Source organism: Intrasporangium zincisolvens (genome assembly GCF_034724055.1).
Taxonomy (GTDB): domain Bacteria; phylum Actinomycetota; class Actinomycetes; order Actinomycetales; family Dermatophilaceae; genus Monashia; species Monashia zincisolvens.
The window spans coordinates 741,941-797,586 of record NZ_JAWIIL010000003.1; the positions used below are offsets into that span (position 1 = coordinate 741,941).

General features: G+C 70.7%; 59 protein-coding genes, 1 tRNA gene and 1 pseudogene (1 of these 61 cut by a window edge). 34 read left to right on the plus strand and 27 right to left on the minus strand.

What is annotated here, in order from left to right; genetic code table 11:
• Positions 1 to 172: 172 nt before the first annotated feature.
• The 4 genes from RY076_RS11920 to RY076_RS11935 all read left to right on the plus strand — a co-directional run bounded on the left by RY076_RS11920 (position 173) and on the right by RY076_RS11935 (position 3,722).
• Positions 173 to 1,096, plus strand: a complete 924-nt coding sequence (locus RY076_RS11920; protein WP_323098100.1) for a nucleotide kinase domain-containing protein — start codon at positions 173 to 175, stop codon at positions 1,094 to 1,096.
• A gap of 41 nt (positions 1,097 to 1,137) precedes the next feature.
• Positions 1,138 to 2,472 carry a hypothetical protein gene (locus RY076_RS11925; RefSeq protein ID WP_323098102.1) on the plus strand — a complete coding sequence of 445 codons (1,335 nt, stop codon included), beginning with the start codon at positions 1,138 to 1,140 and terminating at the stop codon, positions 2,470 to 2,472.
• A gap of 203 nt (positions 2,473 to 2,675) precedes the next feature.
• The gene (locus tag RY076_RS11930) at positions 2,676 to 3,254 is read left to right on the plus strand and encodes a zinc-ribbon domain-containing protein (protein WP_323098104.1); all 579 of its coding nucleotides are present in this window, start codon (positions 2,676 to 2,678) and stop codon (positions 3,252 to 3,254) included.
• 6 nt (positions 3,255 to 3,260) lie between these two features.
• On the plus strand, positions 3,261 to 3,722 hold the full coding sequence (locus RY076_RS11935; RefSeq protein ID WP_323098105.1) for a TIR domain-containing protein: 462 nt from the start codon (positions 3,261 to 3,263) through the stop codon (positions 3,720 to 3,722).
• 3 nt (positions 3,723 to 3,725) lie between these two features.
• On the opposite strand, the gene RY076_RS11940 is transcribed toward RY076_RS11935, so the two are convergent.
• Entirely contained in the window at positions 3,726 to 4,676 is a 951-nt protein-coding gene (locus tag RY076_RS11940) for a DUF4231 domain-containing protein (RefSeq protein ID WP_323098106.1), read from the minus strand.
• Positions 4,654 to 5,097 carry an NUDIX hydrolase gene (locus RY076_RS11945; RefSeq protein WP_323098108.1) on the minus strand — a complete coding sequence of 148 codons (444 nt, stop codon included), beginning with the start codon at positions 5,095 to 5,097 and terminating at the stop codon, positions 4,654 to 4,656. Before RY076_RS11945 ends, RY076_RS11940 begins: the two co-directional genes overlap by 23 nt.
• 42 nt (positions 5,098 to 5,139) lie before the next feature.
• Between RY076_RS11945 and RY076_RS11950 the strand changes: the two genes are divergently transcribed.
• The 7 genes from RY076_RS11950 (at position 5,140) to RY076_RS11980 (ending at position 11,371) form a co-directional block, all read left to right on the plus strand.
• A complete protein-coding gene (locus tag RY076_RS11950) occupies positions 5,140 to 5,916 on the plus strand; it encodes a GntR family transcriptional regulator (protein ID WP_323098110.1) in 777 nt (258 codons plus the stop codon).
• 83 nt (positions 5,917 to 5,999) lie between these two features.
• Positions 6,000 to 6,440, plus strand: coding sequence for a plasmid replication, integration and excision activator (locus RY076_RS11955; RefSeq protein ID WP_323098112.1), 441 nt, complete (start codon positions 6,000 to 6,002; stop codon positions 6,438 to 6,440).
• A 467-nt stretch (positions 6,441 to 6,907) separates the two neighbouring features.
• Positions 6,908 to 8,107, plus strand: a complete 1,200-nt coding sequence (locus RY076_RS11960; RefSeq protein WP_323098115.1) for a hypothetical protein — start codon at positions 6,908 to 6,910, stop codon at positions 8,105 to 8,107.
• Entirely contained in the window at positions 8,107 to 8,472 is a 366-nt protein-coding gene (locus RY076_RS11965; protein ID WP_323098116.1) for a WhiB family transcriptional regulator, read from the plus strand. Before RY076_RS11960 ends, RY076_RS11965 begins: the two co-directional genes overlap by 1 nt.
• A gap of 4 nt (positions 8,473 to 8,476) precedes the next feature.
• A complete protein-coding gene (locus RY076_RS11970) occupies positions 8,477 to 10,021 on the plus strand; it encodes a replication initiator (RefSeq protein WP_323098118.1) in 1,545 nt (514 codons plus the stop codon).
• A gap of 17 nt (positions 10,022 to 10,038) precedes the next feature.
• Positions 10,039 to 10,257 carry a helix-turn-helix transcriptional regulator gene (locus tag RY076_RS11975; RefSeq protein ID WP_150989169.1) on the plus strand — a complete coding sequence of 73 codons (219 nt, stop codon included), beginning with the start codon at positions 10,039 to 10,041 and terminating at the stop codon, positions 10,255 to 10,257.
• 1 nt (position 10,258) lies between these two features.
• Entirely contained in the window at positions 10,259 to 11,371 is a 1,113-nt protein-coding gene (locus RY076_RS11980) for a tyrosine-type recombinase/integrase (RefSeq protein WP_323098121.1), read from the plus strand.
• A 26-nt stretch (positions 11,372 to 11,397) separates the two neighbouring features.
• Here the strand turns inward: RY076_RS11980 and RY076_RS11985 are convergent.
• Positions 11,398 to 11,473 (minus strand) — tRNA-Arg (locus RY076_RS11985).
• 693 nt (positions 11,474 to 12,166) lie between these two features.
• On the opposite strand from RY076_RS11985, the gene RY076_RS11990 reads away from it, so the two are divergent.
• Both RY076_RS11990 and RY076_RS11995 read left to right on the plus strand, forming a co-directional pair.
• Complete coding sequence (locus RY076_RS11990) at positions 12,167 to 12,592, plus strand: hypothetical protein (RefSeq protein WP_323098123.1); 426 nt, start codon at positions 12,167 to 12,169, stop codon at positions 12,590 to 12,592.
• A gap of 60 nt (positions 12,593 to 12,652) precedes the next feature.
• A complete protein-coding gene (locus tag RY076_RS11995; protein WP_323098125.1) occupies positions 12,653 to 13,147 on the plus strand; it encodes a hypothetical protein in 495 nt (164 codons plus the stop codon).
• 706 nt (positions 13,148 to 13,853) lie between these two features.
• Here the strand turns inward: RY076_RS11995 and RY076_RS12000 are convergent.
• The gene (locus tag RY076_RS12000; protein ID WP_323098128.1) at positions 13,854 to 14,510 is read right to left on the minus strand and encodes a response regulator transcription factor; all 657 of its coding nucleotides are present in this window, start codon (positions 14,508 to 14,510) and stop codon (positions 13,854 to 13,856) included.
• Positions 14,507 to 15,649 carry a sensor histidine kinase gene (locus RY076_RS12005; RefSeq protein ID WP_323098130.1) on the minus strand — a complete coding sequence of 381 codons (1,143 nt, stop codon included), beginning with the start codon at positions 15,647 to 15,649 and terminating at the stop codon, positions 14,507 to 14,509. Before RY076_RS12005 ends, RY076_RS12000 begins: the two co-directional genes overlap by 4 nt.
• Before the next feature lie 131 nt (positions 15,650 to 15,780).
• On the opposite strand from RY076_RS12005, the gene RY076_RS12010 reads away from it, so the two are divergent.
• On the plus strand, positions 15,781 to 16,680 hold the full coding sequence (locus tag RY076_RS12010; protein ID WP_323098298.1) for an ABC transporter ATP-binding protein: 900 nt from the start codon (positions 15,781 to 15,783) through the stop codon (positions 16,678 to 16,680).
• Positions 16,677 to 17,492 (plus strand): ABC transporter permease subunit, encoded by an 816-nt coding sequence (locus RY076_RS12015; RefSeq protein ID WP_323098132.1) that lies wholly within the window; start codon positions 16,677 to 16,679, stop codon positions 17,490 to 17,492. The genes RY076_RS12010 and RY076_RS12015 overlap by 4 nt, the downstream gene beginning before the upstream one ends.
• A 181-nt stretch (positions 17,493 to 17,673) precedes the next feature.
• Here the strand turns inward: RY076_RS12015 and RY076_RS12020 are convergent, their stop codons facing one another.
• From RY076_RS12020 to RY076_RS12030, 3 genes are all read right to left on the minus strand, one after another.
• Entirely contained in the window at positions 17,674 to 18,243 is a 570-nt protein-coding gene (locus RY076_RS12020; protein WP_323098134.1) for a dihydrofolate reductase family protein, read from the minus strand.
• Positions 18,244 to 18,436: 193 nt separating this feature from the next.
• On the minus strand, positions 18,437 to 19,606 hold the full coding sequence (locus RY076_RS12025; RefSeq protein WP_323098136.1) for an FAD-dependent monooxygenase: 1,170 nt from the start codon (positions 19,604 to 19,606) through the stop codon (positions 18,437 to 18,439).
• Between the two features lie 193 nt (positions 19,607 to 19,799).
• Positions 19,800 to 20,438: a DUF4203 domain-containing protein gene (locus RY076_RS12030; protein ID WP_323098138.1), complete on the minus strand. Its 639-nt coding sequence runs from the start codon at positions 20,436 to 20,438 to the stop codon at positions 19,800 to 19,802.
• A gap of 292 nt (positions 20,439 to 20,730) precedes the next feature.
• On the opposite strand from RY076_RS12030, the gene RY076_RS12035 reads away from it, so the two are divergent.
• Complete coding sequence (locus RY076_RS12035) at positions 20,731 to 21,030, plus strand: hypothetical protein (RefSeq protein ID WP_323098141.1); 300 nt, start codon at positions 20,731 to 20,733, stop codon at positions 21,028 to 21,030.
• 35 nt (positions 21,031 to 21,065) lie between these two features.
• On the opposite strand, the gene RY076_RS12040 is transcribed toward RY076_RS12035, so the two are convergent.
• The 10 genes from RY076_RS12040 to RY076_RS12085 all read right to left on the minus strand — a co-directional run bounded on the left by RY076_RS12040 (position 21,066) and on the right by RY076_RS12085 (position 26,308).
• The gene (locus tag RY076_RS12040) at positions 21,066 to 21,590 is read right to left on the minus strand and encodes a GNAT family N-acetyltransferase (RefSeq protein ID WP_323098143.1); all 525 of its coding nucleotides are present in this window, start codon (positions 21,588 to 21,590) and stop codon (positions 21,066 to 21,068) included.
• Between the two features lies 1 nt (position 21,591).
• A complete protein-coding gene (locus RY076_RS12045) occupies positions 21,592 to 22,173 on the minus strand; it encodes a DinB family protein (RefSeq protein WP_323098145.1) in 582 nt (193 codons plus the stop codon).
• 87 nt (positions 22,174 to 22,260) lie between these two features.
• Positions 22,261 to 22,905, minus strand: a complete 645-nt coding sequence (locus RY076_RS12050; RefSeq protein WP_323098149.1) for a GNAT family N-acetyltransferase — start codon at positions 22,903 to 22,905, stop codon at positions 22,261 to 22,263.
• Positions 22,906 to 22,972: 67 nt separating this feature from the next.
• On the minus strand, positions 22,973 to 23,365 hold the full coding sequence (locus tag RY076_RS12055) for a nuclear transport factor 2 family protein (protein WP_323098152.1): 393 nt from the start codon (positions 23,363 to 23,365) through the stop codon (positions 22,973 to 22,975).
• Positions 23,366 to 23,448: 83 nt separating this feature from the next.
• A complete protein-coding gene (locus tag RY076_RS12060) occupies positions 23,449 to 23,790 on the minus strand; it encodes a hypothetical protein (protein ID WP_323098154.1) in 342 nt (113 codons plus the stop codon).
• A 175-nt stretch (positions 23,791 to 23,965) separates the two neighbouring features.
• Entirely contained in the window at positions 23,966 to 24,337 is a 372-nt protein-coding gene (locus tag RY076_RS12065) for a hypothetical protein (protein ID WP_323098157.1), read from the minus strand.
• Entirely contained in the window at positions 24,334 to 24,654 is a 321-nt protein-coding gene (locus RY076_RS12070; RefSeq protein ID WP_323098159.1) for a PadR family transcriptional regulator, read from the minus strand. The genes RY076_RS12065 and RY076_RS12070 overlap by 4 nt, the downstream gene beginning before the upstream one ends.
• A 134-nt stretch (positions 24,655 to 24,788) precedes the next feature.
• Positions 24,789 to 25,247 (minus strand): GNAT family N-acetyltransferase, encoded by a 459-nt coding sequence (locus RY076_RS12075; RefSeq protein WP_323098300.1) that lies wholly within the window; start codon positions 25,245 to 25,247, stop codon positions 24,789 to 24,791.
• A gap of 33 nt (positions 25,248 to 25,280) precedes the next feature.
• Entirely contained in the window at positions 25,281 to 25,718 is a 438-nt protein-coding gene (locus tag RY076_RS12080; RefSeq protein WP_323098161.1) for a VOC family protein, read from the minus strand.
• Positions 25,715 to 26,308, minus strand: coding sequence for a hypothetical protein (locus tag RY076_RS12085; RefSeq protein ID WP_323098163.1), 594 nt, complete (start codon positions 26,306 to 26,308; stop codon positions 25,715 to 25,717). Before RY076_RS12085 ends, RY076_RS12080 begins: the two co-directional genes overlap by 4 nt.
• A 180-nt stretch (positions 26,309 to 26,488) precedes the next feature.
• On the opposite strand from RY076_RS12085, the gene RY076_RS12090 reads away from it, so the two are divergent.
• The 7 genes from RY076_RS12090 (at position 26,489) to RY076_RS12115 (ending at position 36,072) form a co-directional block, all read left to right on the plus strand.
• On the plus strand, positions 26,489 to 28,015 hold the full coding sequence (locus RY076_RS12090) for a C2 family cysteine protease (protein ID WP_323098165.1): 1,527 nt from the start codon (positions 26,489 to 26,491) through the stop codon (positions 28,013 to 28,015).
• A 1-nt stretch (position 28,016) separates the two neighbouring features.
• The gene (locus RY076_RS12095; RefSeq protein WP_323098167.1) at positions 28,017 to 28,442 is read left to right on the plus strand and encodes a hypothetical protein; all 426 of its coding nucleotides are present in this window, start codon (positions 28,017 to 28,019) and stop codon (positions 28,440 to 28,442) included.
• A gap of 79 nt (positions 28,443 to 28,521) precedes the next feature.
• Positions 28,522 to 28,713, plus strand: a complete 192-nt coding sequence (locus tag RY076_RS23660; RefSeq protein ID WP_413785771.1) for a putative immunity protein — start codon at positions 28,522 to 28,524, stop codon at positions 28,711 to 28,713.
• Positions 28,714 to 28,978: 265 nt separating this feature from the next.
• Entirely contained in the window at positions 28,979 to 29,356 is a 378-nt protein-coding gene (locus tag RY076_RS12100) for a hypothetical protein (RefSeq protein WP_323098169.1), read from the plus strand.
• Positions 29,357 to 29,475: 119 nt separating this feature from the next.
• Complete coding sequence (locus RY076_RS12105; protein ID WP_323098171.1) at positions 29,476 to 31,287, plus strand: CocE/NonD family hydrolase; 1,812 nt, start codon at positions 29,476 to 29,478, stop codon at positions 31,285 to 31,287.
• 121 nt (positions 31,288 to 31,408) lie between these two features.
• The gene (locus tag RY076_RS12110; protein WP_323098173.1) at positions 31,409 to 35,557 is read left to right on the plus strand and encodes an AAA domain-containing protein; all 4,149 of its coding nucleotides are present in this window, start codon (positions 31,409 to 31,411) and stop codon (positions 35,555 to 35,557) included.
• Between the two features lie 89 nt (positions 35,558 to 35,646).
• Entirely contained in the window at positions 35,647 to 36,072 is a 426-nt protein-coding gene (locus tag RY076_RS12115; protein ID WP_323098176.1) for a tetratricopeptide repeat protein, read from the plus strand.
• A gap of 117 nt (positions 36,073 to 36,189) precedes the next feature.
• Here RY076_RS12115 and mscL read toward each other — a convergent pair whose 3' ends face one another.
• The 3 genes from mscL to RY076_RS12130 are packed head-to-tail and all read right to left on the minus strand — an operon-like array spanning position 36,190 to position 38,365.
• Positions 36,190 to 36,555: a large conductance mechanosensitive channel protein MscL gene (mscL, locus tag RY076_RS12120; protein ID WP_323098178.1), complete on the minus strand. Its 366-nt coding sequence runs from the start codon at positions 36,553 to 36,555 to the stop codon at positions 36,190 to 36,192.
• Positions 36,556 to 36,608: 53 nt separating this feature from the next.
• Complete coding sequence (locus RY076_RS12125; RefSeq protein WP_323098180.1) at positions 36,609 to 37,394, minus strand: SAF domain-containing protein; 786 nt, start codon at positions 37,392 to 37,394, stop codon at positions 36,609 to 36,611.
• Positions 37,394 to 38,365 (minus strand): S-methyl-5'-thioadenosine phosphorylase, encoded by a 972-nt coding sequence (locus RY076_RS12130; protein ID WP_323098182.1) that lies wholly within the window; start codon positions 38,363 to 38,365, stop codon positions 37,394 to 37,396. The genes RY076_RS12125 and RY076_RS12130 overlap by 1 nt, the downstream gene beginning before the upstream one ends.
• Before the next feature lie 82 nt (positions 38,366 to 38,447).
• On the opposite strand from RY076_RS12130, the gene RY076_RS12135 reads away from it, so the two are divergent.
• Positions 38,448 to 38,663: a hypothetical protein gene (locus tag RY076_RS12135; protein WP_323098308.1), complete on the plus strand. Its 216-nt coding sequence runs from the start codon at positions 38,448 to 38,450 to the stop codon at positions 38,661 to 38,663.
• A gap of 14 nt (positions 38,664 to 38,677) precedes the next feature.
• On the opposite strand, the pseudogene RY076_RS12140 reads toward RY076_RS12135, so the two are convergent.
• Positions 38,678 to 38,821: pseudogene (locus RY076_RS12140) on the minus strand (FmdB family zinc ribbon protein); the annotation flags it as partial.
• A 45-nt stretch (positions 38,822 to 38,866) separates the two neighbouring features.
• Positions 38,867 to 40,354 (minus strand): potassium/proton antiporter, encoded by a 1,488-nt coding sequence (locus RY076_RS12145; protein WP_323098185.1) that lies wholly within the window; start codon positions 40,352 to 40,354, stop codon positions 38,867 to 38,869.
• A gap of 148 nt (positions 40,355 to 40,502) precedes the next feature.
• Here RY076_RS12145 and RY076_RS12150 point away from each other — a divergent pair, with 148 nt between their 5' ends.
• Positions 40,503 to 43,082: a penicillin acylase family protein gene (locus tag RY076_RS12150; RefSeq protein ID WP_323098188.1), complete on the plus strand. Its 2,580-nt coding sequence runs from the start codon at positions 40,503 to 40,505 to the stop codon at positions 43,080 to 43,082.
• A gap of 51 nt (positions 43,083 to 43,133) precedes the next feature.
• Here the strand turns inward: RY076_RS12150 and RY076_RS12155 are convergent, their stop codons facing one another.
• Entirely contained in the window at positions 43,134 to 43,751 is a 618-nt protein-coding gene (locus tag RY076_RS12155) for a 5-formyltetrahydrofolate cyclo-ligase (protein WP_323098196.1), read from the minus strand.
• A gap of 59 nt (positions 43,752 to 43,810) precedes the next feature.
• On the opposite strand from RY076_RS12155, the gene RY076_RS12160 reads away from it, so the two are divergent.
• The 8 genes from RY076_RS12160 (at position 43,811) to RY076_RS12195 (ending at position 51,010) form a co-directional block, all read left to right on the plus strand.
• A complete protein-coding gene (locus tag RY076_RS12160) occupies positions 43,811 to 46,456 on the plus strand; it encodes a UTP--glucose-1-phosphate uridylyltransferase (protein WP_323098199.1) in 2,646 nt (881 codons plus the stop codon).
• Positions 46,457 to 46,574: 118 nt separating this feature from the next.
• Positions 46,575 to 47,000 carry a cyclic pyranopterin monophosphate synthase MoaC gene (gene moaC, locus RY076_RS12165; protein ID WP_323098306.1) on the plus strand — a complete coding sequence of 142 codons (426 nt, stop codon included), beginning with the start codon at positions 46,575 to 46,577 and terminating at the stop codon, positions 46,998 to 47,000.
• Positions 46,993 to 47,493, plus strand: coding sequence for a MogA/MoaB family molybdenum cofactor biosynthesis protein (locus RY076_RS12170; protein ID WP_323098202.1), 501 nt, complete (start codon positions 46,993 to 46,995; stop codon positions 47,491 to 47,493). The genes moaC and RY076_RS12170 overlap by 8 nt, the downstream gene beginning before the upstream one ends.
• Before the next feature lie 36 nt (positions 47,494 to 47,529).
• Entirely contained in the window at positions 47,530 to 48,168 is a 639-nt protein-coding gene (locus tag RY076_RS12175) for a GNAT family N-acetyltransferase (protein ID WP_323098203.1), read from the plus strand.
• A gap of 70 nt (positions 48,169 to 48,238) precedes the next feature.
• Entirely contained in the window at positions 48,239 to 49,360 is a 1,122-nt protein-coding gene (locus RY076_RS12180; RefSeq protein WP_323098205.1) for a hypothetical protein, read from the plus strand.
• Positions 49,361 to 49,641: 281 nt separating this feature from the next.
• Positions 49,642 to 50,139, plus strand: coding sequence for a MarR family winged helix-turn-helix transcriptional regulator (locus tag RY076_RS12185; protein ID WP_323098207.1), 498 nt, complete (start codon positions 49,642 to 49,644; stop codon positions 50,137 to 50,139).
• Between the two features lie 58 nt (positions 50,140 to 50,197).
• Entirely contained in the window at positions 50,198 to 50,848 is a 651-nt protein-coding gene (locus RY076_RS12190; protein WP_323098210.1) for an alpha/beta hydrolase, read from the plus strand.
• Between the two features lie 15 nt (positions 50,849 to 50,863).
• Entirely contained in the window at positions 50,864 to 51,010 is a 147-nt protein-coding gene (locus RY076_RS12195; RefSeq protein ID WP_323098212.1) for an alpha/beta fold hydrolase, read from the plus strand.
• A gap of 24 nt (positions 51,011 to 51,034) precedes the next feature.
• Here the strand turns inward: RY076_RS12195 and RY076_RS12200 are convergent, their stop codons facing one another.
• Positions 51,035 to 52,159: an AI-2E family transporter gene (locus RY076_RS12200; RefSeq protein WP_323098213.1), complete on the minus strand. Its 1,125-nt coding sequence runs from the start codon at positions 52,157 to 52,159 to the stop codon at positions 51,035 to 51,037.
• A gap of 79 nt (positions 52,160 to 52,238) precedes the next feature.
• Between RY076_RS12200 and RY076_RS12205 the strand changes: the two genes are divergently transcribed.
• A complete protein-coding gene (locus RY076_RS12205; RefSeq protein ID WP_323098216.1) occupies positions 52,239 to 53,105 on the plus strand; it encodes an SDR family oxidoreductase in 867 nt (288 codons plus the stop codon).
• Between the two features lie 36 nt (positions 53,106 to 53,141).
• Here the strand turns inward: RY076_RS12205 and RY076_RS12210 are convergent, their stop codons facing one another.
• Together RY076_RS12210 and pta are read right to left on the minus strand one after the other, a co-directional pair.
• The gene (locus tag RY076_RS12210) at positions 53,142 to 54,302 is read right to left on the minus strand and encodes an acetate/propionate family kinase (protein WP_323098218.1); all 1,161 of its coding nucleotides are present in this window, start codon (positions 54,300 to 54,302) and stop codon (positions 53,142 to 53,144) included.
• Positions 54,299 to 55,646, minus strand: partial view of a phosphate acetyltransferase gene (gene pta, locus RY076_RS12215; RefSeq protein ID WP_323098221.1) — the 3' portion only. Its footprint extends 740 nt past the window's final position; only the last 1,348 of its 2,088 coding nucleotides appear in the window; the start codon falls outside the window, past its right edge — the gene reads right to left on this strand; it ends in the stop codon at positions 54,299 to 54,301. Before pta ends, RY076_RS12210 begins: the two co-directional genes overlap by 4 nt.

The following is a 55,646-nucleotide window of genomic DNA, read 5'->3' on the forward strand; positions in this document are numbered from 1 at the left end:
CGCGCTGACGATGTTGAATGTCCATGTGGAGAGTGCCGCGTACATGGATGTGCTGGTTGGGGTCGACTTCGCAGACGAGACGAGACCGCCGATCCCCCCAGCGTCGACGCGGGGATCGTACCGAGGCGCGCGAACCATTCGACTCGGCAACCTGCGGTTGGAGCCGTCTCCCGTGTTCGACACGTATTGGCGCTTCGCCGCCAAACGCCAGGCTGTGTACGAGGACCGCTCCCGAGGGCTTCCCGGCCCGTGGACCGACGACGCGATTTTGGCTCGGCACCGGTTCACCAACTGCTTCCGGGCATCAGATCGGGTTAGTCAATTCCTGATCAAGCATGTGATTTACAGCGGATCCATGGAACCGGGTGAGGTTCTTTTCCGAGTGATGTTATTCAAGTTCTTCAACCGAATAGAGACCTGGACAGCCCTTACCGCCGAGTTTGGTGAACTGACGACCAGGGATTTCAACATTCCTCTTTGGTCCTCGTTCCTGATCGACAGGTCTCTTCGCCGCCCGATCTATTCGGCAGCATATGTCATTCCACAGCCGCCCTTTGGCGCCCCGCGCAAGGCCACCAATCACTTGCTGTTGCTCGAACGCATGGTGGATGACGACCTAGCTGGATCTCTGCGCGACAGTTCGACAATGGAGGAAGCGTATCGGCGCCTTCGCGCATATCCTGGCCTAGGCGACTTCTTGGCGTATCAGTTCCTGATCGATCTCAACTATTCACCCGTCCTAGACTTCGACGAAATGGATTTTGTAGTCGCGGGCCCGGGAGCGAAAGACGGAATTCGCAAATGTTTCGGCAGTGCGTCATCCGGCCATGAGACGACGATAATTCGGTATGTTGCAGAGACTCAGGAGGAGCATTTCTCGCGTCTCGGTCTCTCCTTCGAAGGACTGCAGGGGCTTCGACCGTTGATGCTCGTCGACTGTCAGAACCTCTTCTGTGAGACGGACAAGTACGCGCGGGTTGCCCACCCTGACGTACGCGGGCGGACCAAGCGCGCCCGGATCAAGCAGCTCTACAGGCCTTCGGGGCCTCTGGAAGCCCCCTGGTTTCCGCCCAAATGGGGCATCAACGGTGCTTGAGTGGTGTTTCATGGTGGGACGTGCAACATGACAGGGGCCTTTTGAACTTCGATGAGTACCAGGCAGCCGTGCAGGGTCTGGCGGAACCGGATGACTTCAGCCACGCACTGATTCCGCTGCTGGGCGTGGGGGCGCATGCCGGTGCCTTGCTGGGTGGCCAGCAGAGATACCTCCGAGACTCACTACTGGCTGGGACAAGTCGCACGCTGGTTGGTCGGCATCTTGGCGAGGTGATGCGCTGGGCTGCGTTGCTGGCGTCGCACTACGGCCTTTCGCTTAGCGCTGTCGTCCTCGACAACCTCCACAAGGTGGATGAGCGCGCGCGAACTCTGGGCCTGTCAAGGCTCCCGCCGTTCGAACCGGCGGATGGCGCGGATATCACTGGCTACCAGAAGTTGGCCAAGCACACAGATCAGGACTCCGCGGTGGGTCTGGACCCGCTGGCACTCAGCGTTCCGATGCTCGGCCTTGCGGGGGAGGCTGGCAGTCTTCTTGTAGCACATAAGAAGCAATATCGCGGCGACGCTCCGATGGATGACTTTAAGGGTTTCATCGGTGTCGAGCTTGGTGATCTGCTCTGGTATGCGTCGGCAGTTGCTACCCACGCGGATCTGCTGCTGCAGGACATTGCCGACACGGATCTGCGTCGTGCGCGGGAGTCCAAAGTGGGACGGCGTCACGCCATCGAGAGCGAAGGGCTTCCGGTCCTAGATCAGGACTTCCCAGAGACCGAGCGGTTCCCGCGCCGCATGCTGCTTCGTTTCCAGGAGACCGTACGTGACGGTAGGCCACTTGTGACGATGACGCTGGTGGCTGCGGAGCCCAATGCCTTTCCGGACGGGCCAATCGATCGTGAAGACGGAAAAGTTCAGGGATTTTCAGTTGGGGCGCCCTTGGGCGACCAGGTGACAGACAATTCGAAAGAGAATGACGATTATCGCTACCACGACGCGGTTCACTTTGGCTTCCTCGCGGTTATGGGCTGGTCGCCCAATCTCCGATCTCTTTTGCACATAAAGCGCAAAAGTATTCCTGAAGTTGACGAGAATGAGGATGGCGCCCGTGCGATCTTCGCGGAGGAGGGCTTGGCGGCCCTCCTGGCTAAACGGGCAGCTGAGAGCCAAGGATATGCAAATCCGCGGCTTGTCTCCGAGGACCTCGTGGAGATCATGACCACCGTGCTGGAAGATCTTGAGGTCTCGGCCATGCCGCGCTGGCTTTGGCGGGAAGCCATCTCGCGAGGTTTCTCAGTTATGCGCGAGCTTGCGGAGGGAAAGGGAGGCTACGTGATCGCCGATCTGGACAAGCGCAGCCTGGTGTATACCAAAATACCCCCGCGAATGTTGGGGACGACGGAGATCAGGGGAATCATATGAATGAGCAGCAAACTGGAATCCAGAGCCCCCCACAGCCACCTTGGGTGAAACTGGAGGACAAGGGCTCGGGATATCTCTCGGTCTACCTAAATGAGCCGTTGGCGCGATGGCCCATCAGGGAAGTTACCCGGCCGAGCGATAATAAGAGCGACCCGAACATCGAGACGGGAACGTATGGGCTTTTTTCCACATGCGAACCTAGCATGAGGAAGATCATTGTCTCCACGGGATCAGCGACCATTGTCTTTATGACAAGCCGCCCTGGTCAGGGCCGATTGGTAGCGGGGTACTACCACGTGGGCTGGTTTGCAGAGGGCAGTCGTGGTCAAGAGAAGGGGGACTTCGCTCTAGCGGCAGACCGGCTGAAGTTTATCGACCCGGTTCCTCCGTCTGAGTTTGGTGCCGACGTTTCCGAGATCATGAGCGCGTGGTTTCGCACTCAGAAACCGATCGGAGCGGACATCGTCGAAAGTGTGATGGCCACATTTGACGCGCTTGCCGATAAAACCGCTGACTATCTAGCCGAGTTGGAGCGCATCGAGCAGTTTTCGAAGAGTCGGTCGGGATATGCGTACCCGTCCTGGGGGCGTGAGGACGGGTTCAGTTGGCGTGACGCTGCGGACTATTTGCGGAAGCCGGGTGATCCGGTTGACGCGCCGAACAGTAGCCCATCGGGAGAGTGGCGATGTACTGAGTGTGATCACGTCATCAGTAATCGCGCGCTCCTGAAGCGCTGTCCTGTTTGTGGCGAACTCGCGACGCTGCGGCCAGAAGGAGCGTGAACTGGAATGGCGCGTCGAGTATTTCTCAGCTATCAGCACCGTGATCAGATGAAGGCTAAAGGCCTCAATCTCGCTACATACAATAAAAATGTCAATCTCGACGTCTCAATGCGCCACCTCCTCGACCCTGTGAAAAGCAACGATTCGGCGTACATCACGCGCAAGATCAAGGAGCAACTCAAGGGTACGTCGGCCACCGTCATTCTGATCGGCAAAGACACGGCAAAGAGTGACTGGGTGGCGAAGGAGATCGAGTGGAGTCGCGAGAAAGGCAATGCGCTGGTCGGGATCCGCATCGAACCGGGAGCTGCGGTCCCGGAGGGACTCACAGAATCAGGCGCTGAGATCCTGGATTGGGCCAACCCCAGTGACGTTCAGGAGTTCGCGCCTGCGATCGAGCGAGCGATTCGCGGGACGTCGCGCGGCGCCAACATGCCCACCAACTCGATCGCGACTTGCCGGAGGTGAGGCTTAGGCCGTTGACGACCTCGACGCCCGCCACATGGTGTGCTCACGGCTGATCGCTTCCTCGGCGTCTGCGGCAACCTGGGCCCACGTCGCTTCGTCGTCAATCGCCTTGAGGCGCTCTCCGGCGATAGCGAGTTCGTGGCTTGCGAACGTATACGCCCTTCTAATGGAATCGTGCTGCCGGATACCTAGCCACGCCGCACCGGCGCCAACGAGACCAGCCGCGATCCCGGCAAGGTCTATGTCGGTAGCACCAAACGCACGTGCGAAGGCGAAGGCGATCCCCATGGCCTCAGCCACAAGAAGCCCAAAGCGCCATTGTCTGGCTCGTGCGCGGCTAATGGAGGCTTTATTTGAGTACCACGACCGCTGTTGGTTGATGCGGTCGCGAAGGAAGACTGTCCGGCGCTGTTCCAGAGGGGCAGCACGCAGCTCTCGCATCGCGAGTGATATTGGATCCTTTGAGGATGGGTGAATCTCCGTGTCTGGCGCGTCGGACAAGAGTGCGCTTAGGTCGGTGACTAATCTGCTGGTCGAGGTGTCGTCTTGGATTGGGTAGGGCTCGGCGCCCACGGAGTAGCGCCAAGCCATGGTCTTCGCCGATTCGGCTAATGCGCGACCGTCGTACCACGCCCTGACTGGGTTTGTGGCCCAGACCCATGCCTCAGCAACGAAGACGACGAGAAATGCGATGCCTACGGCGAATGCCAGCATCTTCTCGAGTGGGCCCGGTTTGATAATCGCAGAAAGCGTCGCAGCGAGGATCGCCGCGCCCAACTTGACCCGTGTCGCGCTGATGAACTGGTTCTGTCCGTCAAGCGATGCCCGATCGGCACCATCATGAAGGTCTGGCAGGTCTCCATCCAGAAGCTGCGGTGCCGGCCTACTGTTGGGCGCGCTCTCTGCGCCAAGATGGTGGGACATCCGCTGTCTACTCCACTTCTGTCTGGCCATCGTGGGACCTTATTGACACACCCGTGGCCGCGGCATCTGTTATTCGCAGACCGAAGGCGGGGACCATAATGTCAGGCACCGTGTTTATTTGAACCCAAGCCACTTCAGTGGCTTCTTCGGTTGAGGGCTTAGGTTCAGACAGTAGCCGAGCCCTGAACACAAGTGCCACGATTCCGCGTCGCATGTTCTTGTAGACGCCCGAGAGAGTCTCGACGTCAACCTCGGCACCAGTCTCCTCGCGAACTTCGCGCCGTAGTCCTTCCTCGATCGTCTCGTCGAGCTCGAGGACTCCGCCCGGGGGTTCCCAGTGGCCGTTGTCGCGGCGCTTGATGAGGAGGACGTTCTCGCCGGTCTCGTCGAAGATCGCGGCGGCAACGCTGACCGAGTGACGTGGTGTCTCGGTGACGTCGTGGGTGCCCATCTGCCAAAGTGTAGGTACTACAGACGTCTGGAGGAGTGAAGCATGCTGGAGCTGGGCCAGGTCGACAAGACCTCGGACACTCCTGCCTTCAAGCAGATCGCAACAGCGCTGCGCGAGGCCATCGGGTCGGGGCGCATTGCTCCAGGAGACAAGGTGCCCTCCGAGTCGCAGCTGAGGGAGCACTTCGGGGTCGCTCGCATGACGGTTCGCCAGGCGTTGGGGGAGTTGAGCGCCGAGGGGCTGCTGGTCGCCGAGCATGGTCGTGGTGTGTTTGTCCGAGAGCGTCCGGTGGTGCGGCGCGTCGCCTCCGACCGATTCGCTCGGCGGCATCGAGAGGCTGGGCAGGCTGCCTTCATCGCTGAAGCCGAGGGCGTTGGCGTCCCTTCCGTCGATGAGATCGAGGTCGGGAGCGAGGCGGCGACTGCCGATGTACGCGAGGCCTTGGCCATCCCGGCCCGGTCGAGGGTGGTTGCGCGTCGACGTCGTTACCTGATGGATGGGCAGCCGGTCGAGCTGGCGTCCTCCTATGTGCCGCTTTCGATCGCGAAGGGAACCTCGATCGAAGACGCCGACACCGGCCCGGGCGGCATCTACGCGCGAATCGAGGAGACCGGCCACTCGCTGGCTGAGTTTTCCGAAGAGGTTGCCGCGCGAATGCCTTCGCCAGAGGAGCGGCGTCGGCTGCGCCTGCCGGCCGGCACCCCAGTGCTCACAGTGCGGCGAATCGCCTTTGACACCAACGGTTTGCCTGTCGAACTGACTGACACCGTGAAGGCAGCCCCGAGTTACGTCCTCGAGTACCGGTTCCCGGCCAACTGACGCCATCCCTTGCTGCTTGTCTAGATGAGTGCTCTACTGTTGTCATAGAGCAACTGCTCTAGACGACTGGATGAGGAGTAGTCATGGCGATGCAGAAGCGGTTCAAGGTCGGGTTCGGCGACGTGTTCCCGAACGGGGCGTTCCTCAAGGGCTCGGTGGAGCCGGTCCTGGACTTCAACGCCGAGAAGCGGGCGGATGGGTCGCGGCCGCAGCAGGTCGACCCGGAGACGGGCCTGCTCGTGTGGTCGGTGACGGTGCTCGACGCGGACGAGGAGGCCAGCAAGCGGGAGACCGCAGTGACGGTGAAGTTCTTCGCGAAGGTGCAGCCGGTGCCGCCGGAGAACAAGACGCCGTTCCCGTGGACGCCGGTCGAGTTCACCGGTCTGACGGCGTTGCCGTGGATCGAGGAGACGTCGATGGGTCGCGGCCGGATCTCGTGGTCCTTCCGTGCTGAGTCAATGACCGCTCCCGGCCAGTCAAGCCAGTCCGGCGCCTCGTCCGGCCAGGCCAAGGGGGCCGCGTAATGGGTGCCCCAATCCCTGTCGGGCTCCAACGCTCCCGGGGCGTCCCGAGTCTGGCTGCTGCTGCGGGCCAGGCTGCCTGCGCCCTGCGCGTCGCTGCGGTCCTCGTCTGGTCGGTCGCGGGGTGGACGTACCGGCAACTCCGGTGGGTGGTCTCCGTCGCGGGCCTAGCGTTCGCTGTGCGGCTGCTCCCGGGCGGCCAACCGATCGCCATCCGCCTGCTGATCTTGGGCTGGGTTGTCCCTGCCTTCGTGGCGGTGGTGTGGGCTCGTTGGTGGCCGGCTTCGTACGAGCGGTGGGCAGCCGGCCCTCTGAAGCGGGCTTCCTGGCGTCGCTGGGCTCGTCGCCGTTGGCCCGTGCTGGCTCGGGAGTGTGGCCTATCGGTTCAGCGTGACGAGCGCGCGAGCTGGTCCGCCTCCGTCATGCGAGCGGTCGCGCACAGACGTCCTGCCGCTGGCTCGACGGTGTGGGTGCACCCACGGCTGTGCTCGGTCACGGCACGCGGCGTCGCCCTGACCATCACCGCGCGTGCCCGGACCGGGCAGACGGTCGAAGACCTCGAGAAGGCCGCACCCGCGCTGGCCGCTGCTGCCTCGGCGCGCTCGTTCCGCTGCCGCGCCCTCTCGCCGTCAACCGTCGAGTACGTCCTGATCATGGCCGACCGCCTCGCGCCGGTCCGGCCCGCTGCAGCCCCGCTCGACATCACGGTCGATGCTGTCTCGGTCGGTCGACGTCAGGACGGGTCACGCTGGCTGCTGCCGCTGACCGGACGGCACACCCTCGTCGTCGGCTGCTCCGGCTCTGGGAAGGGGTCGATCTTCTGGGGCGTGTGCGGTGGCGTCGCACCGGCTGTCCGCGCTGGGCTGGTCCGGCTGTGGGGTGTCGACCTCAAACGCGGAGTCGAGGTCGGGATGGGCCGGCACCTGTTCTCCGAGGTGGCCACGACCCCGGCGCAGGCGCTCGACGTGCTGAACCGGCTGTTGCGGGTGGTCGACGAGCGCGGGCACCGGATGGCCGGCTTCACCCGGCTGCACCAGCCCACGCCCGCGGACCCGCTGCACGTGCTCGCCATCGACGAGCTCGCCGTCCTGACCGCGTACGCGGACCCGGAGATCCGCAAGGAGGCCTCCCGGCTGCTCGCCGAGGTCCTGACCCAAGGCCGCGCGCTGGGCGTCATCGTTCTCGCGTGCGTGCAGGACCCCCGCAAGGAGGTCATCGGGCTCCGCGGCCTGTTCACCCAGACCGTTGCGCTGCGGCTGCGGTCGGCCGACGAGACGCGGATGGTCCTGGGCGACGGCGCTGCGGCCCTCGCGCCCGCACACCGCATCTCGCCCTCCACCCCCGGCACGGCATGGGTCATCGAGGAGGACGGATCTGCCGATCGGGTTCGGGCGGACTACTGGCCCGACGATCTCGTCCGCAACGTGGCCACCCACAACCCAGCGCCCTACGTCCCGGACACCGCGGCACCCGTCGAGCCTGGTGGGCCTGTCCATGAGGCCGAGGCCGACCGCGGATCGGTCGTGGACGTCGAGCCAAGTGGCGTTACGTCGGTGAGGTCACGGAAGCCGCGGTCCCCGCGCCAGCCGCGGAGTCGTCACCGACCCCGGCCAGCAGGCCAGTCGTCCTCGTCCGCGGTGGGTTCGGGCAGCGGGCCGGAGGCGGCCTGATGACCACCCAGACTGCCCGCGGTGTCCTTCACGGCCGTTCAGACTCGATGCTTCGGACCCTTGCCCGAGGCGGCTGGAAGGAACGCGGCACCTGCAACCAGACCGACCCCGAGCTGTGGTTCGCCGACACCAGCCGGCGTGTCAAGGCCCGGGCTGCGTTGATCTGCGGTTCCTGCCCGGTTCGCCGCCAGTGCCTCGCCTGGGCGCTCGTCTTCGACGAGGAGTACGGCGTCTGGGGTGGCCTCGACGCAACCGGACGCCTCCCGCTCCAGCGACGACTGTCCACGGGGGAGCCCCTGCCTGCGGTTCTCGCGGTCGCTATGGCCGCTTCCAGCACCGCCCCGTCGAGCCCGCGGGCGGCGTGACCCCATGACGGTGCAGCAGTCCAGCCCGACGTTCCGCCACGCCGACACGGGACCATTTCCCGGCTACAGCGCGGACGTCGGGCTGGACCTGCCAGATCTCTCACCCCGCCTCGAGCAAGAGATCACCGCCCGGCTCGTCTCCCGCGATTTCGACGCCTGGGCCACCACCGCCGCCCGAGTCGGTCATTGCACCAAGCCGATCCGGCTGCGAGGCCACTCCCAGACCGTCGACACGGTTACGGGTGAGGTCCTCGGGTCTTACTCGTCGGATGAGGAGCCCCTCGGCGTCCTGCATGTCCGGTGCGGTAACCGCCGAGCCTCCGACTGCCCGTCCTGTTCCCGCGTCTACGCCGCGGACACGTTCCACCTCATCCGAGCCGGGGTCGTCGGCGGCAAGGGCGTCCCCGACATCGTGCGGGAGAACCCGCTCGTCTTCGCGACCCTCACCGCCCCCTCCTTCGGGCCGGTTCACGGCACCCGCAACGGCCGCCGCTGCCGCCCCTACCGAGCTAAGGACGAAGCAGGGCGGTGCCCGCACAACCGGCCGACGGTGTGCCATGCCACCCACCTCGACGGTGACCGGATGCTCGGGCAGCCGCTGTGCGGGGACTGCTACGACTACGAGAGCCACGTCGTGTGGCAGTGGTGGGCCCCCGAGCTGTGGCGCCGCTTCACCATCGCCCTGCGCCGCGCCCTGGCCCGCGCCCTCGGGATCAGCCCGCACCGGCTCGCTCAGGTCGCGACCGTCCAGTTCGCCAAGGTCGCCGAGTACCAGCTGCGCGGCCTCGTCCACTTCCACGCCCTCGTCCGCGTTGACGGCAAGGCGTATGACGACGCCTCGCCCGCGCCAGCCCCGGCCGGGATCACCGCCGCCCTGCTCTCGTCGGCGATCGAGTCCGCGTCCGCGTCCGTGTGGTTCGACGCCCCGCCCCTCTTCGGGGGCGACCTCGTCCGACGGCTGCGGTTCGGCAGCCAGGTCGACTCCCGACCCGTCCGGGGCGCCCACCGGACCGACGACCCCGACAAGCAGCTCGAGGCCGAGCAGGTCGCCGGCTACCTCGCGAAGTACGCGACGAAGTCCGCGACCGACTCGACGAACACGGCTAGCCCGCACCTGCACCGGCTCCGCTCGACCATCGCCCAGACCGTCGACCGCCAGCGCTTCGAAGCGGCCACCACCGACGCACTCATGGCCGAGCACCCGTACGCGCTGCTCGGCAAGTGGGCCCACATGCTCGGCTTCCGCGGCCACTTCTCCTCCAAGTCACGCCGCTACAGCGTCACCCTCGGCCGGCTGCGCCGCGCCCGCGCCCGGTTCCAACGCCGCCTCGCCACCGCCACTCGCGACGGACGCACCCTCGACACCCGCGACCTCGACGACCTCCTCGCCGACGACGACACCGAGACCACCCTCGTCGTCGGCCACTGGACCTACGCCGGATCCGGTTGGGACACCGACGGCGACGCCGAACTCGCCAGGGCCGCCGCAGCCCGCGCCCGCGAACACGCGCAATGGCGAGCCGCCCAACCTCGCAAGCAAACCAACTGAGAGAGAAGGAGATCGCAATGAGAACACCCCCGGTGCCTAGCGCACCCAAGAACACTGCCCCGACGTGCGACAAGCTCTGGACTGTCGACGACGTCTCGGCCTTCCTCGGGGTGCCGAGGAACACGCTGTACCAGTGGCGCACCCGTGGAGAGGGCCCGCCTGCGGTTCGCCTGGGCAAGCACCTGCGCTTCGACCCCGACCGGGTCCGGGCGTGGTTCGGCGATCAGGTGGCCTGAGATGGCCCATGTCGTCAAGGACAGTCGCGACGGGCGGTGGCTCGCTCGTTGGCGTGATCCGTCCGGGCGGCAGCGCAAGAAGTCCTTCGGCCGCAGGGTCGATGCCGATCGGTTCCTGGCGGCGCTCATGGCCGATCTCTACCGCGGCACGTACATCGACCCTGCGGCCGGCAAGCTGCTTTTCGCGGCGTACGCCGAGACGTGGAGCAGGGGACTGGCGCACCTCAAGCCCTCGACGGCCGACCGGTACCGCGACACGCTCCGGACGCACGTGCTGCCGCAGTGGGGTGGCTGGCCGATCGGGCGCATCGCACACTCCGACGTCGCCGGGTGGGTCGGTGACCTGGCGACGTCGGGACTGTCGGCGGGATCCGTCCGCAAGATCTACCTCGTCGCATCGCTCGTGCTCGACGGAGCGGTGCAGGACGGGCGGATCGCGCGGAACCCGGCCAAGGGCGTCCGGCTACCGAGGCAGGTTCGTCGCGAGCCGCGGTTCCTGACTCCGGAGGAGCTCGCGCGGCTCGTCGACGCGGCAGGATCGCACGGCCTCGCCATCGCGGTGCTCGGACTGACGGGCTTGCGGTTCGGGGAGTTCGCCGCGCTCAAGGTGTCCCGGCTCGACGTCGAACGGCGACGGCTGACCATCTCCGAGAGCGTGACCCGCGTTGGCTCGACCATGGTCTTCTCGACGCCGAAGACCCATCGCACTCGTTCGGTCCCGGTACCTCCGGCTCTCATGCCCGCGCTGCTCGGGATGTGCCAGGGCAAGGAGCGCGACGACCTGCTGTTCCCGGCCGCGATGGGTGGCCCGATCATCCTGAACAACTGGCGCCGTCGCGTGTTCGACCCGGCCTGCGCGGCAGCTGGCCTCGTCGGTGTGACGCCGCACGACCTGCGCCACACGGCTGCCTCGCTCGCGGTCCGCGGCGGCGCGAACGTCAAGGCGATCCAGCAGATGCTCGGCCACGCGTCGGCCGCGATGACGCTCGACATCTACGCCGGTCTGTTCCCCGACGACCTCGACGCGGTGGCCCTCTCGCTGGACATCCATGTGCCACAGATGTGCCACAACGGGCCGGTCGCGCTCATCGAAGGGGGAGTGGCGGATGAGTGACACCGCCTCTGACCTGCGCAAACGTGTGGTGCCCCCGGCAGGATTCGAACCTGCGACACCCGCTTTAGGAGAGCGGTGCTCTATCCCCTGAGCTACGAGGGCGGGGCATGGCTGAACCCTCGCTGGAAACCTCGCTGTAAGGGTCGCNAGCGGTGCTCTATCCCCTGAGCTACGAGGGCGGGGCATGGCTGAACCCTCGCTGGAAACCTCGCTGTAAGGGTCGCTGTAACCCTCGCTGTAACGAGGCCCTGCCTGGGCCGGCCAACGGGAGACAGGCTACTGGACCGCGACAGGCCTCCCGCGCGTGAGGGCCGACGGTGCGGCGGAGCGCACCTTCCGCGGCATGTCCGGTAAACGCTTCGGCTCAGGGCTGGCGCCTACCCGGCGGCGTCCCGCGCCCTCAAGATCTTTACGGCCCGCATGGACGGCTCGAGGTCGCCGGCGTCGGTGATGAGATCCCAGTCGTCGTACGACAGAGCCTGGCCGACAGTACATTCTGTTCGCGAAGGACCCCTTCCCGTGAGGTGGGCAGTGCACACCCGCACGGTCGCGTTGGGCGAGAACGGGGTCCACATTCAGGGGGTGAGGTCTGATGGACCCACGAGGTGCAGCAGTGCTGGTGACGGTCCTGGCAGCGGGATCCTCGCTGCTTGCGGGACGACGCCGGCAGGCGTCGGCGCCGACAGCAGCGACCCTCCCCGCACACGTACTGACCCCAGCAGCAGCAGCACACCCAGCGCGTCCTCGAGCGCGTCCTCGAGCGGACCAGGAGCGTCCACCGGGCTGGGGATGGCCTTGGCAGCCCTCGACCCTGCGACGCTGCCCGCCACACGCTCGGCCGTCGCCACTGTCATGGACAAGCTTCCCGCGACCCTGAATGGGTACCCGGTGAGCAGGGAGCGCACCTGGCGGACGGTGCGATACGCCGACGGGACCTCGATGGAAGCGATATCCCTCGATGAGGCGGCCGGCCAAGGCTTCACCATGGACCAGTTCTGGCCGCACCTGGAAGCTGGCCGCCCCGGGGACTACGCGGTCACCAGCCACAGCAAGCCGGGCGACCGGCTGCGGTGGCTCACCGCCGACGGACAACCGCCCAATCGCCAAGCAGTCGTGGCAGGGTTGACCCCCCGCAACGGCCCCTGGCTCTTCGCCATCGAGGCGCCATCTGAGAAGGCCGCGAACGACGTCCTTGCCGCCTTTCGAGCTGCTCTGGGCTAGGGGCCAACACTCTGCAGCCCGCGAATGCCCGAACATGGCTGCGCCGCCAAAGGGAGGCCCGTGCAAACGCTTCAGATCCTCGCCGCATGGCACCAGATCTACTTGACGCCGTTCGACGCCAGCCCGCAGTTTGTCGGCGACGGTTTGGGCACGCTGGTTGCTGCCGCGTCCGAGCCGGCGCACCTGATCGTGAGGACGGGCTGCGCGACCGGTCCAGTGCGGGTCAACCTTATGGCACTGCTCGGCCCACCGGAGGGCGCGCTCGAACCCGCTCGCGACGAGCCGGAACCATGGGAGGCCCTCGAAGAGATCAGCGTGCCGATCACCGTGCCGCTGTTCTGGTCGAGTCCCGACCCGGGTCTCGACCTGCCTCGTGATCCGGCGTTCATCCCGAAGTTGCCGGGGCCGCATCGCGTCCGTGTGAGTGCTCGAGGGCGCAACCGAGCCTTTGACCTGGCGATCGACGAACCGGTGGAGGACTACCTGGTGCAGCTGTGGCCGGAGCGGACAATGCGCGAGCCGGAGGTTCTTCGGTCGGACAGAGCGCCTTACTAGGACGCGCTGACGGCGGCATGTCAGGAAAGTAAATCGACGCGCAAGCTCAGCCCATCGGGTCCCCGCTGGAGCAGCCACCGGTGTTCACTCGCACGCCACGCATCACCCCGATTCGGAATGCGCGCCATCCAAGTCGCGGCCTCTCGCAGCCACCGGTCCCGGAGTTGCCCGCCAATGGCCGGCCTCTCCGTCGATGGGACGGCTCGCAGCACCATGAGCAGAAAACCTTGTGCGGGGATGACATCACCCAGCCGCCTGGGCACGTCCCCGCTCCAGTGGATGTCGAGAACGGTTCCAGCGCTGGGCCTATCGGGTCGGCTGAACGACAGCGAGGACACCGAGGCGCCTGCCGTCTCCAACTCCCGCTGGACGATGTCCCGACCCACGGGGTAGGCGAGGCCCTGCGGAAGTGGGTCCTTGCTGTACCGGTCCCAGAGCTGCTTATCCACGGTTGAAGCGTAGAGAGCGCGCGCCGGCTGGGCGGCACGCCTCAGCGAAACGCGGCAGATCCGGACGTTCACGGAACCCGGGGAGCTGCAGCGACACCTCGCCGCGCTCATCGTCGATGTCGAGATGGCGAGTGCTGCGACGTATTGGATACAGAATGCACAGCCGTTGATCCTCGCCGGGCTCGATGATGTCGAACCGCGCCCATGGTTCCTGCTTGCTGGCGGAACGTGCTTCTCCGAGTCCTTGGACGGCGGCTTCAGTCCCCCGCCCGGCCGGTGTCGTAGGCCCACATCGCGATCTCGACCCTGTTGCGGGCGCCGATCTTTGTCAGCAGGCTCGCGACGTGGGTCTTGGCGGTCGTCAGGCCGATGAAGAGGTCGGCGGCGATCTCGGCGTTCGTGCGGCCACGAGCGACCAACGCCAGCACCTCCTCCTCGCGGTCGGTGAGCGGCTCGATCGGTTGGGATCGTCGTTTCGACGGTTCCCTCGCGGCCAAGGTGGACAGGAGCCGCCGGGTGATGTTCGGCGCGATCAGGGCATCGCCGACTGCGGCGGCATGGACGGCCTGGACGAGCAGCTCCGGCCCGGCGTCCTTGAGCAGAAAGCCTCGGGCGCCGGCCCGGAGCGCGCCGTGGACGTACTCGTCCAGGTCGAAAGTCGTGATCACCACCACTGCCATCGGGTCCGGGACGCCCCGGCCGGCGAGGAGCTCGGTCACCTGGATGCCGTCGAGCCCGGGCATCCGGATGTCGACCAGGCACACGTCCGGGCGGAGCCTACGCGCGAGCTCGACAGCGGCGTGGCCGTCGGCGGCCTGGCCGACGACGTCGATGCCAGGCTGGGCGTCAAGGATCATGGACAGGCCGGTACGCACCAAGTCCTGGTCGTCGGCCACCAGCACTCGCACCGTCATCGGCGTACCTCCGTCGGCAGCTCGGCCTCGACCGTCCACCCGCCCTCGGGCGCCGGCCCGGCACGGAGCGTGCCCCCGAGCAGCTGTGTGCGCTCGGTCATCCCCAGCAGCCCGAAGCCGTGGCTCGACGGCCGCACTGGGTCGATCTGCCCGTCGTCGGTCACGCGTAGCCGCAGTCTTCCTCCACCTTCGACGACCCGGATTTCCACGCGCGAGGCGTTGCGCGCGTGCCGAAGCGCGTTGGTCAGCGCCTCTTGCGCCAGCCGGTAGACCGCCGCGTCGACCTGGAGCGGAAGTTCGTCCAGGTCATCTGGCACCTCCACGTCGACGACCGGGACCGGGTCGCGGCGGGCGAGGGACGCCAGGTCGGCGACCCCGGGCTGGGGGGTGTACTCCGCCGGCGCTCCCTCGCGGAGCACCCGGACCATCGCCCGCATCTCCGCCAGCGTTCGCGACGCTTCTCCTTCGATGACCGCCAGCGCCTCGAGTGCCGCTTCGGGTCGCTGCCCGGCCAGCGTCCGACCCGCTTGCGCTTGCACCGCAATCGCCGAGATGTGGTGGGCGACCATGTCGTGCAGCTCGCGAGCGAGGCCGACCCGCTCCTGGCTGCGGATCTGGTCCAACGCCCGCCGCCAGCTCTCGGCGCGGTAGCGGAACGCCGCTCCGCCTGCTGCTGCCGCTGTCAGGATGCCGAACCCGCCGATGAAGTCGGACGGGCCGGTGTAGTTGGCGACCGTACCGATCACCGCAGCGACCAGCACAAAAGTCAGCCCGAGCACGATCTCTCGCCCTGAGCCCCAGCGGACCAGCGCGTAGACGAGCAACAGGACATAGATCATCGTGGTGAGCCCAACGTTCCGGGGGCCGCCCGCCAGGGTCGCCAGTCCCAACGCCATCGCGGTTCCGAAGCCCACCACGACGCAGGCCAACGGCCGGGTACGCCGCCAGAGCAGAACGGGCGCGAGCCCGACCGCCACGATCGTCGCGAACGGCCGCCAGACGACGTCGTCCCGGAAGACTCCCTCGAGCAGCGCCGTCACCATGACCACCCCGACCAGCACCCAGTCGCGCGACAGCCGTTCGGGAACGGCGGCTGCGCGGGGCTCGGCCCACAGCGAGCGCAGGGCGTTGGTGATCACCCGCCCAGCCTAGGGAACGAGGAGGCCCCGGGGACCGACCGAAAGAACGAGACGCCGCTCCTCCTGACGGCCCGGGTGGGTCCGGCCTGTATGCCGATGTGCCCGCGCCGCGACGCGGCGAGGGTTGCCGCATGATCACTGTTGAGTCACTGACCCGGAGGTACGCCGGCTTCACGGCCGTCGACGACGTCTCCTTCACCGCCCTGCCCGGTCGCGTCACCGGCTTCCTGGGCCCGAACGGCGCCGGCAAGTCCACCACGATGCGCGTCATCGTCGGCCTCACCGCCCCGACGTCCGGCACCGCGACAATCAACGGAGTTCGGTTCGCCGACCTCCCCAACCCCGGTCTTGAAGTGGGCGTTCTCCTGGACGCCTCCGCCCAGCACGCCGGTCGCACCGGCCGCGAGATTCTCACCATTGCCTCCGACACCATGGGCCTGCCCCGCACCCGGGTCGACCAGATGATCGAGCGGGTGAGTCTGACACCCACCGAGGCCAAGCGCCGGGTGCGCAACTACTCCCTCGGGATGCGTCAACGCCTCGGCATCGCCACCGCGCTCCTCGGAGATCCCAAGGTGCTGATCCTCGACGAGCCTGCCAATGGGCTCGACCCCGCGGGGATCCGATGGATGCGCGACCTGCTGACGGGCTTCGCCAGCCAGGGCGGCACCGTGCTGTTGTCCTCACACCTGCTGCACGAGATCGAGGTCGTCGCGGACGACCTGGTCGTGATCGGCAACGGAAAGATCGTCGCGGCCGGCCGCAAGGAAGAACTCCTCGCCGCGGCCGGGACGCTCGCCCGCTCGGCCTCACCTCGGGACCTCGCTCACGCACTCGAGCAGGCCGGTATCCCCAGCACGCTCGCCAGCGACGGTTCGGTCCACACCGATGCCGACCCTGATCGGGTCGGGGCCGTGGCCCTGACCGCCGGCATCGCCCTCACCGAGCTGCGCTCCGCCGATGGCGCCGGTCTCGAAGACATGTTCCTCTCGCTCACCGCCGACACCCAACGCGAAGGAGTTGCAGCATGACCGCCACGATCGTCCCTCCGGCCACCACCACGGACGCTGCACCGGTCCACCGGACCGCCCGTCCCATCACTGCCACCCGACTCGTCAAGGTCGAGCTCCGCAAGATGTTCAACACCCGCTCGGGATTCTGGATGCTCATCAGCATCGGCGTCCTGTCGCCTATCTCGGCCGGGTCGCTCCTCGTCTTCGGCCTCGACAGCGACGCCACCTACCAGAACTTCGTAAGGGCGAGCGGGTTCCCGATGTCGGTGATCTTGCCGATCATCGCGATCCTGGCAGTCACGGGTGAGTGGGGCCAGCGAAGTGGGCTCACGACGTTCACACTGGTGCCGAGCCGCGGACGCGTGATTGGCGCCAAGGCGATCGCGACCCTCCTGGTGGGCCTCGGCGCCGTCTCCGTCGCCTTCGCGGTTGGCGCCCTCGGCAACGTGGCCGGTTCCGCAGCCGCCGGCGTCGACACCGTCTGGGACATCTCGTTGTCCATGGCGCTCCAGATGGTGCTCTACAACCTGGTTGGCATGGCCTTCGGCTTCGCCCTCGGCGTCGTGCTGCGCAACTCCGCGGCGGCGATCGTGGCGTACTTCGTCGCTTCATTGGTCGTGCCAGGCATCCTCGCGCTCCTGGCCCAGGTGCGCTCGTGGTTCGAGGACCTCCAGCCGTGGATCGACTGGCACTACACGCAGGTTGCGCTCCTCGACGGCTCCACGAACACGGCTAAGGAGTGGGCGATGCTCGGCTCGACCACGACGATCTGGATCGTCATGCCCCTCGCCGTCGGGCTGCTGTTCCTTCGCCGCTCCGAGGTCAAGTAGTCACACACACGGGCGGCGCTATCCGGAACTCATTTGTGCGTTCCGGATACCGCCGTTCGTGGTGGATCGGCCCAGCTCTCGCGGTCACGACGTCGCGTCACGTTGCCGCCGGCGGCGCGACGGAGCGCATCGTCCGCAGCATCTGCGTGCACTGGCCGACCAGGTGCCAGGACGAGGCACCTCAAGCCGTTGCCCGCATGGGGCGGTATCGAACAGCGACCGCCCCCGACCGGAAGGCATGGCGATCCACGAGCTCCAGCTCGACGCGCTCGCGCAGGCCGGAGAGCAACGTCGGCCCGTGCCCAGCCAGGACCGGCTGCACCACAAAGGCGTACTCGTCGATCAAACCCAGATCTGCCAACGCGAGGGGCAACGTCACGCCACCCACGAACAGGCCCTCGCCCGGCTGCTGCTTGAGCCGCTGGACCGCTTGCCCGACGTCGCCCCGCACCAGCTCGGCGTTCCAGTCGACCGCGCCCAGCGTGCTCGACACGACGTACTTCTTCGCCCGGTCGATGGTCTCGGCGAACGGGATCTGCCACTCATCCATCCAGCCGGGCCATGTGCCCGTGGTCGGCCGCCGCCAGGCCGACTCCATCATCTCGTAGGTCACCCGGCCGAACAGCAGGGCATCGGCTCGTTCCATCTCAGCGGTCCAGTAGCGCATCGACTCCTCGTCGGGGGGCAGCCCTGCCTCGTGATGGCAGCAGCCGTCGAGTGTCACGTTGATCGAGTATCGAAGTGGTCTCATCTCGTGGCTCTCCCTTGGTCCGCGCAGTGCGTCTTCACCGGACGCTACTCAGAAACTGTCGGCGCCATTTCTCGTCGACGCCCATCCAGCCCAGGACATCACCCTCTAGCCAGCCGCCCTCAGCGCGTCAGGTGCCTACATCGACGGATGCGTCGGGGGTGGTCGATGCTTACGGCATCGGATGGGCTCGTGGCTACGCGCTCTCGTACTCGGGAAGCACGGGACCAGTGACCGCCCGCTCGATGAGAGCGGTCATCGCCTCGAGGTCCGGCTCGGGGGCCGGGGCCGTCTGCGGGTCGGCGGTCAGCATCGAGACGTGCATGCGCCCGATCTCCTGGTTGGCCTCGACGTAGTCGCGCATCCGCTCCTGGTACCGGGTGAACCCGACGGCGGGGTCCCAGCCGGCGGCCGCGAGCTCGCCGGCCAGCAGGTAGGCGCCCACCAGGGCCAGCCCGGTCCCCGCGCCCGACATCGGCGAAGCACTGAACGCCGCGTCACCGATCAGTCCGACCCGGCCCTCGGACCAGCGGTCCATGACGACCTGGGCCACCTGGTCAAGGTAGAAGTCCGGTGCTTCGTCGACGTGCGCGAGGATGTGCTGGGTCTCCCAGCCGAAGCCCGCCATGTGCTCGCGCAGCAGCCGCTTCTGGGCCTCGACGTCGCGGTGGTCGAACTGCTCCTCCGGGGCGGGAAAGGACAGCATCGCGATCGCCTTCGACGTGTCCGGGACCGGCCGCAACCCCGCCCAGCGACCTCCCTCCCGGTGGTCGAGCAACCAGCCGTCCACCCCGAACACGTTGGGCACCGTGAAGAAGGCCAGCACCAGACCGAGGTGGCGTACGAACCGCTCCCGCGGCCCGAACACCATCGACCGGAGCGACGAGTGCAGCCCGTCTGCACCGATCACCAGGTCGAAGCGTCGACGCCGGCCGCTCGCGAAGGTGACGTCGACCCCGTCGTCGTCCTGGGCGAGGTCGGTGATCCGGTCGCCGAAGACGTACTCGACGTGGTCGCGGGTGTCGTCGTAGAGGATCTGGGTCAGGTCGCCACGAAGGATCTCGATCTCGGAGACGTACCCGTCGCCCTCGTCGTCCTCGGCGCGGAAGGTCTCGAGCACGTTCCCGTCGGCGTCGACCGAGTGCGCGCCACGAGTATCGGTGCAGGCCGCCCGGACGACGGCGTCCAGACCCATCCGGCGGATGACGTCCTTCGCGACACCGCGGGCGTCGACCGCCTGACCGCCCATCCGCAGCTCCGGCGCCTGCTCGACCACCGTCACCTCCGCACCCCGGCGGTGCAGCCAGTGGGCCAGGGCCGGCCCCGCGACACTCGCTCCGGACACCAGCACCGTGACGTCGCTCATCGCTCTCCCTCTCGTCGCCACCCGTTGCAGCCACTCAGCCGTACGTCGAACGGCACCGGCCGATCTCGACAGGCGGCGCCATCACGCCGCTCCAGAGTCGGCGGCGAGCCTGCGGTGCGTGACCACCCGTCCGACGCAACGCCCGCCGACGCAACGCGTCTGTGGCTGCGGCGACCGAGTGTCGGGTCCTGGGTCAGCCGCTCTCGGCGTACCAGGTCTCCTGGACGGTGCGGCGCATCGCGAGCCGCTGTCGCGTCTGGGAGACGATGCCGATCAGGGCAAGGGCGACCAGAGTCAGGTACCAGCCCCAGCCGGCGTGCACCGCCTGGGTGAAGGTGGCGCGGGTGAAGTCGGCGGAGTTGATGGTGCCCACCAGCAGCATCAGGCCGGCGACGACGCTGACGGCCCCGGCGATCGAGCTGACCACGGCCAGGACGACCATCGGCAGGTTCCCGATGACCGCCACCAGACCGAGCACGGCGCCGACGGCAATGCCCACCAGGACGGCAACCCAGTTCCAGTCGATGCCCAGGGCGACGACGAGGCCCGAGCCGATCGCGAAGCCGAACCCGGCCATGGCGAGAACGACCGCCACCGCGAAGTAGAGATAGGCGAGAAGAGCGAAGATCAGCGCGCACACGAACCCCGCCACCCAGCCCAGCACCGTGCCAAGGACGTGCTCATTGGCGAGTTCAGCGAAAAGCCCTGCCCCGAAAGCGAATCCGGCGAAGAAGCCCCAGATGGGGAGGACCAGGCGCAGTACCAGTTGTCCGGCGAACAGCATGAAGCCGCCGGCGACGATCGCGAAAATGCCCAGCATCACGTCTGCCATGCCCCAATGTAGGGCTCCCGGCCGGTGGTCCGTACGTGAACGCAGCACTTCGAACCACCCCCGCCGCCGGGTGGCGCTGGACAGTCGCCGTGCGCTGCTCCGCTCGGTCCCCGACGCCGAAGGGTCCGAAGCGCGGCGCGCGCCGCCGCCGCGTCGATACTCTCGTCGTACGCGCGGGATGGGCGGCCGCCGGGGCGACCGTCGAGTCGCGCGCGCCGCGAACCGCGGACCGCGGATCGCGGATCGCGTCGGGTGAGGGAGCGGTGGGATGAGTGCAGGGAACAAGTGGTCCATGACCTTCCGGGCCAGCAGCGGCGAGGCGGTGGCCGCCCTCGAGGAGGCAGCGCGCCGCGCGGGGATGCAGCACCTCTCCTCGGATGCTGCGACCGGACTCTTCGTCTTCACGGCTGGCCGGATGGTGCTGGCGTCCGGGGAGAAGGTCACCGCCCAGGTCCGAGAGGTAGCTGCGGACACCGTGCAGGTGACGCTCTCCTCGAACCTGCAGTTCGGCCTGGGGAACATCGGGCGCACCGGTGCCGCCCGGGACCGTATGGCTGAGGCCATCTCTCAACTCCTCCCGGCGGCCTCATAGACGGGACGCGGCGGACCGGGCCCACACCGCGACGCTCACGTGCGGTCGGTGAACGCCCAGTCGACGCCGTCCTCGCCCAGGGCGTCGAACGTGGGGTCTCGTCGGAGGCCGATCTTCGTGGCGACCCGCTGACTGGCCACATTCGTCGGACGGACGCGGGCGACGACGAGCTCGGTAGGCAGCGAGTCCTGCGCCCAGCTCAACAGGGCGGCCGCGGCTTCCGTGGCGTAGCCACGTCCCCAGGTCGATGGATGGAAGCGGTACATGAGATTGAGGACGCGGTCCCCGTGGATCGTCATCCACCGGAGACCGCAGTTGCCGACCAGCCGACCCGACGTCTCCTCGAAGACGCAACAGTTCCCGAACCCGTGCCGCTCCCAATGCGCCAGCCACTGCCTCACCAGCGCCTCGACGTCCTCGAGCTCCGTCAGGAGATCCGACGGGTTGTGCTGGACGACCAGCGGATTCGACAGGATCCCGAGGATCGCTCCGGCATCAGCCTGTACCGGCTGTCGCAGCGACAACCGTGCGGTCGACAGGCGAACCGGCTGCCTGGTCACCTCAGGTGCCCGTCTTGCCATCGATCCCCTCGCGAAGCAGATCGACGTGCCCGCAGTGCTGGGCGTACTCGGTGATCATCCGCAGCACGAGCCACCGCAGGTCGACGTCCTCGTACCAGTCCAGGGGCCTCGCCGTGTCGTCGAGGTCGTGGGCGGCGACGATGTCGCGGGATACCGCGCACTCCGCTCGCCAGACCTCGCGGTCCGACTCGAAGTCCGCGTCCGCAGGCGGGTTGAAGTCGAGGTCGGGGTCCTCCTCGGTGAAGAAGAGGAACGGCACGTCGCGTCGCTCGAAGTTCTGCTGGAACCACCAACGCTCGACGCCGGCGAGATGTCGGATCAGCCCGTGCATCGACATCGTCGACGGCGGCATCGACCGGGTTCGGGCCTGCTCGGCGGTGAGGCCGCGACACTTCATCTCCACGGTCGCCCGGTAGTACTCGAGGTAGGCCGTCAGCGCCTCGCGCTCGCCGGCCACGCGAGGGATGCGTGGGCGGTCGTCGTCGGACCACTGGGGTGCGAAGGCGTCGTCGGTCAGACCCGTCTCGGAACGGCCGTCACCCTGCGGGGCGTCGTCAACCATGTGCGGCACTCTGCCACAGGGCAGGTCGCCGGCCGTGGGGGAGAGCCGCACCAACACCCCACCCCGGCGGGCGTCGGTCCGTGGTGGTCAGGTGAACATCGGCCGGGCGCGCTCCAGGCCCGCGACGCGAACGTCGACCCGGCTGCTGACCTGAGCCCACCGCGTGCTGGTCAGGCGAAGCCGATCCGAGACCAGGACCTCCTCACCACGGCGGTCGCGGGAGATGCCGTCGTGCAGGTACCCGAGCTTGCGGGAGACGCCCTGGGAGGCGTGGTTGTCCTGGAAGACCTCCGAGGTCGCGTCGGTGGCCCCGAGGTGGTCGAAGGCGAGCGTCAACAACGCCGTGCGGGCCTCGGTCCCGTATCCCTGCCCGTGAAATCGCAGACCGAGCCAGGAGGACGTCGTCACCTCACGGTTGACGCGGAAGTCCCGCGCCCTGAGCGTGCCGATCCCCATCGCCGTCCCCGAGCGGTCCAGGATGGCCATCCCGAGGCTCCAGTCGTCCGTCTCCCAGGCGGACAACCGATACCAGTGCCCGCTCAGCACGGCTCGCTCCCGTTCGTCGGCGGTGCCTTCGGTCCACGGCGTCAGGAAGGGTCGTTCGTCGGGGCCGTGCACGCCCTCGCCGGCCACCCGAGCCAGGGCGACGAGCTCGTCCTCCGACGGCAGCCGCAGGGTGAGGCGGGGCGTGGTCAGTTCCAGGCCGAACGTCGGCCACAGGTCAGCAAGCACGGGAGGGATCCTGCCCGATGCGGCATCAGGTCGCACCCGAGTTGTGAGGCGGGAACGCCGCCCCGGCTCAGTCCCGGATGGTGTCCGTGGCCTGGGACCAGCGGCACCGCCAGCCCGCCGTTGCGTCGCGCACGTAGGTGTCCTGGTGCCAGCACTCGAGGTGGCCACCGCCGTGCGGCGTCGTGAGATCGATGACCGACCGGTACCGGACGACGGCCAGGTCGGCGCTCCTCAGAACCTCGATCGGGCTGACGGGCTCGAACCGGGTGTAGCTGACCGAGCCGTCGCAGAGCCCGCCGACGTAGCGCTCGCGGTCCCAGAGGCTCCCGCCCGGGTCGCACAGGACGAACGCGGGGTCATGGAGTGACCACAGTGCCGGGCCGTCGGCAGCGACGATCGCTCGCAGCCGCGCCAGCTCGATCGCCGCCAGATCATCCGAGGCCTGGTCGAGTCTCTGCATGGGAGGAAGCCTCGCACCCCGGCTCCGTCACCGCCCCAGGGCACGGAAGCGCGTCGTGGCGGCGCAACCCGGCCGGGCAGGTCCTACCCGGCGAGCATGGACACGGTGGTCATGACCAGCATCCACAGCCCCAGGACGGCGCCGACGAGAAGCGGCAGCAGTGCGCTGCGGTGCCCCTCGGCCCGAGCCTTGTTGCCGTACCAGACCGCCGCGGCGCACGGGACGAGGAACAGGATGATCGCGGGGATGCCGGCGGCCAGCGCCACCCACAAGGGCTCCGTCGCGTCCTCCGGCTTGTACCCGAGCAGTGCGTACAGCCCCTCGCTGACGGCGAAGGCCACGAAGAACGCCACCGGGATCGACGCCACCGCGATCCACGAGCGTGTGAGGTTCGTGCTCCGCTCGCCGCTGCGTCGTGCTCCCACGGGTGGACTGTGCTTGGCGGATGACATGGCGCACCTCTCTCCTTCCATGGTGGCGCCTGTCGCGGGCACGCACGAAGGACCTTCGGCCAGGTCACCGCGTCTCGTTCATCACCCCGGCGTTCGCGCCCCGCGACCGCCCGGGAGACCCTCTCCCGGTGGGATGGCGATGGCGAGGTCAGCCGCCGATGACGCCTGACGTTCCGGTGGGGATGTACTCCTTGCCGCAGCGCGCGCAGGCCCGGTACAGCGCGCCGTCGTCAGCGTGGGTGGTCATCCACACGTGGTGGGTGTTCGTGCGGCAGCCGAGCGTCCGATGCGGTTTCGGCAGCGATGCCGGCGCGCCCGGTGCCAGCGCGGCCTTCATGGCGGACGCGGAGGCAGCAACCCCGACCGCGTAGCGCCACCGTCTCGGGGCCGAGAGGCCGTGCATCTCCGCGACCAGCTCGTCGTGGTAGCGGTCTCTCGTCTCCGGCGGCATTCCCTCCGTGGCGCGCTCCATGGCCGCGACGGCGAACCTCACCGACGCGGTGGCGTGCTTCTTCCTCATGACAGACCCTCCTTCGGTGTCCCGGCCAGGCCCGGCATGGGTCGACGGGCCGCAGCCAGGGCCTGGCGGGCCTGTGCCGCCCCCGAGCGCGTCAGTCGGTAGTACCGACGCGCCGGGCGCCCCTCTGTGCTGGGGTCGATGTCTTCCCACCGCGACTCGACCCAGCCCACCCCTTCGAGGCGGGCGAGGATCGGGTGCACCGTGCCACTCGGCAGCCCCGCGACCCGGCCGATCTGCGACCCGAACCACTCGGCCTCGACATCGTTCAACAGGGTTCCGAGAACGACGCGGGTGGCCATGGTCATACGAGGTGCCATAGTCGTACTCTACCTAGGGTGTCAAGGTTGAGGGAGGGAGACCGCGACAGGCGGGGTACGCCCTCGCGCTCGTCGGCCGTCGGGGCCACGCGATGCGCGGTGCAAAGGCTCGGCTCAGCGCTGAAGCCGTGACGTCAGCGGCGCAGCTCCATGCGGTTCTCCGGGGGCTCGTCGGTGGGCCAGTCCTCCGGAACTCCCTTGTCGACGAAGCCAACTCGCTCATACGCCTTTCGCGCGCGGGCATTGTCGCTGCGCACCATCAGGAAGGTCTCCCGGTCCTGCTCCGAGGCCCAGTCCACCACCGCGCCGATGAGCCGGGCGGCGACGCCCGAGCCTCGAGCTGCTGGCGCCACCCACATGGAGATGAGCTCGACCCAACGGTCTCCGTCCGGCTGCCCGCTGACGACGCCGACCACCGTCGTGTCCTCGCGTGCAAGCAAGGTGAGGGGCACCTGGGTCAGTCGCGACTGCCACCGCTCGACGGGGGCGTCGACCCAGTCCTCGTAGCGCGAGCCGAAGGCCGACGCGGCCTCGGACAGCGATTCCAGCCGCACCGCCCTGAAGCTCTCCCAGTCGGCAGGTCCGATGCGCATGATCTCCACGCCGCAGAACCTAGCAAGGCGCCGTCAGCCGAGCGCCTCGGCGAGGGAGACGATGCTGCCGGCCGGTCCGCGGACGTAGCAGAGCCGGTAGGCATCCTCGTACCGCACGATCTCGCCGATGGGCTCGCCCCCGTGCGGACGCAGCGCGGCGACGGTGGCGTGAAGGTCGTCGACGGCGAACATGACGCTGCGGAGGCCGAGCGTGTTGCCGAGGGCGTCGCGAGGCTCGGCGGCCACCACCGCGGGGGAACGGAACCGCGTCAGCTCGAGACGGCCGTGGCCGTCGGGGGTCCGCATCATCGCGATGTCGGCGCGCACGTCGTCGAGCGCGTTGAGGCGGTCGACCGCCGGCCCCTCGATCGGGGCCTCGCCCTCGAGCTCGAGGCCGAGGGCCACGAAGAACGCCTTCGCCGCCTCGAGGTCGTCGACCACGATGCTCACGTGGTCCATCCGGATCGTCATGCTGTCTCTCCTCGCTCGTCGTCCCGGCCTGGTGTGGCCGCTGCTACATCGTGGGACGGAGCCGCCGTCGCGTTCTCGACATCGCCGAGGTAGCAGAGCACGAGTGTGGCGGCGAGGTACACCGCTGCGCCTCCGGACCACGACGCGTGCGACCACAGGACGACGACGAGCAGCAGTGCCTGCACGCCGGCGAACACGTGGCGCACCTGGCGGTACCGACGCCGCAGCCCCTTGCCGACGGCCGCGAACGCCGCCGCACCGACCAGCCCGACCGCCGCCACGACGACGCCGATGGCGACGCCGAGCTGTGCGAATGTGCTGCCGTTGTCGGGCCGGGCCGACTCCAGGGCGTAGTAGCCGCCGAAGCCGGCCAGGACCAACGCGGCCACGCACTGCGCCCAGGCCAGTGCCACGACGATGCGCCCTGCCAGCAGGCGCCCCCGGCCGGGCGCGGGCCCGACCGGTTGCCCGTCCTGTCGGCCCGGGGCTTCTGGTCCCTGCGCTCGCGGGTCTCCCCGCCGCCAGGGCGCGGCCAGCAGGACCACGACGAGCGCGGTCGCGCAGAAGAGGCAGAGCCACATGAAGAGCATGTCCGTCCTTCGCCGTCAGGGTCGCTCGCAGCGTGCACCAGCGGCGCGGGTCCCCTGGACGACCGGCCGCGTCCGCCGGTCCCGACCCACTGTGCCCGACGCGTCCCGTGTCTGGGAGCCAGCGGGGGCGCGCGGACGCGTCGCGGGCTAGGGTCGGTGCTCTCAGGGGAAGGGCTCGACATGGCGATCTACCGCAAGGGTGCCGACCCGGTCGCGCTGCGTGCCTCGGCGCGTCGCCTCGAGCTGTGCGCGACGACGGCCGGGGAGGTGTGCGACACGGCAGGTCGGGCCGTGTCCTCGCTGCGCTCGGAGTGGGGCGGCGGCGACCTCGAGCACCTCACCGGCTCGTGGCCGGCGGCCGAGTCGCAGATCCGCGCCCTGCGCGACACGATCACGCGGATGAGCCGGACGCTCGAACGGCAGGCGGGTCAGCAGGACGACGCGAGCACGGGCGTCGCGCCGCTCGCCGGGAGCGGCGGCTCGGGCGGTGGCTCCGGCGGCTCGGGTGGTCCCGCGCCGATCCCCGACGGCGGTGGCGCACCGACGCAGCCGACCCCCGGCCCGAAGCCCTATGTCCCGCCCGGCCCCTTCGACCAGAAGCACGTCGACGCTGCCAAGGACGCCGTCAAGAACGTCCTCGACGGCCCGGGCTTCTGGTCCATGGACGGCAACCGCGACGACCTCGAGACCATGCGCGACCGCATCAACGAGCTGACACCCGCGGAGGCCGAGGCCCTGATCCAGCAGCTGAGCCCCGAGGACCTCGCCAAGCTCGGCCAGATCATGAAGGACGAGGGCGGGTTCCTCTGGGTCAGTGACGGACTCGACCCGTTCGACCGTTCTGAGGTGACGAGCGGCCTGCTGTCGAAGATCACCCCGGAGTCGGCGGCCAAGCTGCAGGCGGCGATGCCGTGGAGCCAGCCCGGGTTCGACACCACCGACGTCGCCCTCGACGGCCAGCAGAGCCAGGACGGCGAGCATCGTAGTGACCTGCACTACGGGCTGCCCCAGGGCGAGCTGGGCACCGACGACCTCAGCGCGCAGGACGTCAACCAGGGCAGCTTCAGCGACTGCTGGGCCATCGCCTCACTCACCGCGACGACCCAGGCCGACCCCGACTTCGTCAAGGACAACATCACCGTCAACCCCAACGGCACCGTCGACGTCCGCCTCTTCGACCACGACGGCAACCCGCGCGTCGTCACGGTCACGGCTGACCTCCCGCTTGATGCCAATGGCAACCCGCTCGGTGCGCACGGCACCAACGGTGAGACGTGGCCGGCCTACTACGAGAAGGCCTTTGCCGTCGTCTACGGAGAGGACGACGGCGGGGCGCCGGACGGCAAGAGCGGTGCCCCCTACGACGTCAAGGAGCAGGGCACATACGGCGCCGTCGAGTGGGACTACAACGACAAGGCCCCCTCGTACATCACCGGCAACGAGGCCCACGGCGTCGACGGCTTCGACGGCGCCGTCCAGGCCTTCAACGACAAGCAGGGCGTCATCGTCAGCACGCCCTCCGACGCCCCTGACAACGCCCCCGACGGCTACGTCACCCGACACGTCTACTACGTGCAGAGCGTCAACGCCGACGGCACCGTGACGCTCGGCAACCCGTGGGGGCCCGACGCCACGAAGATCACCGTGAACCACGACGAGTTCGACCGGCTCTTCGACGACCCGCAGGCGATGCAGCCGAGGAGCTGACGTGATCCGCGACCTCCGCCCCGCCCGACGCGTCCGGTACCTCGCGCCGGCGCTCGCCGTCACCGCCCTCGCCGTCGCGCTCGCCGGCGGCTGCCAGAAGGAGACACCCATGACCGACCCCTCCTCGAGCGCCGACGCGTCCGCCTCGGCGTCGTGCCAGACGCAGCCCGGCGACGTGTCGGTCCTGCGCGGCGGCACCTTCCCGCTCGACGCAGCGGCGACCCTGCGCGCGGGCCTGCAGTACGAGGTCAAGGCCGACCCACGCACGTGGAAGGTCATGTTCATGGGCGCCGGCGTCAGCGAGTCGCACGACCTCGCCGTGGGCGACACCGTCACGGTCGCCGGTCACACCGTCACTGTGCGCGACGCCTGCGCCGACAAGATCGTCCTCACCGTGGGCGACGGCGGATCGGGCGCCACCGGCTGAGCGCCGACCTCGGCCTGCCCGCCCATCACACTGGTCCCATGGCCGACTCGAGGACGCGATCGACCTGACCATCGACGAGCTGCGCGAGGTCACGGCCTTCGCGATCCGCTGTGCGGAGCGCGTCCTCCCGCTCTACGAACGATCCCTTTCGGACGACTCGCGGCCGCGCGAAGCCATTTACGCCGCAAAGGATTTCGCGTCGGGAGCTCGGCGCACCAAGGCCCTGAGGACTGCGGCCTGCGGCGCCGCCTTCCTGCACCGAGCTCGCTGACGTCCCACTCGTCCTCACGCGGTTCAGGATGACGACCACGACCGGGCGCGGCGCGGCGGCATCACGCTCCGCTCGTGTCGAACTGCGAGTGGTGGTCGTCATCGCGAACATGTGGACCCACACCGCGGGCGCGGGGCCGCGAACGGTCGTCCAGGACCGTCGGGCGTCCGCACCTGGCGGGCACCGGCACCCGGCGCGCGGGATACTGGCCGGCAGGGGACCGTGACACCCGACAGACCCGACGATCGCCGACGGAGGGCCGCCCATGGGACGGACGCGTGCACAGCTGTGCGCCGCCGCGGGCTCGCTCCTGCTCGCCCTCGGGGGTCCCGTCCTCGGCGGTTGCACGTCCGGTGCGTCCGATCCGGGTCGGTCGACGCGCGCCGCGACCTCGGCCGCCGGCATCGACGTGCTCCTCGAGACGCACTGCGGCGTGCGCTACCTCGTCGTCGACGGCGACTGGTTCGAGCGGGCCGGTGGTCTGCTCACCGACGGCCAGGGCAACCCACCTGAGGGCTGGGGCAACCCGTACCACGCCGGACGCGTCGTCCTCCTCGACGGCACCGCGCGCTTCTCCGACGACTCCGGCCACCACGAGACCTTCCACCGCCTCGACGTCGCGCCGACGATCCGCTGCGCCTGACCGCGCCGCACCTCCTGGTCTGTCCGGTCCGGTCGGACAGACCACCCTCTCAGGTTGCCGTCCGATTTGTCCGGATCTAGCGTCCAGAGGACCAGCGACGCCGAACTGAGAGGGACGCCATGTCTCGGTCCAGATCGATCAGCCTGCTCGCCGCGGCCGCGCTCACCTGCACCGCCGCCGTCTCCGCGCCGCTCGCCGCGGAGGCCGACCCGATCCCGACGCCCGGCTACCCGGTCTCCCACGAGGAGAACCCGCGCGTGCCCGAGGGGGCCCTGTGGTCCGAGGAGTACTTCCCCTCCTCCGACGGCAGCGACGTCGAGCTGCACGCCGACGTGCTGCGCCCCGCGCACCTGCCCGCCGGCGCCCGCACCCCGGTCATCCTGTCGGTCGGCCCGTACTTCGCCCACCGCGGTCAGACCGGCGACGACGGCTTCAGCGGTACCGGCCCGTCCGAGCGCTTCGACGACCTCATCGAGGGCGCCGACCTCATGGACCGCGGCTACACCGTCGTCATGGTCGACCTGCGCGGGTTCGGCGGCTCCACCGGGTGCCTCGACTGGGTCGGGCCGGGGGAGCAGGCCGACGTCAGGGCCGCCGTCGAGTGGTCGTCGCGGCAGGCGTGGTCGACCGGCAAGGTCGGCCTCTACGGCAAGTCCTACGACGCGTCCACCGGGCTCGTCGGCGCCAACCTCGCGCCGCAGGGCCTGTCGGCGGTCGTCGCCCAGGAGCCGGTGTGGGACATGTACAACTACCTCTTCAGCAACGGCGTCCGCCGCCCCAACTACCTCGGCACGCCGCGTGCCTACAACGGCATCGCGAGCATCCAGGGCATGCCCGACGACTCGTCGAGGTACAAGCAGAACGCCGCCTACGAGGTCGCCCACCCCGATTGCCTCGCGAACAACCTCACCGACACCCAGGACCCGAACCCGGACTCCGCGTACTGGAAGGCACGCAACCTCGCGGAGCAGGCCAAGGGCTCGCGCGTCCCCCTCTTCGTCACTCAGGGCTTCGTCGAGCCGAACACCAAGCCCGAGGACGTCGAGCAGTACCTGGCCAACCACACCGGCCCCGAGCGCGGCTGGCTCGGGCAGTGGGAGCACGTGCGCGGCAACGAGACCGGCTCTGACGGCGTCCTGAGGATGGGCCGGCAGGGCTGGTTCGACGAGGTCATGCGGTTCTACGACGAGCACCTCAAGGGCGTCACGCCGACGACGACCGACCCCGACTTCGCCGTCGAGGACAGCACCGGGGCCTGGCGCGCCCAGCCGACGTGGCCGGTCGTGCGCCGGTCCACCGAGGTGCGCCTCCAAACCGGCAGCTACGTCGACGACAAGGGCCGGACGCCGACCGCGGCGCCCGCCGGCCCCTCGCCGGACGCCGGGTCCTACGACATGGAGCACGCGCCCGTCCTGCCGCCGCAGGCGAGCGAGCGCGCACAGGGCCCGAAGCCCCGCACGACCGACGACGGCAACGCCTACTACACGTGGTCGCGTCCGCTCGTGTCCGACGTCCGCGTCACCGGGACGCCGCGGGTCTCGCTCGCGACGAGCGGCACGGGCAACGTGCTCGTCCGCCTCTGGGACGTCGCACCTGACGGCACCGCGGTGATGTTCGACGAGCAGATGTCGCTCGTGCGCGGCAGCCGGGTCGCCTTCGACCTCAAGTCGACCGACTGGACGCTGAAGCGCGGCCACCAGCTCGTCGTCGGCATCGGCACCAACACGACGCGCTCGTGGTCCGACACGGCGTCCAACCAGACGATCCGCGTGTCCTCGGCATCGCTCGGCCTCGACCTGCAGAGCCCGCGCACCGACGTGCCCACGCAGGGCGACCGCTCGCCGTACCTCGACAGCTACCTCGCGGCGTACACGACGGCGTGGGCGCAGCGCGCGAACGGCAGCTTCACCGTGGTCGTGCCGCAGGGCTGACCCGCGATCTCGGCGGGGACGGGCCGCCCGGGGGCGGCCCGGCCCCGTCGTCACCACGCGCCCAGCCGACGCACAGGCGTCGGTCCCGGGCCGGGGGTGCCTCATTGGTTAGCCTGCAGGAATGACCGAAGCCCCCAGGCGCGACCCTGCCCTCACGGCCGAGTCCACCTCGGGCGACCCCCGTGCCGACCGCGTCGCCGCGGCGGTGCGCACGTGGCAGCGCTCCCTCGTCGACCTCGGTGGCCGCAACACCCTGCTCTGGTACCGCGACCTGCCGTCCGGCACGCTGGATCTCACGACAGCCCACCCCGGCGGCGTCTCGATGCTGCTCGCCGGGCGCCGCACCCGGCTGTCCGACCTCTTCCGCGAGCCTGCGGCGCTCGACGAGGCCCGCCGCCGCGCCCGCGCCATCCGGTCCAAGGCCCTCGAGCTGCGCGAGGAGCGCGGCATCGCGGCCGGGTTCGTCGCCATCGGCATGGCCACGTGGTCGGTGCCACGGGCAGCCCGCCCACCGGCCGCGCCGGTGCTGCTGCGCGCCTGCGTGCTGCGTCCCACCGGCGCCGCACAGGACGACTTCGAGATCGACCTCGGGCCCGAGGTGGAGTTCAACCCCGTGCTGCGCGAGTACCTGCGCTCGGAGCAGGGCATCGAGGTCGACGGCGACGCCCTGGCCGACCTCGCCACCGGGCCGGCGGGTTTCGACGCCCGCCCGGTGTACGAGGCGCTCGGCCGGCAGTGCGCCCACGTGCCCGGCCTCGACGTCGCCGACCGCATCGTCCTCGGCACCTTCTCCTACGCGAAGCTGCCGATGGTGGCCGACCTCGCCCTGCAGGGCGGCTCGCTCGCCGACCACGACGTCGTCGCGGCGCTGGCGGGAGACGAGTCGGCGCTCGCCGCGGTGCGCCTGCGGGTGCCCGACAGCGAGCCGGACCCCGACCCCGAGCACGAGTACCTCGTCCTCGACGCCGACTCCTCCCAGCACGCGGCCATCGACGCAGTCCGGGCCGGGGCCCACCTCGTCGTCAAGGGGCCGCCCGGCACCGGCAAGTCGCAGACCATCGCCAACCTCATCGCGGCGCTCGCCGCCGAGGGCAAATCGACGCTCTTCGTCGCCGAGAAGCGCGCCGCCATCGACGCCGTCCTGACGCGCCTGGACCGCCTCGGCCTCGGCGACCTCGTCCTCGACGCCTACGACGGCACGACGAACAAGCGCGCGACGGCCCTGCAGTTCGGCCGTAGCCTCGACGCCGCGCTCCAGCACACCGACGCCCCGACCGACGGCACCGGTGCGGAGCTTCGCGACCGGCGCGCCCGTCTGCAGCGCCACCTCCGCGCGCTGCACGAGGTGCGCGAGCCGTGGGGTGTCAGCGCACACGACGCCGAGGAGGCGCTCGTCGAGCTCGGCATGCGCAAGCCCCCGCCGACCTCCCGCGTGCGGGTCGTCGGACGTGAGCTGTCCGCGATCAGCCGCACCCGCTCGGTCGAGCTGGGTCGACGGCTGCGCGACGCCGCCGGACTCGGCGCCTGGGTCCGCGAGGGTGGCGACCCGTGGTTCGGGGCGCGCATCCTCAGCGGCGACGACGCCTCGCGCGCCCTGGAGATCACGACGCGCTACAGCACCACCGGCCTCGACGACACCGGCAGTCGCCTCAACGGCATCCTCGACGAGTCGCAGGTGCCGGCCGCCGAGTCGATCAACGTGTGGGCCTCGGCGTTCGAGACGATGTCGAGGGTCCGCGAGACGCTCGAGGTCTTCCGGCCCGAGGTCTTCGACACCCCGCTGCGCGAGCACATCTCGGCCACGGCCACCCGCGACTGGCGCGAGGCCCGGGGCGTCGAGATGGGCTGGATGGACCGGTGGCGGATCCGCCGGCAGACCAAACGGCTGCTGCGCCCGGGCCGCCCGCCGGCCGACCTGCACGACCGGCTCGTGGCCGCCTCGGAGCAGCGTGAGCACTGGTACGCCCTCGTCGGCGGCGGTGGCCGACCCGAGATCTCGCCGCGGCTCGACGAGGGCCTGGCGCTGCTGGCCTCGGTCAAGGACGACCTCGACTGGCTCGACGGCCGGCTGCCGCAGCGCGAGGCTCAGCCGCCCCTCACCGACCTGCCGCTGGACGACCTGCGCGAGCGGCTCGCCGCCCTCGCGGCCCGCCCCGACCGCGTCGGCGTCCTGCCGCAGGTGACGAGCATCCTCGACGAGATGCGCGCGGCCGGCCTCGGCCCGCTCGTCGACGACCTCGCCCGCCGCGGCGTCGGCACCGAGCAGGTCACCGCCGAGGTCGACCACGTGTGGTGGGCCTCGCTGGCCCAGGAGGTCACGGTCCGCGACCCGGCCTACGGCGCGCACGACGGCGCGGGGCTGCGTCGCGACGTCGCCGAGTACGTCGAGGCGGACCGCGCCCACCAGGACGCCACCGTCGCCCGCGTGCGTGACGCCGTCGCTCGCAACGTCCGCGAGGTGCTCGACGACCACCCGGCCCAGGAGGCGCTGGTGCGCGCCGAGGCCGGAAAGGCGCGACGGCACAAGCCTCTTCGCGATCTCGTGCCGCAGGCGTCTGCCGCTCTGACGGCGATCAAGCCGTGCTGGGCGATGAGCCCGCTCGTCGTCGCCTCGACCCTGCCGCCGGGCAAGTGGTTCGACGTCGTCGTCTTCGACGAGGCCTCGCAGGTCCAGCCGGCGCAGGCGATCTCGGCGATCAGCCGTGCGCGGCAGGTCGTCGTGGCCGGTGACGAGCGCCAGCTGCCGCCGACGAACTTCTTCACGGTCGTGTCCGACGACGAAACCGGCCCGACCGAGGCCGACGACACGCTGACCGAGGGCTTCGAGTCGGTCCTCGACGTGCTCGCCGCGACGCTGCCGACGCGCAGCCTCACGTGGCACTACCGCAGCCGCGACGAGCGGCTCATCGCCTTCGCCAACGACGCCGTGTACGACGGTGGGCTGACGACCTTCCCCGGCACCTCGATCGAGTCGGCGGTCACCTTCGAGCCGGTCGACGGGCAGGCCACGCTCCAGCCCGGCGTCGACACGATCGAGACGACCGACGCCGAGGTCGTGCGCGTCGTCGAGCTCGTCCTCGAGCACGCCCGCACGCGTCCGTCCGAGTCGCTCGGGGTCATCGCCCTCGGCATCAAGCACGCCGACCGGCTCGACGACGCCGTCACCGACGCCCTGCGCCGCGCGCCCGACGTCGCCGACTTCTTCGACGCCGACCGCCCCGAGCGGTTCTTCGTCAAGAACCTCGAGCGCGTCCAGGGTGACGAGCGAGACGCGGTCATCCTGTCGATCGGCTACGGCAAGACCCCGCACGGCCGGGTGCTGCACCGCTTCGGCCCGCTCAACATCGAGGGTGGGGAGCGGCGGCTCAACGTCGCGGTCACCCGGGCCCGGCAGCGGATGACCGTCGTGTCGGCGCTGCGGGCCTCCGACCTCGACCCCGAGCGGCTCAAGGCCCGCGGCGCGGTCATGCTGCGCGACTTCCTCGCCTACGCCGAGACCGGCGGCCGGCGCGGCGACGACGGCACGCTCTTCGCGGCCAGCCCGCCCACCGGCGACCCCCTGCGCCGGGACCTCGCCGAGCGGCTGCGCCGGGAGGGCCTCACCGTCCACGAGGACTACGGCTCGGCGAGCCAGCGCATCGACCTCGCCGTCGAGGACCCGTACCACCGCGGCCGCGGCCTCATCGCCGTCGAGACCGACGGCGACCGGTACGCGGCCCTGCGCAGCACGCGCGACCGGGACCGGCTGCGCCCCGAGCAGCTGGCCCGCCTCGGCTGGATCCACGAGCGGGTCTGGAGCACCGACGTGTTCCGCGACCCCGCGCGCGAGATCTCGCGCATCGTCACGATCGCGCGTGAGACCCGGGTGCCCGAGCCCGACCCGGGCCCGACGGCCCTGTCGCAGGACGCTCCGATGGCCCCGACCCCGACTCCCGCCGGGACGTCCGGCAACGGTCCCGCTGCCGATGGTCCTACGGCCGCCGGGCAGGGAAATGATGCCGGGGGCGATACCGCCGACGACATGACCCCAGCCGGTACCGGCGCCGACGCCACGGCGAACGGGGAGCCGCGCCGGCGCAAGCGGCGGCGGGTGTTCCGTCGTGGGACTGCGGACACCGCGGCCGACGATCCCGTGGACGACCTCGCGCCCGCACCCGCGGGAGCACGCAGCAGCGACGACACCGACCTCGGGTGGGGTGGCGCGCGTGGTGAGGACTCCGACAGCCGGGACCAGTGGCTCCAGGACCAGCGCCCGCCGCACTACGAGTGATCAACAGGCAGCGACGGAGGGCCTCCGCGGCGAGGCTCGGGCAGGGATGGCACGGGAATGCCCGGTGCGTCACCGGCGTTGGTGAGCGCATGAACACCACCCCTTTCCAGCTGCGCCTGTCGTTCGCGCAAGGGCTCTTCGAGCGGGGTGACCACCTCGCCGCCGCCACTGCGCTCGCCAACCTCGTCGACGAGGCCGACGCGCAGGTGGCCGAGCCGACCGCGGCCACCGAGGCCGACTGGGCACCGCACTCGACGACCGACCTGCGTCTGCTGCTCGCCCGCGCCTACTTCCACTCGGCGCAGTTCCGGCATGCCGAGGAGACGCTCCAGCGGATCATCGAGGAGTGCCCGACCGACGCGTACGCGCACCTGCTGCTCGGGCGCACCCTCCAGCGGGCCGGCCGGCACGCGGAGGCCGCGCGGCCGCTCACCCTCGCGGAGATCTACGGCGGCTACGAGCGGCCGCAGACCTACGGCGGGCCCGTCCTTGGGCACGCCGACGACGAGGCCTGAGACCGCGGGAGTCGAGCACCCGGATGGAACGCGGACGGGGCGGGAGCATCGAGCTCCCGCCCCGTCGCGGTGTCTTGGGGTGTGGCCTGCTGGTCCGAGACGCGCGGACCGAGCGGCTCAGCGGGCGCGCAGCGAGTCGCGGATCTCGGTGAGGAGGATGATCTCCTCGGAGGGGGCCTCGGGCTCGGGCTCGATGCCCTGCTTGCGCCGCTCGGCGAGCTTGTTCAGCGGGGCGACGACGATGAAGTACACGGCGGCCGCGACGATGACGAAGCCGACGAGAGCCGTCAGGAACGCGCCGATGGCCACGCCGCCCGGCTTGTAGGCCGAGAAGTCGGGCTTGCCGCCGATCTTGCCGATGAGGTCCATGATCACGACGACGAAGGCGTCGACGACCTTGGCGAACGCCGTGCCGATGACGACCGCGACGGCGAGGTCGACGACGTTGCCTCGCATGATGAAGTCTTTGAATCCCTTGAGCACTGAAGGTCTCCTTCATGTCTGCCCCCGAACCGGGATCGGGCGTCGCGACGAGCCTACTGCTGCAAGGTGTCCGGCTGCCTGATGGCGACGACGAAGCTCTGGCCGGCCTCGAGGGCGCTCAGACCGCGGGCGACCCGGGCGGCGTCGTCCGGGCCGAGCGACAGGGTGACCTGCGGCGGGCGCGAGCTGCCCAGTGCGCCAGACTCGCTCGCGTCTCGGACGGCTAGCACGACGACGTCCGACGCGGCGCGCTCGCCGGTACCCGTGGCGTAGAGGTCGACCCGCGCTCCCGGGCGCGCACCGGCGCCAGTGGCGTCGACGACCGGCACGGTGAGGGCCACGTGGTCGGCGGGCTGCCCGGCCAGGACCGAGCCGCCCAGCAGCCGGCTCGGCGTGACGACCTCGCGCGCGAGCAGGGGACCGGCGGCGGTGGAGCCCACGACGGCGGCCGGGTCGGTCGCAGCGCCGTCCGGGCGGTCGTCGGGCCGACGCGGCACGACGGCGAGGTCGTCGGCGCCGAGCACCGCACCCGCCGGGACGTCGCGGGCGGCGACGACGGTAGGAAGGCCCGTGGTGCCCGATGCGCGCGGCGACACGGCGCCGACGACGACCCACACCGCGACCCCGGCCAGCAGCGCCGCGACCCCGCGGCGCCACCGAAGCCGGCGAGCCGCCCGACGCCGCAGGCCACCCCGCGCGGGGCGGCCGGGTCGCGCTGCTCGGTCGACGCCGGCCCCCGCCGTGCCGAAGACCCTGCCGAGCACGGCGCCGCCGGCCCGTCGGCGCCCGGGGGGAGCGAGTCCCGGGCCGGGCAGCCGAGGTGCCCTCGAGCCGGACATCAGGGGAGCGGGAACGGCAGCTCGAGCCCGTCGAGGGCCCTGCGGCACGCGCACGTCGCGACGTCGTCGGCCTCGTGGGCGGGCAGCTGGCCGATGGCGTCGCGCAGGACCGACTTGAGCCGCTCGACGTTGGTGCCGAAGACGCGCAGCACCTCCTCGTGCGTGACGGCGTCGCCGCCCTCGACGCCGGCATCGGCGTCGGTGACGAGGGCGATGTTCGTGAAGCACATGGCCAGCTCGCGGGCAAGCGCGGCCTCGGGCATGGCCGTCATGCCGACGATCGACCAGCCGGCCTGCTGGTGCCACACCGACTCGGCGCGCGAGGAGAACCGGGGCCCGTTGACGACGACGAGGGTGCCCTCGGGCTCGACCTCGAACCCGGCGAGGCGCGACGCGTCGACGGCCACCTGCCGGCCGTTGGGGCAGTACGGGTCGGCGAAGCCGACGTGCACGACCGGGCCCTCGACGTCGTACACCGTGTGCTCGCGACCCCACGTGCGGTCGACGACCTGGTCGGGCACGACGACGGTGCCCGGCCCCTGGTCCGGACGCAGCGACCCCACCGCGCACGGGGCGAGGACCTGGCGGACGCCGACCGCCCGCAGCGCCCAGAGGTTGGCGCGGTAGTTGACCCGGTGCGGCGGGAACCGGTGGCCCTTGCCGTGCCGGGCCACGAAGGCGACCGGCCGGCCCTCGACCTCGCCGATGACGAGGGGGTCGCTCGGGCGTCCGAACGGGGTGTCGACCTCGACGGTGTCGAAGTCGTCGAGGAAGTCGTAGAGACCGGACCCGCCGATGACGCCGATCTCGGCGCGCGGTCCGCCCGAGGACCCCGAGGACACCGAGGACACCAAGGACGCTGACGCGTCGGCGGACGGTGCGAGCAGGGCGGTGGGCTCGGCGTCGGGGTGGCCGCCGGGCGTGCCGGCCGTCGAGCCCGTCGTCGAGTCGGAGGTCGAGTCAGTCGTCATGGCCCGAGCCTAGGGCGCGGGTCGGTGCCCGGCGCAGGGGTCAGCCGGGGCTGGGGACGACGGCCCTTCGCGTCAGGAGGCTGTGGACGACGAGCTCGCGGCCGCGGTCGACGAACCCGACGACGAGGACGAGGACGAGGACGAGGACGAGGAGGACGAGGAGGAAGAGGAGGAGGAAGAGGACCCCGAGGACTCCGTCGAGCCGCCGGTCGAGGTGGACGAGGAGTCCTTCGACGACGAGCCCGAGGCCTTCGAGCCGTTGCCGGCCGACCCCGACGCGCGCGAGTCCGTCTTGTAGAAGCCTGAGCCCTTGAACGCGATGCCCACCGGGTGGATCACCTTGCGCAGCCGCGGCTCACCGCACTCCGGGCACACCGTCAGGGCGTCGTCGGTGAACGACTGGCGGATGTCGAAGGCGTGACCGCACTCGGTGCACGCGTAGGAGTAGGTGGGCATGGAGACCTCGGTGATCGGGAGAGGAGCGGGAGACCGTCGTCCAGTCTACGTCCAGCCCGCGAGGCGTCCGTCGCGGCTGACGGCGCGGATGCGGTCGACGGTGCGGCGCCGCACCCTCGAGGTGGCCACGACGAGGAACTGGTCGCCGTGGCGCAGCGTCGTGTGCGGCTCGGGCACGAACCCCTCGCCGCCGCGCACGACGAGGGTGACGTTGGCCCCCTTGGGCAGGCGCAGCTCGAAGACGGCGACGCCGTGCAGCCGCGACTCGCTGCCCACCGAGACCTGAACGACGTCGGCGCCGATCTCGATGAGCGAGGTGGACTCGAGGTCGACGTCGACGGAGTGCACGCCCTCGGTGAGCCCGAGGCGGCGGGCGATCCACGGCAGCGTCGGCCCCTGGACGACGGTGAAGATGACGACGAGCATGAACACGAGGTCGAAGATCCACTCGGTGTCGGGGGTGCCGGCGGTGAGCGGCACGGTGGCGAGGACGACCGGGACCGCCCCCCGCAGGCCGGCCCACGACAGGAACGCCTGTTCGCGCCACGGTATGCGGAACCACACGGTCGACAGGACCACCGACAGCGGCCGGGCCACGAGCAGCAGCACCAGCCCGATGACGACGGCCGGCACGAGCTGCTCGTCGAGGCGCGTCGGGTCGGCGAGCAGGCCGAGGAGCACGAAGAGCCCGATCTGCGCGATCCAGCCGAGGGCGTTGGCGAAGCTCTGGACGGGGGTGCGGTTGGGCAGGCCCATGTTGCCGAGCACGAGCGCCGACAGGTAGGTCGCGAGGAAGCCGCTGACGTGGATCTGGGCGGACACCGCGTAGGCCAGCACCGTCAGGGCCACGACGCCGATTGAGAACAGGGCCGAGGAGCCGCCCGCGACGCGTCGGAGCAGCTGCCCGCCCAGCCAGCCCACCGCGATGCCGACGGCCGCGCCGCCTGCGAGCTCGACGCCGGCGTGGAACAGCAGCATCCACCACGGCTCGCCGTGACCGCCGGGCACGCCCTGGGCGGCGAAGGCGACGACGAGGATGACGACCGGCGCGTCGTTGAACCCGGACTCGGCCTCGAGCATGCCGGACAACCGTTTGGGCAGCGGCACGTTGCGCAGCACCGCGAACACGGCGGCGGCGTCGGTCGAGCTGACGATGGCGCCGACGAGCAGCGAGATCGTCCACGACAGGGGCAGGAGCGTGTGGGCCGCGACGGCCACGACGAGCACCGACACGACGACGCCGAGCGTCGCGAGCACCGATGCCGGTGCTACCGCCTCGCGGATGTTCTCCCAGGACGTCGTCAGCCCGCCCTCGGCGAGGATGAGCACGAGGGCCGCGTAGCCGAGCACGCGGGTGATCGACGCGTCGTCGAACTGGATGCCTGCGCCGGCGTTGCCGAGCACGAGGCCGATGCCGAGGTAGATGAGCAGCGAGGGCAGGCCGGAGCGGACCGACAGGCGCACCGCGGCGACCGCCACGAGAAGCACGACCGAACCGATGAGGAGCACGCCCGTGAGGTCGTCGAGTGTCATGGTCGACGACGTGATGGACGGCGCTCCGGTCAACGGCGGCTCCTCGGGTTCGGGCCAATCCAACCATCCGGCCTGCGCAGGGCGTGGCCCGGTCCACGCCGGGTCGCGCCGGGTCACCCGCGGGTGCCCCGTGGCCTAGGCTCGTCGCGTGTCACGGTTGAAACGCGCCCGTCGGATCCTCCTGCTCGTCGCTGTACTCGTCGTCTTCGTGCTCGTCGGCGCCGCCGTGCTGTCGGTGGGAGTGGTGCGGCAGACGTTCCCGCAGACCACCGGGACGCTGCAGATCGAGGGACTGACCAGCTCGGTGTCGGTCAAGCGCGACGACCACGGCGTCCCGACGATCTACGCCGACAGCGCCCAGGACCTCTTCCGGGCGCAGGGCTTCGTCAGCGCCCAGGACCGCTTCTTCGAGATGGACCTGCGCCGCCACGTGACGGCCGGGCGCCTGTCCGAGCTCGTCGGTTCCGGCGGCATCGAGAGCGACAAGGTCATCCGCACCATGGGGTGGCGACGCGTCGCCGAGGCCGAGCTGCCCAAGCTCGCGCCCGAGACGCGTCAGTACCTGCAGGCCTACGCCGACGGTGTCAACGCCTACATCAAGCAGGCGGAGTCCCCGGAGAAGATGTCGCTCGAGTACACCTTCCTGCGGCGCACCAACCCCGGCTACCGGGTCGAGCCGTGGACGCCGGTCGACTCCCTCGCGTGGCTCAAGGCGATGGCCTGGGACCTGCGCGGCGACTACAACGACGAGCTGGCCCGTGCACGCCTCTCGCGCAACCGCACGCTCAAGCAGATCCAGCTGCTCTACCCGCCCTACCCGTACGACCGCAACCAGCCGATCCTCTCGGCCGACGACTGGCAGCCCGCCGCGGCCGACCAGGCCGCGAGCATCGCCCCGCCCGCGCTCGAGCAGCTGCGCGGCACCGACGGGCGACACGCCGTCGACACCGCTCTGGCCGCGCTCGACGCCGTGCCGGCGAGCCTCGGCCGCGGGTCCGACATCGGGTCGAACTCGTGGGTCGTGTCGGGTTCGCGGACGACCACCGGCAAGCCGCTGCTGGCCAACGACCCGCACCTGGGCCTGTCGATCCCGAGCGTGTGGAGCCAGGTCAACCTCCAGTGCCGCACCGTGTCGCAGGCGTGCCCGTTCCGCGTGTCGGGCTTCACGTTCTCGGGCGTTCCCGGCGTCGTCATCGGCCACAACGACAAGGTCGCGTGGGGCATGACGAACCTCGGCCCCGACGTCACCGACTTCTACCTCGAGCAGACGACCGGCGACACCTACCTGCGCGACGGCAAGCGTGAGCCGGTGCGCACCCGCGACGAGACCATCAAGGTGGCCGGCGGGCCCGACGTCACCATCACGGTGCGCGGCACCGTGCACGGCCCGATCATGAGCGACGTCGTGCCCTCGATCGACGACGCCGGTGACCGCCTCGCGGTCCGCGGCGCCGCCCAGACCAACCACTACGCGGTGTCGCTCGCGTGGACCGCCCTCACCCCGGGCACGACCGGTGACGCGATCTTCGCCCTCAACAAGGCGCAGGGCTGGGCCGACTTCCGCAAGGCCGCCGCCCTGTTCACCGTGCCGTCGCAGAACCTCGTCTACGCCGACACCGAGGGCCACATCGGCTACCAGTCGCCCGGCCGCATCCCGATCCGCCGCTCGGCCACGCCGGGCTCGCCCCCCGGGTACTGGCCGGCGCCCGGCTGGGACAGCCAGTGGGACTGGAAGGGAGACGTGCCCTTCGAGGACCTCCCGCACACGTTCGACCCGCCGGAGGGCTTCCTCGTCACCGCCAACCAGGCCGTGACCGCCAGCCCCGAGCCGTTCCTCACGAGCGAGTGGGACTACGGCTTCCGGGCCCAGCGCATCCGCACCCTGGTCGGCGGGGCGACGAAGGTCTCGCCCGAGCTCATGTCGCAGGTGCAGGGCGACGTCCGCAACACCTACGCGCCCTCGCTCGTCGAGCGCCTGCTCGCCGTGCAGGTCGACGACTTCACCGGCCAGGCCCAGCGCCTGCTGCGCGACTGGGACGGCAGCCAGCCGGGCGACAAGTCGCGCGACTCGGCCGCGGCGGCCTACTACAACGCGGTGTGGAAGCACCTGCTCGAGTACACCTTCGACGAGCTGCCGCCGGAGATCGCGCCGGACGGTGGCAGCCGCTGGATGGTCGTCGTCGAGCAGCTGATGAAGGACCCGAAGAACGACTGGTGGGACGACAAGACGACGCCGGGCCTCACCGAGGGCCGTGACGAGATCCTCAAGCGGGCCCTCGTCGAGGCGCGCCTCGACCTCGCCCGCAAGCTCGGCAAGGTGCCGTCCACGTGGCGCTGGGGCCGGCTGCACCAGCTCGACCTCAAGCACCCGGTCATGGGCGACCCGTCGGTGCCCGAGGTGGTCCGCGGGCTCTTCGACCGCGGCGGCATCGAGCTCGGCGGCGGCAACTCCATCGTCAACGCCAACGCCTGGAACGCCTCGGCGGCCGGTTACGACGTGACGACCGGGCCCTCGATGCGGATGGTCGTCGACCTGTCGAACCTCGACGCGTCGAAGTGGGTCAACTCGACCGGCCAGTCCGGGCACGCCTACCAGGACCACTACTCCGACCAGATCGACGCGTGGGCCGCGAACGAGCCCTTCCCGTGGCCCTTCTCCCAGGGCGCGGTCTCCGAGGCGACCGACGACGAGCTGACGCTCGTGCCGCCGGGCACGCCCCAGCCCTGACGCGTCGGACGCGTCGGTCACCGGACGCGTCGGACGCGCGGGACGCGTCGGTCAGCGGAGCAGGACGACGCGTCCGGTCGTCGTCACCCAGCCGTCGACCGGCTGGTCGTGCGCGTCGTGGGGCAGGTCGGTGGCGCTCGCCTCGCCCTCGTGCAGCAGCGTCACGACGAGGCCGCCCGGTGCGCGGTGGAGCAGAGCGCGGTCGTAGCAGCCGCCGCCCTGCCCGAGGCGGGTGCCGTGGGGGTCGACGGACAGGCCCGGGGTCACGACGACCTCGCACGTGGCGAGGGCGTTCTCGCCGAGCCAGGCCGCGCGCTCGGCGTCGGTGGGCTCGCGCCCCAGCCGGCGCACGACCGACGCGTCGGCCCGCGCTCCGCGGACCGCATGACGCCACTGCAGCGCGTAGTCGCCCAGCACCACGGGTACGAGGACCTCGTGACCGGCATCCAGCAACCCCTCGACGAGCGGCCCGGTGGGCGGCTCGTCCGGCAGCGACTCGTACACGGCGACCCGCGCCCCTGCGGGCACGAGCGGGAGGACGGCCCGCGCGAGCACCGACCCGGCGTCCTCCAGGGCCGCGGCGTCGAGCGCGGCGACGATGTCGCGCCGCCGGCGTCGGGCCGCGTGACGCACCTCACGCTTGTCCGGCGCGTTCACGTGCGGGCCCACAGCGGGCACTTCTCCTGCTCTCGGGATCCGCACATGCGGCCCATCGTAAGGTGATGCCCATGAGTGACCAGGGGCTGCGCGCGTCGGTCGAGCTGATGGAGCGACGAGGCCTCGGGCCCGAGGCCATCAAGGTCTTCGAGTACTACTACGAGCAGCTCGAGGGCGGCGCCCAGGGCACGATCCCGGAGGACTCCATCGAGCCCCTCGGCGACGTCACCGAGCTGCGCAAGGTCTCGGTCACCGACGAGGAGGCGCGCCACGCGCTGTCCCAGACGGCCGTCATCAAGCTCAACGGCGGCCTCGGCACCGGCATGGGCATGACGGGCGCGAAGTCGGCCCTCGAGGTCAAGGACGGCCTGACCTTCCTCGACATCATCGCCAAGCAGGTCCTCGCGCTGCGCGAGCAGTGGGACGTCGAGCTGCCCCTCGTGCTCATGAACAGCTTCCGCACCCACGACGAGTCGCTGCGCATCCTCGAGAAGTACGACACCCTGCCCGTCGAGGGCCTGCCGCTCGACTTCATCCAGAACGCCGAGCCCAAGCTGCGCCCCGGCGACCTCACGCCGGTCGAGTGGCCCGACGACCCCGAGCTCGAGTGGTGCCCGCCCGGCCACGGCGACGTCTACGTCTCGCTCGTCACCTCCGGCGTCCTCGACGCGCTGCTGGCCAAGGGCATCCGCTACGCCTTCCTGTCCAACTCCGACAACCTGGGCGCCACGTGCGACCCCGACGTCGCCGCCTGGATGGTCGGCCGCGGGCTGCCCTACGTCGCCGAGGTGTGCAAGCGCACCAAGAGCGACCGCAAGGGCGGCCACCTCGCGGTCCGCACGTCCGACGGGCGGATCGTGCTGCGCGACACCGCGATGGTCGCAGAGGGGGAGGAGCGCTACTTCCGCGACATCCGTCGGCACAGCACCTTCAACGCGAACAACGTGTGGATCGACCTCGAGGTGCTGCGTGAGCGGATGACCGCGCGCCAGGGCGTGCTCGGCCTGCCGATCATCGTCAACCACAAGAACGTCGACCCCGCCGACCCCACCTCGCCCGAGGTCATCCAGATGGAGTCGGCGATGGGCACGGCCATCGAGGTGTTCGAGGGAAGCGAGGCGATCCTCGTGCCGCGCACCCGCTTCCGGCCGGTCAAGACGACCAACGACCTGCTCGTCATCCGCTCCGACTTCTTCGCCCTCGACGAGGGCTACCACGTCGTGCAGACCGCCGAGGGGCCCGAGCCGTACGTCGACCTCGACTCCGCGTACCGCTTCGTGCCCGGCTTCGAGAAGCGGTTCCCGTACGGCGTCCCGTCGATGAAGGAGTGCACGAGCCTGCGCGTCATCGGCGACCCCGTCTTCGGCCGCAACGTCCGCTGCGTCGGCGAGGTCCTCATCGACGGCTATCGCCGCGTCCTCGACGACGCCGTGCTCGGCGAGCCCGCCGTCGCCGCGCAGGAGACGGACGAGGGCCGCGCCGGCGACGTCAGGTCGGTCGACGCGCACCTGCGCGCCATCCTGTCGACGCTCGAACCGATGCCGACCGAGCCGACGGCGCTCACCGAGTCGCTCGGGCTCGTCGTGGCCCGCGACGTCCGGGCCCGCGTCGACCTGCCGCCCTTCGACAACTCCTCGATGGACGGCTACGCCGTGCAGTCCGCCTCCCTCGAGGGGGCCGACGCCGCCCCGGTGCGGCTGCAGATCGTCGGCGAGGTGGCCGCCGGCGACGACCCGGACTTCGAGGTCGGTCCGGGCGAGGCCGCGCGCATCATGACCGGCGCCCCGCTGCCCGCGGGCGCCGACGCGGTCGTCAAGGTCGAGGACACCGACGCCGCCGCGTCCGGCGAGGTCGAGTGCCGCGCTGTCGTGCCGGTCGGCAACTTCGTGCGGCCCCTCGGTGACGACGTGCGCAACGGCGCGGTCATCGTCGCAGCCGGTGAGGTCGTCGGGGCCCGCACGATCGCCCTCCTCGCCGCGTGCGGGTACGCCGAGGTCGAGGTGCACCGTCGGCCGCGCGTCGTCGTCATCTCGACCGGGTCCGAGCTCGTCGAGCCCGGAAGGCCCTTGGGAGCCGGACAGATCCACGACTCCAACTCCTCGATGCTCTGGGCCGCAGCGGTGTCCGCCGGGGCGTCGGCAGAGATCCGCCAGGCCGTGGGCGACTCGGAGGACGAGCTGCTCGAGCAGCTCAACGTCGCGGTCAAGGACGCCGACATCGTCGTGACGAGCGGCGGGGTGTCGATGGGCGCCTACGACGTCGTCAAGAGCGCGCTCGCCTCGCGCGGCGTCGAGTTCGTCAAGGTGGCGATGCAGCCCGGCAAGCCCCAGGGCTACGGGATGCTCGAGGCCCCCGACGGCCGACGCGTCCCGATCTTCACGCTGCCCGGCAACCCGGTCTCCTCGTTCGTCTCGTTCGAGGTGTTCGTGCGACCCGCGCTCCGACGCCTCATGCGCCTGACGCCGGAGAAGCGCCGGATGCGCCCGGCCACGCTCATCTCGGGCGTCACCTCGTTCGAGGGGCGGCGCCAGTTCGGCCGCGCCGTCGTGTCCCGGTCGGCCGAGGGCACGCTCGTCGCGGTGCCGGTCGCCGGCCAGGGCTCCCACTTCGTCGCCGACCTCTCCCGGGCCAACGCCCTGTTCATCGTCCCCGAGGACGTCACCGAGCTCGTCGCCGGCGAGGTCGTCGACGTGCTCGTGCTGGACCGGGAGGAGTGAGGTGGCCGCCGCTTCCGACGCGCCCCACGCGTCCGGCACCCCGGGCGTGCGCCACGCGTCCGGCAACCCCGACGCCCCCGGTGGGCTGACGCACGTACGGGCCGACGGCAGCGCCCACATGGTCGACGTCTCGGCCAAGGCCGTCACTGCGCGCGAGGCGAGTGCCGCCGGGCGCGTCCTGCTCTCTGCCGCAGCGGTCTCCGCGCTCCGGGAGGGCGTGGTGCCCAAGGGCGACGCGCTCGCCGTGGCCCGCATCGCCGGCATCCAGGCGGTCAAGCGCACCCCCGAGCTCATCCCGCTCGCGCACCCGATCGCGGTGCACGGCGTCGCGGTCGACCTCACCGTCGCCGACGACGGCGTCGACGTCACCGCGACGGTGCGCACCGCCGACCGCACCGGCATCGAGATGGAGGCGCTCACGGCGGTCGCCGTCGCCGCCCTCGCCCTCATCGACATGGTCAAGGCTGTCGACAAGCACGCCCGCATCACCGACGTCCGCGTCACGGCCAAGTCCGGCGGCCGGTCGGGGGACTGGCATGAGTGACGCGTCGGCGATCGGCCGCGGCCGTCGCGCGGTCGTGGTGACGGCCTCGACGCGGGCGGCGGCGGGCGTGTACCCCGACCGGTCGGGTCCGGTCATCGCCGAACGGCTGCGCGCGTGGGGTTTCGAGGTCGGCCACCCCGTCGTCGTGCCCGACGGCGACGAGTTCGGCTGGGAGCTGCGCGACGTCCTCGCGAGCGAGCCCGACCTCGTCCTCACCACAGGCGGCACCGGACTGACACCCACCGACGTCACCCCCGAGCAGACCGCCCCGCTGCTGGACCGCCTCGTGCCGGGCGTCGCCGAGGCGATCCGGGCGGCGGGCGTCGCCAAGGGGGTGCCCACGGCGATGCTCTCGCGCGGGCTCGTCGGCGTCGCCGGACACACCTTCGTGGCCAACCTCCCGGGCTCGCGCGGGGGCGTCGTCGACGCCCTCGACGTGCTCGAGCAGGTCCTCGGCCACGCGCTCGACCAGATCCCCGGCAGTGACCACTGACCGCCCCGCTCCCCAGCACCTGCAGCGAGGGCCGCGATGAGGATGCCCTGGCGTCCGGCGCGTGACGGCCGGGCCCGCTGGCCGGTCGTGCTGCGCGACGCGGCGACCGAGCCGGCCGTCCTGCTGCGCCCGCTCGTCACCGGCGACGAGCGGGAGTGGCAGTGGGTGCGTCGCGAGAACGCCGACCACGTCAAGCCGTGGGAGCCGACCCTGCCGCCGGGTGCCGACGCGCGGGCCCCCGTGACCTTCCGCGACTTCGTCCGCGAGCTCGACGCCGAGGCCCGGGCCGACCGCGCGATGCCGTGGGCCATCGAGGTCGAGGGGCGCATCGTCGGGCAGGTCCACCTCTTCGGGATCGTCCGCGCGGCGCAGCAGTCGTGCGCCGCCGGCTACTGGGTGGCCCGCGGGGTGACGCGGCGGGGCATCGCGACCCGTGCGCTGGCCCTCGCCATCGACCACGCGCTCGGCCCGGCGGGCCTGCACCGCGTCGAGGTCAACATCCGCGTCGACAACGAGCGCTCCCTCGGGGTGGTGCGTCGGCTCGGGCTGCGCGACGAGGGCGTCCGAGCGCGGTACCTGCACATCGACGGCCGGTGGCGCGACCACCGGTCCTTCGCGGTCACCCGCGAGGAGGTCGAGGGCGGCTCGCTGCTCGACCGCTTGTCACAGGCGTAACACCAGCCTCTTGCGCGACACGCCACGAATGTGCAGGGCGTGTGCGCGCGGTCGCCCTACCGTGGGGTCCGTGCCAGTCAGCAGCCTCATCTTCGTCGTCATCGTGGCGATCTGGGCTGCCTACCTCGTGCAGCACTGGATGCGCCGCCGCGAGGACGCCGCCGCCAACCGGTCCGTCGACGGGTTCTCCGAGGCCATGCGCGTGCTCGAGAAGCGTCCGGTCCTGCCCACCGCCGAGCCGCGCACGCCGCGTCCGCACTCGTACTCGGTCACCCCGGCGCGCGCCGCACGCCCCACCGTCGACGTCAAGCGGGCCGTGCCCGCCGGTCGCCGCCAGTCGCCGCTCGTGGCGCGCCGCTCCGAGGAGCGCCTGGAGGAGTTCCACGTCGAGCACGAGGTCGAGCGCGACGCGCGGCCCGACGTCTCGCGTGAGCAGGCCCCGCGTCCTGGTCGTCGGGTCCCCATGGCGCAGAGGCGTATTCGTGCCGTGGTCCTCGTCGCCGCCATGCTCTGGATCCCGGCGTCGATCAGCCTGGCCGTCACCGGTGTCCTGATGTGGATCTCCGTGCCGTTCGCGGTGCTCACGGTCGTCGCGGTCCTCGTCTGGCTGCGCACCGAGGCCCAGCACGACCGCATCCGCGCGGCCGCCGCGCGTCGGGTCCGCCGCGTCCGGGGCTCGCGCTCGCGCGTCGCTCCCGAGCCGGTGCTGACCGCCGACGACACCCAGGTCATCCACTCCACCGCGGGCGCCACGGCGTCCGCCGCCACCGCTCCGGCCCGCGGAACGCGCGCGCCGCTCGGTGTCGACCGCGTCGTCATCCCGGCGCCTGCCGCCTCCGACGCGGCGCCGGTCGGCGACCGGGTCTTCGACGTCCAGGCCGCCGCCACGGGCGCCGTGCCGGTCGCGTCGTCGACCGTCACCGCCGACACGGCCGTCAACGCGAGCGCGGGGGCGAGCAGCGATGCCGGTGCCGGGGCTCCGGCGACGACCGACGCCGCGCAGGAGCTGCCGCCCGGCAGCTGGAGCCCGGTGCCGGTGCCGAAGCCGACGTACGCGCTCAAGGCCAAGGCCGAGCCGCGCTACACCGAGGGCGGCATCCCCGCCGACGTGTTCGACACGCCGGAGTTCGCCGACGAGGCCGAAGAGCTCGACGACCGGGCCCTCTTCGCCCGCCGCGCCGCCTCCCAGTAACCGGAGGGACGGCGCCGCGCCCGCCTCGGGCCCGGCCCCGCGCGCCCAGGCCCAGACCCACCGCCGTCCACCGCGTGCCGCTGACCCCGACGCATGTCGGCGGGGCCCGCCCCGGGCCACGGCCTGCCCCCTCCATCGAGTGAGCACTCCGTCTCACCCGCCACACGCGTCGCGTGACGGGTGAGGTTTCGTGCTCACTCGATGTGGTGGGGGACATGGGGAGTCGGGTCCGGGCGGGCAGAGAGTTGCCGGTCGTCAGGAGATGTGACAACTTGGTTGTCATGAACCGGGTTGAGGCCGCCTACGCCGTCCTGCGTCACGTCCGGCCGCTGCACCAGTACTCCGCGCGTGCCGTCGCCGACCTGCTCGAGGGCACCGACGTCGGCCTCCCATTGCGGGCGATCCTCCTGCTGGTGCTCGACGGCGGCCCGCAGACGGTGCCGAACCTCGGCCGCGAGCTGCTCGTGACGCGTCAGGGCGTGCAGAAGGTCGTCGACGACGGCGTGCGGCTCGGCCACCTCGAGCTGCACGACAACCCGGCGCACGCCCGCTCGCGACTCGTCGGGCTGACCGAGCACGGCCGCACGTTCCTCGCCGACCTGCAGCGTGCCGAAGCCGCCAACCTCGAGTCGGCCACGGCCGGCATCGACCCCGAGGACCTCGCGCGGTGCGCCGACGTCATCGCCCGGCTCACCGACGGCGTCCGGCGGATCGCGGGGGAACAGGCCGACCGGCTGCACCCCGATGTCGTCGCCGCCGACCGCACCGGCACCGACTGACGGCGGATCTGCCACGCGCCGTCTTCCGACCCATCCACCGCCCACGGGGAGTGACCACATGCACCGCCTCGACCTCGACCACGGCCACCTCACCTACACCGACGCCGGCGAGGGCGACCTCGTGCTGCTGCTCCACGGTGGGGGTCTCGACCACCGCATGTGGGACGACCAGGTGGAGGTGCTCGCCGCCCGTCACCGCGTCGTCGTGCCCGACCTACGTGGGCACGGCGAGGCCTCGACCCTCGACGTGCCGGGCCGGCACTGCGACGACGTCGCCGCCCTCGTGCGCCACCTCGACGCCGGGCCGGCGGTGCTCGTCGGCATCTCCATGGGCGGCGGTGCGGCCACCGACACCGCGCTCGAGCACCCGGACCTCGTGCGGGCGATCGTCGTCAGCGGCACGGCCACGAGCGTCCCCACCTTCACCGACCCGTGGGTGCTCGGCATCCTGCAGGAGTGGCAGCGGGCGATCGCCGAGCGTGACGCCGCCGCCTACGTCGAGGCCAGCCTCGCCTTCTGTGCCGGGCCCACGCGCACGCTCGACGAGGTCGCCGGCGACACCGTGCAGCGGTGCCGGCAGATGCTGACCGACACCCTGGCCCGGCACGCCAGCCCTGACGCCGTCATGCCAGAGCCGGTCCACGACGCGGAGGCCCGCCTCGGCGAGGTCGAGGTCCCGGTCCTCGCCCTCTGCGGCGGCCTCGACTAGCCCGACCACCGCGACATGGGCCGGCGGCTCGCGGCGGGGGTGCGCGACGGCCGGCACGCCGAGGTGGCCGGCGCCGCGCACTACCCGAACCTGGAGCGCCCAGAGCTGTGGGACGCCGCCGTGCAGGCCTTCCTCGAGGAGGTGCTGGTCCCGCCGCGCTGAACGTTCGGGCGTGAGGGCCGGCGCTCAGGCCTGGGCTGGTGTGCTGCCTTCGTCGGCGGCGTGCTCGAGCTCTCCGTCGAGCTCGTCCTTCGACTCACCCGAGAGCAGGTGCTTGCCGACCGCGTTCGAGACCGCCGCGAACGGCACCGCCACGAGTGCCCCGACGATGCCGGCGATGATCGACCCGCACGCGATGGCGAGGATGACGGCGAGGGGGTGGACGCTGACGGCCTTGCCGAGCAGGAACGGCTGGAGCACGTGCGACTCGAGCTGCTGCACGCCGATGACGACGGCCAGCATGATGATCGCGACGGCGGGCCCGTGCGCCACGAGGGCGAGCAGCACGGCGACCGCGCCCGACAGCAGAGCGCCGACGATGGGGATGAAGGCGAGCAGGAACACGAGGATGCCGATGGCGAAGGCGAACGGCACCTTGAGGATCGCCGCTCCGACCGAGATGCCGATGGCGTCGACGAGGGCGACGATCATCGTGGCGCGCACGAACGCCGACAGCTGGCCCCAGGCGACGATGCCGGAGGAGTTGACGTTGTCCCGGGCCGCGTGCGGGAACAGCCGCACGATCCAGGCCCAGATGCGCGGCCCCTCGTAGAGGAAGAAGAACAGCGAGAAGAGGGCGATGAACAGCCCGGCGATGAAGTGCGTCGCGGTGAGCCCGACCGCTGCCGCGGTGTCGCCGAGGTTGCCCGACTGGCTGACCTTCTCGCGGACCGTGTCGAAGTACTCGTCGAACTGGGCGTCGGTGATGTTGAACGTCGTGCGCACCCAGTCGCGGATCTGGCCCATGCCCGTGGCGACCTGCTTGGTCAGGTCGGAGAGTCCGGCCGTGAACTGGGTGCCGATGAGCGTGAACATCCCGCCGATGATGACGATCGTGCCGAAGACCGTGATGCCGGCCGAGGCGCCCGTGGGCAACCGCCGGTGCAGCCGCGCGGCCACCGGGTGCAGCAGCGCCGTGAGCAGCACCGCGATGGCGACGGGAACGACGACCTCGGACACGCCTCGCAGCACCATCGCGACGGCGTAGAGGGCGACGCCGATGAGCAGCAGCCGCCACGACCACTCGCTGGCGGCCTTGACGCCGGGAGGGACGGCGGTGGGTGAGGCGTCGGAGCGCACGTTCTCGGTCACGAGCACACCGTATGCTGCCGCGCCGCGCTTGCGGTGGATGACCCGGCCCGGGCTGCGCCCCGCGGAATACGCTCGGAGGATGACCGACGCCGCACCCACCGACCGTCCGACGCTCGCCGTGACCGGGGCCACGGGCTGGCTCGGCGGGCTCGTCGCCCGCGACTTCGCCCGCCGGGGCGTCGCCCAGCGCCTTCTCGTCCGCGACGCGTCTCGGGCGCCTGACCTGCCCGGTGCGGTCGCACGTGAGTGCACGTACGCCGACGGCGACGCCGCCCGGGCGGCCCTCGACGGCGTCGACACCCTCTTCATGGTGTCGGCCGCCGAGAATGCGGACCGACTCGCCGAGCACCGCGCCTTCGTCGACGCGGCGGCCGCGGCCGGCGTCGGCCACGTCGTCTACATCTCCTTCTTCGGTGCAGCGCCCGACGCGACCTTCACGCTGGCGCGCGACCACGCCGCCACCGAGGAGCACCTGCGCGCGTCCGGCCTGGCGTGGACCTTCCTGCGCGACAACCTCTACCTCGAGTTCGTGCCGCACATGGCCGGCGAGGACGGCGTCATCCGCGGGCCGGCCGGCGACGGTCGGGCGGCCGTCGTCGCGCACGAGGACATCGCCCGGTCGGCGGTCGCCGTGCTGCTCGACCCCGCCGCGCACGCCGGCGCCACGTACAGCCTCACCGGACCCGAGGCGCTGACCCTGGCGGAGGCGGCACGGGTCTACAGCGAGGTCACCGGGCGGCACGTGACCTTCCACGACGAGACGGTCGAGGAGGCCTACCTGTCGCGGGAGGTCTACGGTGCCCCGCCGTGGCAGCTCGACGCGTGGGTGTCGACGTACACGGCGATCCGCGCGGGCGAGCTCGACGGCGTCACGGGCGACGTGGAGCGGCTCACCGGTCGCCGCCCGCTGTCGCTCCGCGAGTACCTCGAGCGCGAGAAGGCCTGAGCCACAGCCAGACCCAGCCTTCGCGCCGGGCCAGGCTCAGCTGTCCTGCCCGACGATCTCGGCGGTCTGCCGGGCGATGGCGAGCTCCTCGTTGGTCGGCACGACGGCGACGACCACCGGCGACGCGTCGGGCGAGATGACGCGCGCCTGCCGCGAGCGGGCGCCGTTGCGTGCCCGGTCGACCGAGATGCCCAGCCCCTCCAGCCCGTCGGTGACGGCCGCGCGCAGGGCGATGCTGTTCTCGCCGATGCCGGCCGTGAAGACGAGGACGTCGACGCCACCGAGAATCGCGAGGTAGGCGCCGACGTAGTGCTTGAGTCGGTGCACGACGACGTCGAAGGCGAGGCGGGCGTCGGCGTCACCGGCGGCCAGTCGGGCCTCGAGTTCGCGGAAGTCGTTGACGCCGCTGAGCCCGAGCACGCCGGACCTCTTGTTGAGCAGGGTGTCGACCTCCTCGAGCGACAGCCCGGCCTCGCGGCCGAGGTAGGCGTGCAGGCCGGGGTCGACGTCGCCGGAGCGGGTCCCCATGACGAGCCCCTGCAAGGGCGTCAGGCCCATCGACGTCTCCACCGCGACACCGCCACGGACCGCCGAGGCGGAACAGCCGTTGCCGAGGTGCAGGATCACCTGGCGCAGCTCACCGACGTGACGGTCGAGCAGGTCCGCCGCTGCCCGCGAGACCCACTGGTGCGACGTGCCGTGGAAGCCGTAGCGGCGGATGGAGTGTCGCTGCGCGAGGTCGCGCGGCACGGCGTACGTCGACGCCTCGGGCGGGAGCGAGGAGAAGAAGGCCGTGTCGAAGACCGCGACGTGGGGCACATCGAAGTGCTTCCGCGCGGCCTCGATGCAGGTGACCGCAGCCGGGTTGTGCAGCGGGGCAAGGGCGCTCAGCTCGCGCACCCGGTCGAGGACGGCGTCGTCGATGACGACGGGCTCGGAGAAGTCGGAGCCGCCGTGCACGACCCGGTGGCCGACGGCGCGCAGGCTCATCGTGGCCAGGTCGACCCCATCGGCGCGGAGGTCCGTCGCCATCCGCTCGAGGGCGCCGGCGTGGTCGGTCGCGTCGCTGCCCGCCTCGCCGATGCGCTCGACGGTGCCGCCGGCCCATCTCTCACCGGTCTCGGGCACGACGAGCTGGTACTTCAGTGACGACGACCCGGCGTTGAGCACGAGGACGGGTCGGGCGGCGTCGGTCATGCGTGCTCCTGCTGCTGGGCCTGGACGGCCGTGATGGCCACCGTGTTGACGATGTCGTCGACGAGCGCGCCGCGCGAGAGGTCGTTGACCGGCTTGCGCAGGCCCTGCAGCACCGGTCCGATCGCGACGGCGTGGGCGCTGCGCTGCACGGCCTTGTAGGTGTTGTTGCCGGTGTTGAGGTCGGGGAACACGAAGACGGTGGCGCGGCCGGCGACGTCCGAGCCCGGCAGCTTGGCGCGTCCGACCGCCGGGTCGATCGCGGCGTCGTACTGGATGGGCCCCGCGAGGGCGAGGTCGGGGGCGCGTTCGCTGACGAGCTCCGTTGCGGCGCGGACCTTCTCGACGTCGGCGCCGGACCCGCTCGAACCCGTCGAGTAGGACAGCATGGCGACGCGCGGCTCGATGCCGAACTGCGTGGCGGTCTGGGCCGACGACACGGCGATGTCGGCCAGCTGCTCGGCGGTGGGGTCGGGGATGACCGCGCAGTCGCCGTAGACGAGGACCCGGTCGGCGAGGCACATGAGGAAGACGCTCGAGACGGTCTTGACGCCGTCGCGCGTCTTGACGAACTCGAGGGCCGGGCGGATCGTGTGCGCGGTGGTGTGGACCGCCCCCGACACCATGCCGTCGGCGAGGCCGAGCTGGACCATCATCGTGCCGAAGTACGAGACGTCGGTGACGACCTCGCGGGCCTGCTCGAGCGTCACGCCCTTGTGGGCGCGCAGCCGGGCGTACTCGGCGGCGAAGCGCTCGACGAGGTCGGGGTCGGTGTTCGACACGACGCGCGCCTCGTCGAGGTCGAGGCCGAGCGTCGAGGCCCGGGCGCGGACCGTCGTCTCCTCGCCGAGGAGCGTCAGGTCGGCGACACCGCGGCGCAGCAGCACGTCGGCGGCCTCGAGGATCCGGTCGTCGCCGCTCTCGGGGAGCACGACGTGGCGCCGGTCCGAGCGGGCCTGCTCCATGAGCTGGTACTCGAACATCAGCGGGGTGCGCACGGGCGAGGCCGACACGTCGATGGCGGTGAGCAGCGCGGCCTGGTCGACGCCTTCGGAGAAGAGCCGCCGGGCCACCTCGATCTTGTTGCGGGAGGACCGGGTCATCGGCCCGAAGACGCGGGCGGCGCGGCCGGCGGTCGTCATGGTGTCGGCGTCGGTCAGCGCGATCGGCAGGTCCTGCTGGACGCCGGCCGACAGGCGCGCGATCGCCTCGGGGAGCTCGTAGCCGCCGGTGAGGATGATGCCGGCGAGGCTCGGGAACGTGCCGGACTGGTGGGCGAGCACGAGGCCGGGTACGAGGTCGGTGCGGTCGCTCGGGGCGATGACGGTGACGTCGGTGCGCAGCCGC

Coding starts and splice junctions, on each gene's coding strand:
- RY076_RS12100 (WP_323098169.1), top strand. CDS start 28,979: ATGGGACGGACGCGTGCACAGCTGTGCGCCGCCGCGGGCTCGCTCCTG.
- RY076_RS11975 (WP_150989169.1), top strand. CDS start 10,039: ATGAGAACACCCCCGGTGCCTAGCGCACCCAAGAACACTGCCCCGACG.
- RY076_RS12045 (WP_323098145.1), bottom strand. CDS start 22,173: ATGGTTGACGACGCCCCGCAGGGTGACGGCCGTTCCGAGACGGGTCTG.
- RY076_RS12015 (WP_323098132.1), top strand. CDS start 16,677: ATGACCGCCACGATCGTCCCTCCGGCCACCACCACGGACGCTGCACCG.
- RY076_RS12130 (WP_323098182.1), bottom strand. CDS start 38,365: ATGACGACTGACTCGACCTCCGACTCGACGACGGGCTCGACGGCCGGC.
- RY076_RS12205 (WP_323098216.1), top strand. CDS start 52,239: ATGACCGACGCCGCACCCACCGACCGTCCGACGCTCGCCGTGACCGGG.
- RY076_RS11980 (WP_323098121.1), top strand. CDS start 10,259: ATGGCCCATGTCGTCAAGGACAGTCGCGACGGGCGGTGGCTCGCTCGT.
- RY076_RS12175 (WP_323098203.1), top strand. CDS start 47,530: ATGAGGATGCCCTGGCGTCCGGCGCGTGACGGCCGGGCCCGCTGGCCG.
- RY076_RS12000 (WP_323098128.1), bottom strand. CDS start 14,510: ATGACGGTGCGAGTGCTGGTGGCCGACGACCAGGACTTGGTGCGTACC.
- RY076_RS11930 (WP_323098104.1), top strand. CDS start 2,676: ATGAGGAAGATCATTGTCTCCACGGGATCAGCGACCATTGTCTTTATG.
- RY076_RS12090 (WP_323098165.1), top strand. CDS start 26,489: ATGGCGATCTACCGCAAGGGTGCCGACCCGGTCGCGCTGCGTGCCTCG.
- RY076_RS12195 (WP_323098212.1), top strand. CDS start 50,864: ATGGGCCGGCGGCTCGCGGCGGGGGTGCGCGACGGCCGGCACGCCGAG.
- RY076_RS11955 (WP_323098112.1), top strand. CDS start 6,000: ATGGCGATGCAGAAGCGGTTCAAGGTCGGGTTCGGCGACGTGTTCCCG.
- RY076_RS12030 (WP_323098138.1), bottom strand. CDS start 20,438: ATGGCAGACGTGATGCTGGGCATTTTCGCGATCGTCGCCGGCGGCTTC.
- RY076_RS12035 (WP_323098141.1), top strand. CDS start 20,731: ATGACCTTCCGGGCCAGCAGCGGCGAGGCGGTGGCCGCCCTCGAGGAG.
- RY076_RS12170 (WP_323098202.1), top strand. CDS start 46,993: ATGAGTGACGCGTCGGCGATCGGCCGCGGCCGTCGCGCGGTCGTGGTG.
- RY076_RS12210 (WP_323098218.1), bottom strand. CDS start 54,302: ATGACCGACGCCGCCCGACCCGTCCTCGTGCTCAACGCCGGGTCGTCG.
- RY076_RS12070 (WP_323098159.1), bottom strand. CDS start 24,654: ATGGCACCTCGTATGACCATGGCCACCCGCGTCGTTCTCGGAACCCTG.
- RY076_RS11935 (WP_323098105.1), top strand. CDS start 3,261: ATGGCGCGTCGAGTATTTCTCAGCTATCAGCACCGTGATCAGATGAAG.
- RY076_RS12145 (WP_323098185.1), bottom strand. CDS start 40,354: ATGACACTCGACGACCTCACGGGCGTGCTCCTCATCGGTTCGGTCGTG.
- RY076_RS11945 (WP_323098108.1), bottom strand. CDS start 5,097: ATGGGCACCCACGACGTCACCGAGACACCACGTCACTCGGTCAGCGTT.
- RY076_RS11965 (WP_323098116.1), top strand. CDS start 8,107: ATGACCACCCAGACTGCCCGCGGTGTCCTTCACGGCCGTTCAGACTCG.
- RY076_RS12085 (WP_323098163.1), bottom strand. CDS start 26,308: ATGCTCTTCATGTGGCTCTGCCTCTTCTGCGCGACCGCGCTCGTCGTG.
- RY076_RS12185 (WP_323098207.1), top strand. CDS start 49,642: ATGAACCGGGTTGAGGCCGCCTACGCCGTCCTGCGTCACGTCCGGCCG.
- RY076_RS12115 (WP_323098176.1), top strand. CDS start 35,647: ATGAACACCACCCCTTTCCAGCTGCGCCTGTCGTTCGCGCAAGGGCTC.
- RY076_RS11950 (WP_323098110.1), top strand. CDS start 5,140: ATGCTGGAGCTGGGCCAGGTCGACAAGACCTCGGACACTCCTGCCTTC.
- RY076_RS12105 (WP_323098171.1), top strand. CDS start 29,476: ATGTCTCGGTCCAGATCGATCAGCCTGCTCGCCGCGGCCGCGCTCACC.
- RY076_RS12190 (WP_323098210.1), top strand. CDS start 50,198: ATGCACCGCCTCGACCTCGACCACGGCCACCTCACCTACACCGACGCC.
- RY076_RS12110 (WP_323098173.1), top strand. CDS start 31,409: ATGACCGAAGCCCCCAGGCGCGACCCTGCCCTCACGGCCGAGTCCACC.
- RY076_RS12125 (WP_323098180.1), bottom strand. CDS start 37,394: ATGTCCGGCTCGAGGGCACCTCGGCTGCCCGGCCCGGGACTCGCTCCC.
- RY076_RS12025 (WP_323098136.1), bottom strand. CDS start 19,606: ATGAGCGACGTCACGGTGCTGGTGTCCGGAGCGAGTGTCGCGGGGCCG.
- RY076_RS12055 (WP_323098152.1), bottom strand. CDS start 23,365: ATGCAGAGACTCGACCAGGCCTCGGATGATCTGGCGGCGATCGAGCTG.
- RY076_RS12160 (WP_323098199.1), top strand. CDS start 43,811: ATGAGTGACCAGGGGCTGCGCGCGTCGGTCGAGCTGATGGAGCGACGA.
- moaC (WP_323098306.1), top strand. CDS start 46,575: ATGGTCGACGTCTCGGCCAAGGCCGTCACTGCGCGCGAGGCGAGTGCC.
- RY076_RS11970 (WP_323098118.1), top strand. CDS start 8,477: ATGACGGTGCAGCAGTCCAGCCCGACGTTCCGCCACGCCGACACGGGA.
- RY076_RS12080 (WP_323098161.1), bottom strand. CDS start 25,718: ATGACGATCCGGATGGACCACGTGAGCATCGTGGTCGACGACCTCGAG.
- RY076_RS12075 (WP_323098300.1), bottom strand. CDS start 25,247: ATGCGCATCGGACCTGCCGACTGGGAGAGCTTCAGGGCGGTGCGGCTG.
- RY076_RS12010 (WP_323098298.1), top strand. CDS start 15,781: ATGATCACTGTTGAGTCACTGACCCGGAGGTACGCCGGCTTCACGGCC.
- RY076_RS12065 (WP_323098157.1), bottom strand. CDS start 24,337: ATGAGGAAGAAGCACGCCACCGCGTCGGTGAGGTTCGCCGTCGCGGCC.
- RY076_RS12020 (WP_323098134.1), bottom strand. CDS start 18,243: ATGAGACCACTTCGATACTCGATCAACGTGACACTCGACGGCTGCTGC.
- RY076_RS11940 (WP_323098106.1), bottom strand. CDS start 4,676: ATGGCCAGACAGAAGTGGAGTAGACAGCGGATGTCCCACCATCTTGGC.